Here is a 52,869-nt window from a genome sequence, read left to right on the forward strand (position 1 = left end):
ACGCCGAGCCCTTCGATCGGGGCGTACGACCACCCGGTCTTCGCCAGCAGCCACGCGGCCACCGACAGCGAGGGCGGCAGCGTGTCCTCGGCCGCGCCACCCGTGTCCCGGCCTAGCCGGACGTCGACGTCCACGCCGAAGCCCCGGAAGGAACCCCGCGCACCCTCGGCGTGCGCCCCCCGCCCGCTCTGTTCGGCGGGGCCGACCACCACCAGCACGTCCGGCCGGGCGGCGGCGAGCACGCCGAGCGCGTCCGTGCAGGCGGCACGCGCGGCGTCCAGCTCGGGCGCGGCACCCGCGGCGACCTCGGGCACGAGGAGAGGCGGACAGGGGCAGACTGCGGCGGCGACAAGCATGATCGGCAGCGTAACGCCGTCCGGCGTTCCCGCGTCACTCCTCCATGCCGCTGGACCTCAGTGCGCCGCGCACCCACCCGTCGCCGCCGGCAGCGGCTCCGGTACGCCGATCTTCGGGAGGCCCAGCAGCACGCCTGCCGGCTTGGCCGCCTCGGCGGCGTTGCGCTTCTCCCAGGCGTCACCCGCGCGCGTGCGGCGCACGTTCAGGACGGGGCCCTCGGCGAGGAGGTGGTGCGGGGCGGCGTACGTGATCTCGACCGTGACCACGTCGCCGGGGCGGACCTCCTCGTCCGGCTTGGTGAAGTGGACCAGGCGGTTGTCGGGGGCGCGGCCGGAGAGGCGGTGGGTGGAGCCGTCCTTGCGGCCCTCGCCCTCGGCGACCATCAGCTCCAGCGTGCGGCCGACCTGCTTCTTGTTCTCGTCCCAGGAGATCTCCTCCTGGAGGGCGACGAGACGCTCGTAGCGCGCCTGGACGACCTCCTTGGGGATCTGCCCCTCCATGGTCGCGGCCGGGGTTCCGGGGCGCTTGGAGTACTGGAAGGTGAAGGCGTTGGTGAAGCGGGCCTCGCGGACCGTGTGCATGGTCTGCTCGAAGTCCTCCTCGGTCTCGCCGGGGAAGCCGACGATGATGTCGGTCGAGATCGCGGCGTCCGGCATCGCGGCGCGCACCTTCTCGATGATCCCGAGGAAACGCTCCTGCCGGTACGAGCGGCGCATCGCCTTCAGCACCGTGTCCGAGCCGGACTGGAGCGGCATGTGCAGCTGCGGCATCACGTTCGGCGTCTCGGCCATGGCGGCGATCACGTCGTCCGTGAAGTCGCGCGGGTGCGGGGAGGTGAAGCGGACGCGCTCCAGGCCCTCGATCTTCCCGCAGGCCCGCAGCAGCTTGCTGAAGGCCTCGCGGTCACCGATGTCGGAGCCGTACGCGTTGACGTTCTGGCCGAGCAGCGTGATCTCGGAGACGCCCTCGGAGACCAGGGCCTCGATCTCGGCGAGGATGTCGCCGGTGCGACGGTCCTTCTCCTTGCCGCGCAGCGCCGGGACGATGCAGAACGTGCAGGTGTTGTTGCAGCCCACGGAGATCGACACCCAGGCCGCGTAGGCGCTCTCGCGCCGGGTCGGCAGCGTGGAGGGGAACGCCTCCAGGGACTCGGCGATCTCGACCTGCGCCTCCTCCTGCACACGCGCGCGTTCCAGCAGGACCGGCAGCTTGCCGATGTTGTGCGTGCCGAAGACGACGTCCACCCAGGGCGCCTTCTTCACGATGGTGTCCTGGTCCTTCTGCGCCAGGCACCCGCCGACCGCGATCTGCATGCCGGGCCGCGAGGCCTTCTTGGGGGCGAGCCGACCGAGGTTGCCGTACAGCCGGTTGTCGGCGTTCTCGCGCACCGCGCAGGTGTTGAAGACCACCACGTCCGCGTCCCCGTCGGAGCCCTCGGGCGCGCGCACGTACCCGGCCTCCTCCAGCAGTCCGGACAATCGCTCGGAGTCATGGACGTTCATCTGGCACCCGTAGGTACGAACTTCGTAGGTCTTGGGCACTGAGACGTCCACTGCCGGGCTCCGGTCGCTGCTGATGGTCATCCCTCAAGAGTAGGCGGTCCCGGGAACGCCTCGCGCCGGGCCGGGGCGCCCCCGGGGTGCGGGGTCCGCGGGGCGAGATCACCATGAGGAGCAGGTGGCCCATGGATTCCGTGACCTCGCGCAGAGTGCTGCGCGTCCTCGCCTTCGCCGCGGCCGTGCTGTGCACGCTGATCGTCGCCGTGGCGGCCACAGCGCGTGCCACGGTCGTGTCGGCCGGCTTCTACGGGTCGGTGCTGGACGAGGAGTCGGCGTACGACCGGGTCTACGACCAGGTCCTGGTCGATCCGAAGGCCGCGCCCGTGACCCGGAACCTGCTGGCGGGGCTGCCCGTGCCGGAGGCCGTGCTGACCTCCAACATCAAGCTGGTGCTGCCTCCGGAGACGCTCCGGGACCTCACCCGGGAGCAGATCCGCAACGCCGTCGGGTATCTCCGCGGCGACCGGGAAACCCTCGTCCTGTCCGTGGATCTGCGCCCGGTGCTGGACAACGTCGACGACCTGGCCCAGGTCTACTTCGGCGATCTCGTCGCCTCCGTGCAGAACCGCACCGAGCCGGACTTCGCCGCGTTCTCGGCGGACCTGTCGGCCGCCCTGGAGCATGTCGCCGCCGGCCGCGTCCCCGGTTCGCTGCCCGCCCTCCCCCTCACCGAGGAGCAGGCCGCCACGGCCGCGGGGCACCTTCTCGCCGCGCTTCCCGAGGAGCAGCGGGAGGCGCTGCGGCCGGACGTCGAAGTGGCCCTCGGCGACGGGGACATCGGCACCGTGCTCGCGACCGTGGCACCCGCGGTGGTGTCCGAGCGCACCCACGATGCCGCCACCCGACTGCGGACGCTCGCGGGAGGCAGCCACTGGAACCTCGACCGCCCTCTCGACCTCGCGGCTCTGCACAGCGTTCGCCCGTACACGGCGGTCGGGCTCGGGATCGTCGAGGCGGTCGCCGCCGCGCTGCTGGTCGCCGCCCTGGCGATGCTGTGGTTCACCGGTTCCGCCGCGCCCGGCCGCAGGCCGATGCTGCTGGGCTGGGCTCTGGCCGCCGGTGGGCTGCTGACGGCCCTGGTCGTCGTCCTCGTACGACTTGTCGGCGGCGGCCGTTTCGTCGATCCGCCGGCGAGCTGGCCGGCCGGCCTCGCCGAGCTGGTCGACGATCTCCAGCGCACGGCCGTCGACGACATGACGGCCGCAGCCCTCGGCAGCGCGCTGGTCCCGCTGGTGGCGGGGGCGCTGCTCGCCGGACTCGGGTGGGCTCTCCAGGTACGGCCCCGGCTGCGGACGGCGCCCGCGGCCGCGTACATCCGTCCGATGGCGGCCGGTGCGAGCGCGCTCGCCCTCGCCGGTCTCGTGCTGGTGCCCCTGGCCGCGCCCGAGGCGCCGCGCCGGTGCGAGGGCAGCGTGCGGCTGTGCAACCGGCCGTACGACGAGGTCGCCTTCCTGACCTCGCACAACGCCATGTCGACCACCGTCGACCAGTTCATCGGCCCGCTCCAGGACCCGGCCATCACCACCCAGCTGGACGACGGGGTACGGGCCCTCCAGATCGACACCTACCGCTGGGAACGGCCCGACGAGATCACCGCGCGACTGAACGGGTCCGACTTCTCGCCCGAGCAGCGCGCGCTGATCGCCCACGTCGTCAACCGGGTCAACCCGCCCCGTGAAGGGCTGTGGCTGTGCCATTCCGTGTGCCGGGCCGGGGCGATACCGCTGGTGCCGGAGCTGCGGGAGATCCGGGACTGGATGCGCGACCATCCGACCGAGGTGCTGACCCTGATCGTGCAGGACGCGATCTCCGGCGAGGACACCGCCGAGGCGTTCGCGCGGGCCGGGCTGAACGACCTCGTCTTCACGCCGGACGACGATCCCGCGGAGCCCTGGCCGACGCTGGGCGACATGATCGACAGCGGGCGGCGGTTGGTGGTCTTCGCCGAGCAGGCCGACGGCCCGGCCGCGTGGTACCGGAACTTCTACCGCTACGGCATGGAGACGCCGTTCTCCTTCCGGCGCCCCGAGCAGATGAGTTGTGAGCCGCACCGGGGCGGCACCGGCAAGCGGCTGTTCCTGCTCAACCACTTCATCACGGCGGGCGGCGGCAGCCGCCTGGACGCGGGCGAGGTCAACGCCCGCGACTACGTCCTGGACCGCGTCGCGGAGTGCGAACGGGAGCGGGGCCGTCCGGTGAACTTCGTCGCCGTCGACTACACGACGATCGGCGACGCGCGCGGGGCCGTGGACACACTCAACGCCGAGCGGTGACGCGGGGCCGTGCACGCACTCGACGCCGAGCCGTGACGCGGGGCCGTGCACACACTCGACGCCGAGCGGTGACGCGGGGCCGTGGACACGCTCGACCGGCAGCGCGAGCCATTAGGGCCCGCCGGAGTGGCCGGGCCGTCCCGCCGCCCGCAGGATGGGGACGAATCATGACAACTGCCGCCGAGAGGACCTCATGCTCTCTTCCACCCCACGGCGCCGGACCGCGACCGCGCTCGCCGGACTCGTCCTGGCAGCGGTGAGCGCGGCGTCGCTCGTCTCCTGCTCGGACAGTGACAACGACGGCTCCTCGTCCAGCGCTTCAGCCGCCGTCACGGCGTCCTTCTCCGGTTCGGCTCCGTCCGCCCTCGCCTCCCTCAAGGAGTCGGTCAAGGCGTCGGTCTCGGCCCTCGCCTCCTCCGCCTCCGCACAGGCCTCGGCATGGCTGGCCTCGGTGTCCGCGGAGACCGAGCGCGCCAACCGGGCCGCCAAGAACGCCCTCGAGGACGTCGACGGCAAGGGCAACGCCACCGCCGACGTCTCCCTCACCGGCAAGCCGCGCTCCGAGACGGCCGGACTGCTGGCCGTCGTCGTGAACATCACCAACAGCACCGACGAGACCACGTCCTACGCCGTCCAGGTCGACTTCCGCGACCCCGACGGCAAGGTCGTGCAGACGCGTTACGTCGGCGCGGAGGACCTGAAGCCGGGCGCGAAGGCCCAGCCGCTCGCCATCAGCACGGAAGCGAAGGAGCAGCAGCTGACCGCCGTGGTCGCGAAGGCGCAGCGCTACTGAGACCGGCCTCGTAGGGCGCTCACGGCTCGATCAGCCCCGCGCGGATCGCGTACCGGGTCAGCTCCAGCCGGTCCCGCATCCCGAGCTTGGCCAGCAGGTTCGCGCGGTGCCGTTCGACCGTCTTGGTGCTGATGAACAGCAGCTCGCCGATCTCCTTGGACGTGTGCCCCTCGGCGACGAGCTTGAGGATCTCCTCCTCGCGCTCGGTGACGGCCCGCGCGGGCAGCGCGTCGCCCCGGTGCAGGCGGTCCAGGTACGACCGTACAAGAGCGCGTTCGGCGCCGGGATAGACGAACGGCTCGTCGCGCACGGCGCTCCGGCAGGCCGCGACCAGGTCCCGGTCGGCGACGGACTTCAGCACGTAACCGCTGGCCCCGGCCTTGAGCGCCTCGAAGAAGTACTGCTCGTTGTCGTACATGGTCAGGATGAGGATGCGCAGCCCCGGCAGCCGCCGCGACAGCTCGCGGGCCGCCTGGAGGCCGGTCATCCGGGGCATGGCGATGTCGAGGACCGCCAGGTCGACCTCACGCGCGCGTGCCAGCTCTACGGCCTCCGCCCCGTCCCCGGCCTCGGCCACGACCGTCAGGTCGTCCTCGCCGTCCAGGATCAGCCGTACGCCCCGTCGTACGAGGGTGTGGTCGTCGGCGAGCAGTACCCGAACGGGGGTCATCGGTTCCCCCGGACGAGCAGTCGTACATCCGTTCCTCCACCCGGAGCTGCCGCGAGCGTGAGGTCGGCTCCGATGAGCAGCGCCCGCTCGCGCATGCCCCGTATCCCGGCTCCCTCGGGGGTGTCCCCGACGCCCTTGCCGTTGTCCCGTACGAGGAGTTCGACGCCGTCCGCGACCGGCTGGAGCCGGATCTCGGCGTGGTCGGCGGCGGAGTGCCGGGCGGTGTTGGTGAGGCCCTCCTGGGCCACCCGGTAGAGCACGAGTTCGGACTCCTCGGTCAGGGGCGGCAGTCCGCCGGTGACGTGATGGCGCACCGTCAGGCCGGGCGCGCTGAACTCACCGGCGAGCGAGCGCAGGGCGCTGGCCAGGCCGAGTTCCTCCAGGACGCCGGGGCGCAGCCGGCGGGCGATGCGGCGGATCTCGTCGAGCCCCGCGCGCGTGGCCTCCTGCGCCTGGGCCACCTCCTCGCGCAGTCCCTCGGGGGCCCGGTCGGCGACGCGCTTGAGCTGGAGGAGGACGGCGGTCAGGGTCTGGCCCACCTCGTCATGCAGCTCGCGCGCGATGCGGTGACGCTCGCGCTCCTGCGCGGACAGGGCCCGCCCGGCTCCGGCGGCCCGCTCGGCCTCCAGCCGGTCGAGCATGGTGTTGTACGTCGTGATGAGCGCCGCCGCTTCCGTGGGACCGGCGACGGCGGCGCGGGCGCCGGGCCGGAGCAGGTCGGCGGCGGCCATGGCCTGAGCCAGCCGTTTGAGCGGGGCGAGGCCGATGCGCAGGACCAGCGCGTTCGCCGCCAGCAGCACGGCCAGGCCCGCGACCACGACGACCGCTTCGGCCGAGGTCACGGGCGTCGACACGGTGACCGGGCCCAGCAGCAGCGCGGCGGCCACGACCAGGCCGGCGGCGTTGAGCGAGAAGATCCGCCAGAACAGCGACACGTTCCTGCTCCCGCCCCTCTCCTCCGATGCCTGCCCTACCAGACTCGGACGGTCTCCCCGCTCGCGTATATCCGTGACGCCACCCATGTCGCCACCGTACGGGGCGGTGGCAGCATGCCCATCCGGTACCTGCGACCACCCGATCACGACGATCACCGACCATGAGGGGAAGAAACGTGTCTGCACCGCGCCTGAGGGCGACGCCGCTGCCGGGGATCGGGGTCCAGTACGACCTCATGACCCGGGAAAACCGCCACCTGTCCGTGGTGGCACACCGCGACGGCGCCCGGACGGTGAGCGTGTACCGGGCCGACGACCCCGACTCCTGCGCCCAGTCGCTGCGGCTGACCGGCGCCGAGGCCGGCTCGCTGATCGACGCGCTGAAGCCGTCCCACCACAGCGCGAGCCTGCTCTACACCACCGACCTCGGGCTGGTCGCCGAGCGCATCGAGGTCGCGGCGGCCTCGCACTGGAACGGGCGGCTGCTGGGCGAGACCCGGATGCGGACGGACACGGGCGCGTCGATCGTCGCCGTGCTGCGGCGGGCCGAGGCGATCCCGTCCCCGGCTCCGGACTTCCGGCTCGCGGGCGGGGACACGGTCATCGTCGTCGGCACCCGTGAGGGCGTCGACGCCGCCGCCGCGATACTCGGGCGGGAGTGAGCGAACCGGTGCACTCCGCGGTCCTGTTGATCGAGTTCGGTTCCATCATCCTCGGCCTCGGCCTGCTCGGCCGGTTCGCCGCCCGCTTCAGCCTCTCCCCCATCCCGCTGTACCTGCTGGCCGGGCTGGCCTTCGGCGAGGGCGGGCTGCTGCCGCTCGGCGCGAGCGAGGAGTTCGTCGCGACCGGCGCCGAGATCGGCGTCATCCTGCTCCTGCTGATGCTCGGCCTGGAGTACTCGGCGGGCGACCTGGTCACCAACCTCAAGGCGCACTATCCGTCGGGCCTGGTCGACGCCGCCCTGAACGCCCTGCCGGGAGCGGCGGCCGCGCTGCTGCTGGGCTGGGGCCCGGTGGCCGCGGTGGTGCTGGCGGGCGTCACCTGGATCTCGTCGTCCGGCGTGATCGCGAAGGTCCTCGGCGACCTGGGAAGGGTCGGCAATCGCGAGACCCCGGTGATCCTCAGCGTGCTGGTCCTCGAGGACCTCGCGATGGCCGTCTACCTGCCGATCGTCACCGCGCTGGTGGCGGGCGCCGGGCTGCTGGCCGGGAGCCTGACGCTGGCGATCGCGCTGGGAGCGGCGGGCCTGGTGCTGTTCGTGGCGGTCCGCTACGGCCGCCTGATCTCCCGTTTCGTCTCCAGCGACGACCCGGAGAAGCTGCTGCTGGTGGTGCTGGGGCTGACGATCCTGGTGGCGGGTGTGGCCCAGCAGCTCCAGGTGTCGGCGGCGGTGGGAGCGTTCCTGGTGGGCATCGCGCTGTCCGGCGAGGTGGCCGAGGGCGCGCACACGCTGCTCAGCCCGCTCAGGGACCTGTTCGCCGCGGTCTTCTTCGTCTTCTTCGGCCTGCACACGGACCCGGCGAGCATTCCGCCCGTGCTGGTGCCGGCCCTCGCGCTGGCCCTGGTCACGGCCGCGACGAAGATCGCCACCGGCTACTGGGCGGCCCGGCGGGCCGGCATCTCCGAGAAGGGCCGCTGGCGGGCCGGCGGAGCGCTCGTCGCCCGCGGCGAGTTCTCGATCGTCATCGCGGGCCTGGCGGTCGGCGCGGGCATCGAGCCGTCCCTCGGTCCCCTTGCCACGGCGTACGTCCTGATCCTGGTCGTCCTCGGCCCCCTGACGGCGCGCTACACGGAGCCGCTGGCGTCGCTGTGGTCCGGGCGGCTGCGTGAACGCCGGCACGCGCGCGGGGACGAGCCCGTTGTGAAGGAGGCGTCGGCGGTGGACTGAGTCAGGCCACCTCGTCCGCCACCGGACCGCCGCTCCCCTCCGGCGCCCACCCCTGGCGCCGCAGCACCCCCGCCACATCCGGCGCCTCGTAGTGCTCCCCCTTGAGCACCTTGCCGTCGGCCCGGCGGGCCACACGGCCGTCGGGCCCCAGCTTGGTCATGTTGGACCGGTGGATCTCGGCGATGACCGCGTCGAGGTCGATGCCGTGCACCAAGGCGGTGCCGTACGCGACGTAGACGACGTCGGCGAGTTCGTGTGCCAGCCGGTCCAGGGGTCCTTCCACGGACACCTCGGCCACCTCCGCGGCCTCCTCGGCGAGCAGCTCACCGCGATGGGCGGCCAGCTCCGGCGACACCGCGGTCGGCGTGCTGCGGGCGTCGAGCCCCATGGCGAGGTGGAACGCACGGACGAGATCGGCGGGCGAAGGACTCATACGCCGACCCTATCCATCGCGTGCCGCCCCCCTCCCCCGGCGTGTACCGCCCCCTCCCCCGGCGCGTGCTGCCCCCTCTCCCGGCGTGTGCCGCCCCCTCCCCTCCCGGCACCCTTGTGATCCCCGCCCTGGCCAGCACCGCGTCCCGCCTGGCAGGATCGCGCGCATGTCCCGCATGTTCCCCCGCATCAGCAGGAGCCGGGCGCTTCAGGGCGCGGCCGCCGGTTTCGTGGCCTTCGGGCTGCTGCTGTGGTGGCTGCTGCCGCTCGGCGAGGAGCCTCCCGGCGGGACGATCACGTTCAGCACGGGCTCGCGCGGCGGCGTCTACGAGGAGTACGGCAAGCAGCTCAGCAACGAGTTCGCCAAGGACATGCCCGATCTGAAGGTGGACCTGGAGACGAGCGCCGGCTCCCAGGACAACGTCGCGCGCGTGGCGTCCGGCGAGGCCGACTTCGCCATCGCGGCGGCCGACGCCGTGGAGACGTACGCACTCGACCACCCGGCCGAAGCCTCCCGGCTGCGCGGTGTCGCGCGCCTGTACGACGACTATGTGCAGCTCATCGTCCCGCCGGACTCCGACATCCGGTCGGTCGCCGACCTGAAGGGCAAGCGGGTGGCCGTGGGCCTGCCCAAGTCGGGGGTGCGGCTGATCGCCGACCGCGTGCTGGCGGCGGCCGGCATCGACCCGGACAAGGACATCACGGCGCTGCCGTACGGCATCAACGACGTGTCCCGACTCGGTCGCACGTTCGACGCGTTCTTCTGGTCCGGCGGACTGCCCACCAGGGGTCTGCAGACCCTTGCCGAGAGCGAGTCCTTCAAGTTCGTACCGATAGGCAGCAGTCTGATCAGCGAGCTGCACACCCAGGGCGCGGCCATGCGCTACTACCGCCCGACCAACATCCCGGAGTCGACCTACGACGTCCAGGAGGGCTACTCGGTCCCGACGATCGCCGTCTCCAACCTGCTGATCACCCGCAAGGACCTCAACCCCCGGCTCACCGAGTGGCTGACCCGGACGGTCCTGCGCAGCCGCGACAAGATCGGCGCCGAGGTGCACTCGGCCCAGCTGGTCGATCTGCGCACGGCGATCTACACCTCCCCGCTGCAACTCCACGACGGCGCCCGCCGCTACTACCGCTCCGTCAAGCCGTGACCGGCGCGGTCCTCAGGCGGTGCGCGGCACCGTCACCGTCACCTTGAGGCCGTGCGGTTCGTGGTGCTCGTAGGAGATCGCGCCACCGCCCGCGGCCAGCAGGGCCCGGGAGATGGACAGGCCGAGGCCGGAGCCCTTGACGTTCTGATGGCGGCCGCTGCGCCAGAAGCGGTCGCCGACGCGGGCGAGTTCCTCGTCGGTGAGGCCGGGGCCGTTGTCCCTGACCACGACGTTCGCCGTCTCGCCGTTGGAGGAGACCGTCACCTCGACGCGCTCGCCATCGGGTGTGAACTTCACGGCGTTGTCGATGACCGCGTCCAGCGCGCTGGAGAGGGTGACCGGGTCGGCCCAGGCGGTGGTCGGCGGGCAGTCGCCGACCAGCGTCACGCCCTTGGCCTCGGCGGTCGGCGCCCAGGCCGCGACCCGCTCGGCGGCCAGCGCGCCGATGTCGGTGATACGCAGGTCCGCGTCGGTGTGCTCGGCCAGAGCGAGGTCGAGAAGGTCGTCCAGGACCTGCGCGAGCCGCTTGCCCTCCATCTGGACCGAGGCGATCTCCTTGTTGCCCTCCGGGAGTTCGAAGGCGAGCAGTTCGATGCGCAGCAGCAACGCGGCGAGCGGGTTGCGCAGTTGGTGGGAGGCGTCGGCGACGAAGGCGCGCTGCTGCTCCAGGACGTCCTCGACGTTGTCCGCCATCTCGTTGAACGAGTGGGCCAGGCGCCGGAGTTCCGGCGGCCCGCCGGCGGCCGCGACCCTGGACTTCAGGCTGCCGCTGGCGATCGCGTGGGTGGTGGCGTCCAGGACGCGTACGGGCCGCAGCACCCAGCCGGTCAGCCGCAGCGCGGCCCCGACGGCCAGCAGCATCGCGGCCATCAGACCCGCGCCGATCACCAGCCAGTTGTGCAGGATCCGCGACCGCATCTCGCCGGTCGGCGAGTCGGTGACGACGACCGCGACGACGTCACCGTCCCGGATGACCGGGGAGGCGACGACGAGCCGGGTGCGCTCCCAGGGCCAGATCTGGTGCGGGTTCTGGCTGCGCCGGCTGAGCCGCGCCTCCTCGAACGCCTCACGCACCTCGCCCGTCTCGGGGAGGAACCAGGTCGTCGGCGCGTTGGCCATGGGCACGTCGGTGCGGTAGAAGACGCCGACGCGGATGTCGTAGACCTCGTAGTAGCTCTCGAGTTCGCTCTCCAGCGTGTCCTGACGCTCGTCGTCGGGTCCGGTCACGTACTGGGCGAGGGCCGCGAAGTGCGCGGTGTCGTCGATCCGGTCGACGACCACTTTCTGCTGCTGGGCCGAGGCCATGCCGATGCCGAGCGGGATGCCGAGGGCCAGCAGCATGGCCGCCATCAGGACGATGAGCAGCGGGAGGAGTCGTGTGCGCACCCGGGCCTGCTACGAGGACGGGGCGACGAGCCGGTAGCCGACGCCGCGTACGGTCTCGATGAGGGCCGGCATGCGCAACTTGGCGCGCAGGGAGGCGACATGGACCTCCAGGGTGCGCCCGGTCCCCTCCCAGCTGGTGCGCCACACCTCGCTGATGATCTGCTCCCGGCGGAACACGACACCCGGGCGCTGGGCCAGCAGGGCGAGCAGGTCGAACTCCTTGCGGGTGAGCTGGACGACGGAACCGTCCACGCTGACCTGACGGGTCGGCAGCTCGATGTGGACCGGCCCCAGGACCAGCGCGGTGTCGGCGCCGCCCGGGGCGTCCTCGTGGGCGGTGCGGCGGCTGACGGCGTGGATCCGGGCGAGCAGCTCTCCGGTGTCGTACGGCTTCACCACATAGTCGTCGGCCCCCAGGTTGAGGCCGTGGATGCGGGAGCGGACGTCGGAGCGGGCGGTGACCATGATCACCGGGGTGGTGGTGCGCTTGCGGATCTTGCCGCAGACCTCGTAGCCGTCCTGGTCCGGGAGCCCCAGGTCGAGCAGGACGACGCCGAATCCGTCGCTTTCCGGGACAAGGGCCTGGAGTGCTTCCTCCCCGCTTCGGGCGTGCGTCACGTCGAACCCGTGCCGGGCCAGGACCGCGGACAGGGCGGCGGCGACGTGATTGTCGTCCTCGACGAGGAGCAGTCTCATCCGGCCCTCCTTCGCTTCATCAGCCGTACGATCAAGTTGTGTACAAAAGACGTGCACGCGCGCGCGTGCACGTTGCAGTCACGCTGATGGAAGAGGACGGCGTCAAGTGGGTTCCGGTTGCGGGCCGCTTCCGTTACCCGGCCGATATGCGCCCTGCTCACAACTGCTACAACACGTGTCCGATTGCTATCGGATCGTGATGCTCAGATTCCCCTCAAAGGTAATGACGCAGGTCGCGTGGGGTCACTACTGTCCTCCGAAACCGAGGAGGACGGAGCCTTAGAGCGATGACCGAAGTATCGGTGGCCAAGGAAGACGCGGCCGCAACCGGCGAACTGGTCGTCCTGAAGAGCGTCAACAAGCACTTCGGCGCGTTGCATGTTCTCCAGGACATCGATCTGACGATCGCCCGCGGCGAGGTCGTCGTCGTCATCGGACCCTCCGGGTCCGGTAAGTCGACGCTGTGCCGCACCATCAACCGCCTGGAGACCATCGACTCCGGCACCATCGCCATCGACGGCAAGCCCCTGCCCGCGGAGGGCAAGGAGCTGGCGCGGCTGCGGGCCGACGTCGGGATGGTCTTCCAGTCCTTCAACCTCTTCGCGCACAAGACCGTGCTCGAGAACGTGATGCTCGGCCAGATCAAGGTCCGCAAGGCGGACAAGAAGACGGCCGAGGAGAAGGCCCGCTCCCTGCTCGACCGGGTCGGCGTGGGCAGCCAGGCGGACAAGTACCCCGCGCAGCTCTCCGGCGGCCAGCAGCAGCGCGTCGCGATCGCCCGGGCGCTCGCCATGGACCCCAAGGTCATGCTCTTCGACGAGCCCACCTCGGCGCTCGACCCCGAGATGATCAACGAGGTCCTCGAGGTCATGCAGCAGCTCGCCCGCGACGGCATGACCATGATCGTCGTCACCCACGAGATGGGGTTCGCCCGTTCGGCGGCGAACCGGGTGGTCTTCATGGCCGACGGCCGCATCGTCGAGGAAGCTGTGCCCGACCAGTTCTTCAGCGCTCCGCGCAGCGACCGCGCCAAGGACTTCCTGTCCAAGATCCTGCACCACTGACAGCGACCACCGCTTCCCTCACCGACAGCGCGTCAGACCCGCGTCACCCGCCTCGACGGCTCGCATCTCTCATCACACAAAGGATGTTCACCATGAAGCTCCGCAAGGTCACCGCGGCGGCCGCCGCTGCGCTCGTCCTCTCGCTGACCGCGACCGCGTGCGGCGGGGACGACAACGACAGCGATTCGGGCTCCGGTTCCGGCGGCGGCAAGATCAAGGTCGGCATCAAGTACGACCAGCCCGGTCTCGGCCTCAAGGAGCCCAACGGTTCCTTCTCCGGCTTCGACGTGGACGTGGCGACGTACGTGGCCAAGGAACTCGGCTACAAGCCCGACCAGATCGAGTTCGTCGAGACCAAGAGCGCCGACCGCGAGAACGCGCTCGCGCGTGGTGACGTCAAGTTCATCGCCGCGACGTACTCGATCAACGACGAGCGCAAGAAGAAGGTCGACTTCGCGGGTCCGTACCTGCTGGCCCACCAGGACCTGCTGGTGAAGACGGACTCGGACATCGCCAAGGGCACCGACCTCAACGGCAAGAACCTGTGTTCGGTCACCGGTTCGACCTCGGCGCAGAACATCCACGACACCATCGCGCCCAAGGCCAACCTCAAGGAGTACAGCGGCTACTCGGAGTGCATCGCGGCCCTCCAGAGCGGCACCGTCGACGCCGTCACCACCGACGACTCGATCCTCGCCGGCTTCGCCGCCCAGCCGCAGTACAAGGGCAAGTTCAAGCTCGCCGGCCTCAAGCTGAGCAACGAGAACTACGGCATCGGCGTGAAGAAGGGCGACACCGCGACCCTCGACAAGATCAACAAGGCCCTCGAGAAGATGGTCAGCGACAAGTCGTGGGACAAGGCCGTCCAGGACAACTTCGGTCCCGCGAACTACAAGAACGAGCCCGCCCCGAAGATCGGCGTCATCGTCAAGTAACAGCGCAACGGTCCAGAGGCGCGCCGCCGTCCACCGCGATGTCGGCGGCGGCGCGCCGTGCCGTCCACGTACGCCACCCACCCGGAAGCGCGGGACATCGTGTTCGACTTTCTCTCCGACTATGACAACCCGACCCTGCTGGGCGCCTTCTGGATGACGGTGAAGCTCACGTTCTTCTCCGGCATCGGCTCCCTGGTCTGGGGCACCCTGCTGGCCGCGATGCGGGTCAGCCCGGTGCCGCTCATGCGTGGGTTCGGCACCGCCTACGTGAACATCGTCCGGAACATCCCCCTGACGGTGATCATCCTGTTCTGCTCACTGGGTCTCGCGGACATCTTCCACGTGACGATGGGCGCCTCGGACTTCAAGATCCAGGGCTTCCGGCTGGCGATCCTCGGCTTCGTCGCCTACACCGCCGCCTTCGTCTGCGAGGCGCTGCGCTCCGGCATCAACACGGTGCCGATGGGCCAGGCCGAGGCGGCCCGCGCGATCGGCCTGAACTTCACCCAGACCCTCCGGCTCATCGTGCTCCCGCAGGCCTTCCGGGCGGTCATCGGCCCGCTGGCCAACGTGCTGATCGCGTTGACGAAGAACACCACCGTGGCCGCCGCGATCGGCGTCGCCGAGGCCGCGTACCTGATGAAGGAAATGATCGAGAACGAGGCTCAGACGCTGCTCATCGGCGCGGTCTTCGCCTTCGGTTTCGTGGTACTGACCCTGCCCACCGGCCTCTTCCTCGGCTGGCTGAGCAAGCGACTGGCGGTGAAGCGATGAGCTCGGTCCTCTACGACACTCCGGGCCCCCGCGCCAAGCGGCGCAATGTGATCCTCTCGGTGGTCTTCTTCGCCCTGCTCCTGCTGCTGGCGTGGTGGGTCTGGTCGGCACTGGACGACAAGGGCCAGCTCGAATGGTCCCTGTGGAAGCCGTTCACCCAGTCGGAGGCCTGGACCACCTACCTCCTGCCGGGCCTCGGCGAGACCCTCAAGGCGGCCGCGCTCGCCATGGTGATCGGCCTCCCGCTCGGCGCGGTCTTCGGTATCGCCCGCCTCTCCGACCACCGCTGGGTGCGGGGCGTGGCCGGCACGGTGGTGGAGTTCTTCCGTGCCATCCCGGTCCTGCTGCTGATGCTGTTCGCCAACGAGGTCTACGCCCGCTCGACGGACGTCGGCACCGAGAACCGGCCGCTGTACGCGGTCGTCACCGGCCTCGTGCTCTACAACGCGGCGGTCCTCGCCGAGGTCGTCCGGGCCGGCATCCTCGCGCTGCCCAAGGGCCAGACCGAGGCGGCCCAGGCGATCGGCCTGCGCAAGGGTCAGACGATGACCCTGATCCTGCTTCCGCAGGCGGTCACCGCGATGCTCCCGGCCATCGTCAGCCAGCTCGTCGTCATCGTGAAGGACACCGCGCTCGGCGGCGTCATGATCGGCTTCACCGAGCTGCTCAGCGAGCGGGCGACGCTGGCGGCGAACTACGCCAACGTCATCCAGAGCTTCGTCGTCGTCGCGATCATCTACATCGTCGTGAACTTCATCCTGACCAGCTTCGCGAGCTGGCTGGAGAAGCGGCTGCGGCGGAGCAAGCGGAGCACGGGGGCGGTACTGGGCGCCGACGAGATCGACGACATCAATGCCGGCGAGGTGGGCGGCAGCTTCGCGACCGGCGGCGAGGGCGGCTTCACCTTCATCAAGAAGAAGTAACCGGCCTGATGATCAGTCAAGTGGCTTGAACGACACGGCCCCAGGCTCGTGAACAGTGCGGAGGCAGTGGCATGATCGCCACTGCCTCCGTCACTTGACGCAAGCACCGGCAATGGGTTGCATACGTTCTGTGATCGTGCACCCTGCTCCAACCCTCTGTTCACCCTCGTCCCCCGGGACGCCGCCACGGGCAGGGGGCGCCTCGCCGTGGACCCGGTGATCATCGTCGGAGCGGGGCCCGTCGGGCTCACGCTCGCCCTCGCGCTGGCCCGCCAGGACGTGCCGTCGGTCGTCCTGGACGAGGGCCCGGGCAAGGACGAACCCCGCCTCGCCCGCACGGTCGTGCTCCGCGAGGACACCGCCGCCCTGATGGAACGGCTGACCGGCGTCGCGCTCGACGGGGCCGGCTGCCACTGGGCCGGATGGCGGTCGATGCGGCGCAAGCAGGTGATGCGCGAGGTCACCTTCGACGACCCGGCAGAGCCGGCTCCCCTGCACATCGCCCAGCACGTCCTGACCGTTCTGCTCCGCGAGGCCCTCGCCGACGAACCGCTCGTCAAGATCGCCGTCGACAGCCGACTCGACACCGTCGAGCAGGAGAAGTCCGGCGTCACCGCCCACACCCGCGGCCCCCAGGGCACGTGGTGGCGCGGCAGTTATCTGGTCGGCTGCGACGGCCCGCGATCGACGGTCCGCAAACTCCAGGACATCCGCTTCCCCGGCCGTACGGCGGTGGAGCGACACGCCGTCGCCGCACTGCGCGCGGAACTTCCGTGGGAGGGCGAGGCGTTGCTCCATCGGCTGCCGCCGTGGCGCACGTCCGGGCCCTCGGCCGGGGAGATCACCGCACGCCCGCTGCCGGACGGGATGTGGCGCCTGGACTGGCTGCTGCCCCCGGGCAAGGACCTGGTGACGCCCGAGCTGCTGGTGTCCCGTGTCCGGGAGACGCTCGCCGGCTGGACGGGCGGTCCGACACCGCCGTACGACCTCCTCGACACCGGTGTGCACACCGTCCACCACCGGCTCGCGCGGCGCTGGCGGGTCGGCCGGGTGTTCCTCGCCGGGGACGCGGCGCATCTGCTCGGCGCGCTCGGCACCCAGGGGCTGGACGAGGGGCTCAGGGACGCCGACAACCTCGCCTGGAAGCTGGCCCTCGCCTGGCACCACGGCCCGCACGAGGCGTTGCTCGACAGCTACCAGGCCGAGCGCCGCGGCGTCGTGGCCGCCCGGCTGCGCGCCGCCGACCAGGCGCTGCCGCTGCTGCGCGGCGGTGGCGGACTGCGCGCCTACGTCCCCGGCTCGGCCCGCGGTCATGACGCGCTGCTCGCCGACGGCCACCTGGGGCGCGGCGTACTCGGTGCGCCGGGGGCGTACGCCGGTTCCCCGCTGGCGCCCCGGCACCTGGAGGGCGAGGTCCCGGTGGACACGGAACCGGGGGCACCGGTCGCCGATGTGCGGGTCACCGCCGAGGACGGCTCGTTCGTACGACTCCGGGACCGGCTCGGTCGCGGGGCGCTGCTCGTCGTCCTGATCGCGCCGGGGACGGGCGTGTGGGACCGCAAGCACTGGGTGAGCGCCGGGGTCATGCCGCGGCTCGCGGCAGCGGTGACGGCGTTGCCGCACACTGCCGAGCTGCTGGTCGCGGAGAGTTACCCCGGGGCGGCCGCGCACAGCGTCCTGCTGGTACGACCCGACGGCCACCTCGTGACCGCGCTGAGCGGGGTCCGGCCCGCCGACCTGTACGCGGCCGCGGAAGCGACGGTGGGCGGGCCGACGAAGACGGAGGCGGAGGCGGGGGCGGGGACGCGCTGAGGTGGGGGGTTGAGAACGAGCTGAGGCGGGGTGTGGGCGGGGCCGCGCCGCGGTGGAGCGAGGGCCGAGGCTCGCTGGGACGGGGGTACGCCGAGATGAGGCAAGGGCCGGGACACGCTGGTACGAGGGTGCGCCTAGCCGGTCGCGGCGTTCGCACAGGCATGCGTTCCACATAGTGACGCTGAGTTGACCCGTTCTGCACCGTGATGCTGTAATCCGCATCATGACCGACACCTGTGTGCGCCTGTGGCGGAGGGTCCATATGGACCTGGTCCGCTATGCGGGCTGCGTGTGTCGTCCGTCGTTCTGATTCGCATCCTTTCTCCCGCGCGTGCCGTGCCCGTGGTGCCGTCGCGCGCGTTCCGCGAACGCTCTTCAGGACGGTGCCCGTGTCTGTCTCCCCCGCTCCATCGACCACCGCTTCCGTCGGCGCGGCGGCGCCCACGCAGGCCGAACTGCTCGACTTCGTACGGCGGACCGCTGCCGACGCCGAACTGATCTCCTCGCTCCCGCTCGACCCGGAGGGCCGCACCTGGGTGCGCCTGGAAGGTCCCGGCGGCAGTGAGGCCTGGCTGATCGGCTGGCCGCCCGGCACGGGCACCGGCTGGCACGACCACGCCGAGTCCGTCGGAGCCTTCGTGACGGCTTCCGGCGAGCTCAAGGAGAACTCGCTGACCGCGCGGCTGCCCGCGGACGGCTGGAAGACCCTGGAACTCACCGACGGAGTGGACCGGGAACGGCGGCTGCCGGCCGGCAAGGGCCGCTCCTTCGGGCAGCACCACGTCCACGAGGTGCTCAACGAGTCCACGGACGAGCACGCGATCTCGGTGCACGCCTACTACCCGCCTCTGCCGCAGATCCGCCGCTACAGTCGGGCCGGGCAGGTCCTGCGTCTGGAGCACGTGGAGCGTCCGGAGGACTGGCAGTGAGCGAGACACGTGAACAGCCCGTCGGTATCGACGAGTTGCTGGAACAGGTACGCGAGCGCTACGACCGGATCGAGGCACGGGAGGCGTACGACGCCGCCCAGCGCGGCGAGGCGCTGCTGGTGGACATCCGGTACGCCGCCCTGCGCGACCGGGACGGGCTGATCCCCGGCGCCCTCGTCGTCGAGCGCAACGAACTGGAGTGGCGCCTTGACCCACGCGGCAGCCATCGCGCCCCCGAGGCCACGAGCCATGACCTGCGGGTCGTGGTGATCTGCAACGAGGGCTACGCCTCCAGCCTGGCGGCCGCGTCCCTGCACCAGCTGGGGCTGCACCGGGCCACGGATCTGGTGGGCGGCTTCCAGGCCTGGCGGGCGTCGGGATTGCCGGTGACGTCGGCGTAGCCGCGTGGGCGTGGTCAGCCCGGGTGACGTGCTCGTAGGTGGGGCCGTCGGGGTGTCTCAGTGGCTCTCAGTCGCGAACCCCTCGGCCCCCACCCCACCTCAGAACCCCTCGCCCTCAAGGAACTCCGTCTCCTCGCCCTCCTCCTCGAGCGCCTGCCGCACCACTCGCAGAGCCATGCCCTCGGGATAGCCCTTCCGGGCGAGCATCCCCGCCAGTCGGCGCAACCGCTTGTCCCGGTCGAGGCCGCGGGTGGCACGCAGCTTGCGGTCCACCAGCTCACGCGCGGTCGCCTCCTCCTGCTCGGAGTCGAGCTGCGAGACGGCCGCTTCGATCAGCGTGGAGTCCACGCCCTTGGTCCGCAGCTCCTGGGCGAGCGCCCGCCGGGCGAGCCCCCGGCCATGGTGCCGGGACTCCACCCAGGCGTCGGCGAACGCGCTGTCGTTGATCAGCCCGACCTCCTCGAACCGCGACAGCACCTCCTGCGCCGCGTCCTCCGGAATCCCCTTCTTGCTCAGGGCGTCCGCGAGTTGCTTGCGGGTGCGCGGGGTCCCGGTGAGCAGGCGCAGACAGATCGCCCGCGCCCGCTCGACCGGGTCCGCAGAAGGCTCCCCCTTCTCGGCCCTCGACGAGGAGGAGATGCCTCCGTCCACATCGGACGGGTCGTCGGCCGGTTCCCCGTGCGACTCCCCGAAGCCGCGCCGACGGCGCCCACGTCCCCCGCGTGAGCCACCCTCGCCGCGTGCCCGGCGGCCGCCCCGGCGTGAGCCGGCGCCGGTGGGGTCGGCTCCGTGGCCGGAACCGCCCTCAGGCCACTCGTCGCCCCCGAACCCGCCCTCGCTCGGCGCGCGTTCTCCCCACGCGCCGTCCGGCATGCCGCCGTCGTACTCCCCGTCCGTGCCGTACGACGGCGTACTGCCGTATCCCCCGTGACTGTCCTGGGCCTCGGCGCCGGTGGCGCCCCTTCCCCGGTCGCGCGGAGCGTCCGGGTAGGCGTACTCGGCCCAGTCGGTTCGCCGAGTCACCGCGTCAGCTCTTGGCTGCTGCCGCGGCCTTGGTCTTGGCCGTCTTGGCCGCCGCCGGTGCGGGGACCGTCTTCGCGGCGTCGTCCGCGGGGGTGGCCACCGCCGCGTCCGCGCCCGGCTCGGCGGTCGGCTCCTCGGGACGGACGCCGACGCCCAGCTTCTCCTTGATCTTCTTCTCGATCTCGTTGGCCAGGTCGGGGTTGTCCTTCAGGAAGTTGCGGGCGTTCTCCTTGCCCTGGCCGAGCTGGTCGCCCTCGTACGTGTACCAGGCGCCGGCCTTGCGCACGAAGCCGTGCTCCACGCCCATGTCGATCAGGCCGCCCTCGCGGCTGATGCCCTGGCCGTAGAGGATGTCGAACTCGGCCTGCTTGAAGGGCGGCGCGACCTTGTTCTTGACGACCTTGACGCGGGTGCGGTTGCCGACCGCTTCCGTGCCGTCCTTCAGGGTCTCGATGCGGCGGATGTCGATACGCACCGAGGCGTAGAACTTCAGCGCCCGGCCACCGGTCGTGGTCTCCGGGGAGCCGAACATCACGCCGATCTTCTCGCGGAGCTGGTTGATGAAGATCGCGGTGGTCTTGGACTGGTTGAGCGCGCTGGTGATCTTCCGCAGGGCCTGGCTCATCAGTCGAGCCTGGAGGCCGACGTGGCTGTCGCCCATCTCGCCCTCGATCTCCGCGCGCGGGACGAGCGCGGCGACGGAGTCGATGACGATGAGGTCGAGGGCGCCGGAGCGGACCAGCATGTCCACGATCTCCAGGGCCTGCTCGCCGTTGTCCGGCTGGGAGAGGATCAGGTTGTCGATGTCGACGCCGAGCTTGCGCGCGTACTCGGGGTCGAGGGCGTGCTCCGCGTCCACGAAGGCGACCTGGCCGCCGGCCTTCTGGGCGTTGGCCACCGCGTGCAGGGTCAGTGTGGTCTTACCGGACGACTCCGGTCCGTAGATCTCGACGACACGGCCGCGCGGCAGGCCGCCGACGCCGAGGGCCACGTCGAGCGCGGTCGACCCGGTCGGGATGACCTCGATGGGCTCCTTCGACCGCTCGCCCATGCGCATGACCGCGCCCTTGCCGAATTGCCGTTCAATCTGTGCGAGCGCGGCATCCAGGGCCTTCTCGCGGTCGGTTCCTGCCATGGGTTCCACCCGATTTGCTTGAGTCGATCGCTTCACGTGAAAGACGCTAACGCCTGCCACTGACAATGGGCCTCGACGCCCGCCCGGCCTGTGGATAACTCGCGCACGTATCCATCCGAACCGTGCCGAAATGCCCACCGCGGGCCCTTCTCGGGCCTCGCCCGCGCCTCCATAAGAATGGATGTTCGATTTTTGTGTCAAGCGCACCACGCGGCACTTCCGAGCCTACGTCCGGGAGCCGACAACCCCCGGGATTCCGGGCCGCGCGTCCCGCCCTCCGCGCCTCCCATACTTGCCGTCATGGCCACTTACGACACGCTCGGTGCGACCTACACCCGGACCCGCAGGCCTGATCCGCGCATCACCGCGCAGATCCACGCCGCGCTCGGTGACGCCCAGGACGTGGTCAACGTCGGGGCGGGCGCCGGTTCCTACGAGCCTCCACGGACGGTGCTCGCCGTCGAGCCCAGCCAAGTCATGATCAGCCAGCGCCCGGCGGGAGCGGCACCGGCGGTGCAGGCCGTGGCGGAGCGCCTCCCGCTGCGCGACGACGCCGCCGACACCGTCATGGCCCTGCTGACCGTGCACCACTGGACGGACCTGAGCGCCGGGATCGGGGAACTGCGCAGGGTCGCCCGCCGTCGCATCGTCGTCCTGACCTGGGATCAGGCCGTCTTCCGCGAGCGGTTCTGGCTGGTCCGCGACTACCTGCCGGAGGTGGCCGCGTACGACGACATCCGGGCCGTCCCCGTCGACCGGCTGCTCGATCTGCTCGGCGGCGGACACGAGGAACCGGTGCCCGTCCCCCACGACTGCGTCGACGGCTTCGGCGCCGCCTACTGGCGCCGCCCGGAGGCCTACCTCGACCCGCAGGTACGCGCGGGTGTCTCCATGCTGGCCCAGACCGGCGACGACACGCTCGCGCCGGGGCTGAACCGGCTCGCGGACGACCTGAGAACAGGCCGCTGGCAGAGGCGCTACGCCGAGCTGCTCACGCTCGGGACGATCGATGTCGGGTACCGGCTGCTCGTGACCGACCTGGAACCGTCCGTCGCCTAGGAACCGGCTTCACCCCCGGAGTCCCGGTCCCCGGGTCTCCGTGACCAGAGATCACGCGCGCGCTTGAACAGCCCCTCCGACACCCGCCGCCGGTGGCCGTGCACGCGCGGGTCGTCCGTGACGTCGTACCGCTTCACGTACGCGCCCAGGAACGCCTGGAGCGTGGCCACCGCCGGGATGGCGATCAGTGCGCCGACGGCGCCCAGGAGGGCGGTGCCGGCGATGACCGAGCCGAAGGCCACGGCGGGGTGGACGTCGACGGTCTTCGAGGTCAGCTTGGGCTGGAGCATGTAGTTCTCGAACTGCTGGTAGACCACGACGAAGATCAGCACCCACAGCGCGTACCAGGGATCGACCGTGAACGCGATCAGCATCGGCAGGGCGCCCGCGAGATACGTGCCGATCGTCGGGATGAACTGCGAGACCAGGCCCACCCAGACGGCGAGCACGGGCGCGTTGGGCACTTGCAGCGCCTGGAGCAGGATGTAGTGGGCGATGCCGGAGATCAGCGCCATCACACCGCGCGAGTACAGATAGCCGCCGGTCTTGTCGACGGCGATCTCCCAGGCGCGCAGCACCTCGGCCTGCCGAGCGGGCGGCAGGACGGAGCAGAGCGCGCGGCGCAGTCGCGGGCCGTCCGCGGCGAAGTAGAACGAGAACAGCGTGATCGTCAGCAGCTGGAAGAGCCCGCCGAGGACCTGTGCGGACAGGTCGAGGACACCGGTGGCGCTGTTCTGCACGTAGTTGCGCAGCCAGTCGGACTTGAGCAGGCCCTCCTGGACGTCGATCCGCTTCAGATCGGTGTGGAAGTGCGTGTTGATCCAGCTGATGACGGAGTCGATGTAGTCGGGGAAGTCCTCGACGATCTTGATGATCTGCCCCGCGAGCATCGACCCGAGCAGGGTGATGAACCCGGCGGACACGATCATCACGGCGAGGAAGACGAGGAAGGTCCCGACCCCTCGGCGTATCCCGCGCGAGGCCATCCAGCTCACCGCGGGTTCGATGGCCAGGGCCAGGAAGAACGCGATGAGGATGTTGATCAGCAGCCCGGTGAGCTGGTGGAAGGCCCATGTGCTCAGCTGGAAGGCGGCGTAGAGGCCGAGGGTGAGCACCACGGCACGCGGCAGCCAGCGCGGCATGCGCGCGTTCGCCCCGGTGACGCCGTCGGCCGGGGGCCGGGCGGGCGGCGTCGTGCCGAACGGGGACGCGTGCTGGGGGACCTCGTCGGTCTCGTCAGTGGGTGCCACGGTGCAAGTTTCGCCTACGCCGCTGACAATCCGCTGCCCCCCTGCGATCTTCGTGACCGCTCAGCGCTCGACCTGTGGCACGTTCATGACCGGTCGGCCCTCGTACCCCGCACGTTCACAGCCGGTCAACGCTTCTCTTGCGGCACATTCATGACGGTGCACACCACACGCCACACGTCCTTGGCGTCCCATCCGGCGTCCAGGGCCTCGTACACCGTGCGCCCGCCGAGTTCGGCCATGACGTGGTCGCGCGCGAAGGTGTCGTCGTACCCGGGACCGAAATGGTCCGCCATCCGCTGCCAGAAGACCGTCAACCGCATGACCCCAGTATCCCGCCCCTGAGGGTGGGCCTCGGCCGGGACCGCTTGCCGAGACCGCTTTCCGCCCTACGGTCTGACGCATGGCCGAAACAGGAGCTTCCCCACTCCCCCCGACGCCCCCGGCGCACTCCCCGCTCTTCCGCGCCGAGCACTTCGTCTGGCTCACCGCGCGCGTGCTGGAGCAGCGTCTCTTCGCCCACCACTTCCTCAACGGCGACGCCGACCCGGTGGAGACCGCGCTGGACGCGTACCGCAACGAGGACGGCGGTTACGGCCACGCCCTGGAGCCCGATCTGCGCGGCCCGGTCAGCCAGCCCCTGCACACCGGGCACGCCCTGCGCGTCCTGGACGCCATCGGACGCTGCGGCGGCCGGCGCGTGGAGCACGTGTGCCGCTATCTGACCTCCGTCTCCACCGCGGACGGCGCCCTGCCGGCGATCCTTCCCGGCCAGCGCGGCTATCCCACGGCCCCTTTCATCCCGATCGTGGACGACCCGCCCAGCGAACTCCTCGCCACCGGCCCCATCGTCGGTCTGCTGCACCGCAACGAGGTGTGGCACGCCTGGCTGTTCCGTGCCACGGACTTCTGCTGGCACGCGGTCGAGTCCCTGCGGCAGTCCCACCCGTACGAGGTCCAGGCCGCCGTCGCCTTCCTGGACTCCGCTCCCGACCGCCCGCGCGCGGAGGCGGCCGCGGACCGACTGGGCCGCCTGGTGCGCGAAACCCGGCTCGCGGCCCTGGACCCCGAGCATCTGGACACCCATCCCGTCCCCCCGGGCTACGCCCCGGGCGAGCACCACTTCCCGCACGACTACGCCAGGACGCCGTACTCGCTCGCGCGCGCGTGGTTCACGGACGAGGAGATGGAGCGCTCGCTGGACCACTTGGCGGCCGCGCAGGAACAGGACGGCGGCTGGCCGATCCGCTGGCGCCAGTGGGCGCCCGGCACCGCCCTGGAGGCCCGCCCCATGGTGACGATCGAGGCACTGCGCACCCTCAGGGCGTACGGCCGCTCCATCGGCTGAGCTCACCCACCCATGGCCCGGACGCCCGCCGTGACCACCACGGCCGCCGCGACGACGAGCAGGAAGGGAGCCCGCAGCAAGACCGCCACGGCGGCCGCGGCAACCCCCGCAAGCCTGGCGTCCAGCACCAGCTCACGCCCGTCGGCAAAGGTCTGCTGGGCCGTGAGAGCGGCCAGCAGGGCAACCGGCAGCAGCGCGGCCAACCGCTTCACCAGCGGCCGCTCCAGAGCGCCCGCGGGAACGAGCAGCCCGACAAGCTTGACGGCGTAACAGCCCACGGCGGTGACGCCGATCGCGATCCAGACGTTCACCGCTCCTCCCGCCCACCCTGCCGGCGGCCCTCGGCCCACAGCACCACGGGAGCCGCGAGAGCGGCCGCCAACACCGGCACCCCGGCAGGCAGCACGGGCAGCAGCCCGAGCCCCAGCAGCACGGCAAGCCCGGCGACGGCACGCTCGGTGCCGCTCTTCAGCATCGGCGCGAGCAACGCGAGGAACACAGCCGGCCCGGCGGCATCAAGCCCCCAGGCGTCGGTGTCCCCGATCGCCTCGGCGCCGAGCGCGCCCAACAGGGTGGTGAGATTCCACAGCACATAAAGACTCAGCCCCGTGACCGCGAACCCGATCCGCACCTGCCGCCGCCCCCTCTGGGCCAAGGCAACAGCCGCCGTCTCGTCGATCACCCACTGAGCGGCGAACGGCCGCACCACGCGCGGGAGCGCCAGCAACTGCGACAGGCGAAGCCCGTAGAAGGCATTGCGCACCCCGAGGAAGAAGGCCCCGGCAGCCGCGGTCAGCGGATTCCCACCTGCGGCGAGCGCCCCCACGAGCGCGAACTGCGAGGCCCCGGTGAACACCAGAAGACTGAGCGCACACGTCTGCCACACGGTGAGCCCACTCCCCGCCGAGGTCACCCCGAAAGCGAACCCGGACAGTCCCACGGCGACCCCGACTCCGAGGGCGTCCCGCACGACGGCGGCGTCGGCCTTCCGCCCGTCACCGGCGGCTATGTCTACGAAAGCGGTCTGTTCTCCCACGCGTCGGACGCTAGACGAGGCCCCGTCCGAACGTCTTGTACGTTCTTGCGCTCACGCTGGTACGCCCCGGGCGGCACCCCGACGATCCGCGAGAAGTGCCGATTCAGATGCGGCTGATCACTGAATCCCACGGCCACGGCGGCCTCCCCCGGCGCCATACCCCCGTCCAGCAACAGCCGAGCCCGCCGCACGCGCGCGTCGGTGAGCCAGGCGTGCGGCGGCATCCCGTACAGATCCCGGAAGGCCCGCAGCAACGCGAACGACCCGACACCGAGCTCCTGCGCCAGCGCCTCCAGGCTCGGCGGCTCGGCCATGCGCTCCTCCAGCAAGGCACGCGCGCGAACAGCCACCCGAGCGCCCGCCGACCGCACCTCCCGCCGCGGCAGGACCCCACCGTTGAGCCGCAGCAACCGGGTCACGGCAACCCGCAGCAAGGTATCGGCGGCCAGCGCGTTGCCCTCGTCAGCGGCCCGCAACACCTGATGCACCAGCCCGACGGCATACGGATCATCAAGAACCGGATCGACGAACCCCGGGGTCCCACGAATCGACGTGGTCTCGGCAGCGATCCCGGCCACCACCTCACGCGACGGATACACGGCCCCGTACCGCCACCCCTCGGGCACCCCCGCCCGCCCGGTGTGCGCGGTGTCCGGATTGACCAGAGCAAGCGCCCCGGCCCCCGCGTACCGATCGGCACCCCGGTAGTGAAAGACCTCGACCCCGTCCGCGATGGCGGCGATCACGAAGCTCTCATGGGTGTGCCGCACAAAGTTCTTCCGCACATACCGGGCCCGCAGCAGATCGACCCCCGGCAACTCGGCATACCGCCAGTGCCGCGCCCGCTCACCCGAACCTGCCATGCCCCCATTCTCCGCCAGACGCGCACCCCCGCAGGAGCCGCAGCGCGCACCCCAGCGGCGCGGCACCCGGCGACGGCGGGAAGGGGACGTGTCGGGGGGTGTCCGCCCGCAGCGGTTGGCGCGTCAACACGGGAGCCCTGTTATGGCTGCCCGATTCCGCGCCGTTCCGAGGACGGACACCCCCCGGCGCGGCCCCGACCCACCCCCGACCGTCACCGCGAACGCGAACCCCCACCGAGCCGGGCCGGCCACGAATGCCCAGCTCACCGGCCGTTGTCAGTCCCGGGGTGCAGGATGGACGCATGGTCAGCTCCACACACCGAGCCCTGGACGGCTTCTCCCCCGCGACCCGCGGCTGGTTCACGGGAGCCTTCGACGCGCCCACCGCGGCCCAGGCAGGCGCATGGACGGCCATCAAAGAGGGCTCCGACGTCCTGGTCGTCGCCCCCACCGGCTCCGGCAAAACCCTCGCCGCCTTCCTCGCCGCCCTGGACGACCTGGCCTCCACACCCCCACCCGCCGACCCCAGGAAACGCTGCCGAGTCCTCTACGTCTCCCCGCTGAAGGCCCTCGCGGTCGACGTGGAGCGCAACCTCCGCAGCCCCCTCACCGGCATCCGCCAGGAATCCGTACGCCTCGGCCTGCCCGAGCCCGAGGTCAAGGTTGGCATCCGCTCCGGCGACACCCCCGCGGCCGAGCGCCGCGCGCTGTCCACCCGCCCCCCGGACATCCTGATCACCACCCCGGAGTCCCTGTTCCTGATGCTGACGTCGGCGACCCGCGACGCGCTGACCGGCATCGAGACGGTGATCCTCGACGAGGTCCACGCGGTGGCCGGCACCAAGCGAGGCGCCCACCTCGCCCTCTCCCTGGAGCGCCTCGACGAGCTCCTCCCGAAGCCGGCCCGCCGCATCGGCCTCTCCGCGACCGTCCGCCCGGTCGACGAGATCGCCCGCTACCTCTCCCCCCGCCGCAAGGTGGAGATCGTCCAGCCGAAGTCGGGCAAGGAGTTCGACCTCTCGGTGGTGGTCCCCGTGGAGGACCTCGGCGAACTCGGCGGCTCCCCCGTGGCGGACGGCACCGAGGGCGCGGAACGCCCCTCGATCTGGCCGCACGTCGAGGAGCGCATCACCGACCTCGTCCAGGCCCACCGCTCCACCATCGTCTTCGCCAACTCCCGCCGCCTCGCGGAACGCCTGTGCAACCGCCTCAACGAGATCGCGTACGAACGAGCGACCGGCGAGCCCCTGGCGGAACACCACGCCCCCGCCGAGCTGATGGGCGGCTCAGGGGCGGCCCAGGGCGCACCCCCGGTCATCGCCCGCGCCCACCACGGCTCGGTCTCCAAGGAACAGCGCGCCCTGGTCGAGGAGGATCTGAAGGCAGGCCGCCTCCCCGCAGTGGTCGCGACCTCCAGCCTGGAACTCGGCATCGACATGGGCGCGGTGGACCTGGTCGTCCAGGTCGAGTCACCCCCCTCCGTGGCCTCGGGCCTGCAACGCGTGGGCCGCGCGGGCCACCAGGTCGGCGCGGTCTCCACCGGCGTGGTCTTCCCGAAGTACCGCGGCGACCTGGTCCAGGCCGCGGTCGTCACCGAGCGGATGCGCACCGGCTCCATCGAGTCCCTCAAGGTCCCCGCCAACCCCCTGGACGTCCTGGCCCAGCAGCTGGTCGCGATGACGGCGCTGGACACCTGGCAGCTCGACGACCTCCTGGCCACGGTCCGCCGAGCGGCCCCCTTCGCTTCCCTCCCCGAATCCGCCTTCACCGCGGTCCTCGACATGCTCGCAGGCCGCTACCCCTCCGACGCCTTCGCGGAACTGCGCCCCCGAGTCGTCTGGGACCGCGTCGCCGGCACGATCACCGGCCGCCCCGGCGCCCAGCGCCTCGCGGTCACCTCCGGCGGCACCATCCCGGACCGCGGTCTCTTCGGCGTCTTCCTCGCCGGTGCCGACCCCAAGAAGGGCGGCGGAAGGGTCGGCGAGCTGGACGAGGAGATGGTCTACGAGTCGCGCGTGGGCGACGTCTTCACGCTCGGCACCAGCTCCTGGCGCATCGAGGACATCACCCGCGACCGCGTTCTGGTCTCCCCGGCCCCGGGCGTCCCGGGACGGCTGCCGTTCTGGAAGGGCGACCAGCTGGGCCGCCCGCTCGAGCTCGGCCGCGCGGTCGGCGCGTTCCTCCGGGAAGTCGGTTCGATGCCCAAGGAGAAGGCCCGCCCACGCCTCCTCGCGGCCGGCCTGGACACCTGGGCGGCGGACAACGTCCTCGCGTACCTGGACGAACAGCGCGAGGCCTGCGGCCACATCCCCGATGACCGCACGATCGTCGTGGAGCGCTTCCGTGACGAACTCGGCGACTGGCGCGTGGTCGTCCACTCCCCGTTCGGCGCCCAGGTGCACGCCCCCTGGGCCCTCGCCCTCGGCGCCAAGCTCTCCGAGCGCTACGGCATGGACGCCCAGGTGATGCACGCGGACGACGGCATCGTCCTGCGCCTCCCCGACGCCGACCTGATGGGCCTGGACCTGCTGGACCAGGAACCGATGAAGCTCGGCACGGAGTACGACGCCGACCAGGCCCCGGTCGGCGCTGCGGACGTCGTCTTCGACAAGGGCGAGGTCGACCAGATCGTCACCGACCAGGTCGGCGGCTCGGCCCTGTTCGCCTCCCGGTTCCGGGAATGCGCGGCCCGCGCCCTCCTGCTGCCCCGCCGCAACCCCGGCAAGCGCACCCCGCTGTGGCAACAGCGGCAGCGCGCCTCGCAACTCCTTGAGGTGGCCAGCGAGTTCGGCTCGTTCCCGATCGTCCTGGAGGCGGTCCGCGAGTGCCTCCAGGACGTCTTCGACGTCCCCGGCCTCGTCGAGCTGATGGGCGACCTGGAGTCCCGCAAGGTCCGCCTCGTCGAGGTCACCACCCCCGAGCCCTCCCCCTTCGCCCGCTCCCTCCTCTTCGGTTACGTCGCCCAGTTCCTGTACGAGGGAGACTCCCCGCTCGCCGAGCGCCGCGCCGCGGCCCTGTCCCTCGACTCCCGTCTGCTGGCTGAGCTGCTCGGCCAGGCGGAGCTGCGCGAGCTGCTGGACGCCGAGGTACTGACGGAGCTGGAGCGGGAACTCCAGTGGCTCACCGAGGACCGCCGCGTGAAGGACGCCGAGGGCGTCGCGGACCTCCTCCGCCTCCTCGGCCCGCTCACGGAAGCGGAGTTGGCCGAGCGAGGCGCGCAGCCGCAGTGGGCGCAGGATCTCGCCAAGGCGCGCCGCGCCATCCGGGTCCGCGTCGCCGGCACCGACCACTGGGCGGCGGTCGAGGACGCCGGCCGGCTGCGCGACGCCCTGGGTACCGCCCTGCCTGTCGGCGTACCGGAGGCCTTCACCGAGCCGGTCAAGGACCCGCTGGGCGACCTCCTCGCGCGCTACGCCCGCACGCACGGCCCGTTCACCTCGGCGACCGCGGCGGCGCGCTTCGGTCTGGGCGTGGCCGTCACGGAGGGCGCGTTGCAGCGCCTCGCCGCGAACGGCCGTGTCGTACAGGGGGAGTTCCATCCGGCGGGCATCGGCCAGGAGTGGTGCGACGCCGCCGTGCTCCGCCGCCTGCGTCGGCGCTCGCTGGCCGCCCTGCGCCATGAACTCGAACCGGTGCCGCCGCCCGCGCTGGCCCAGTTCCTCCCCCAGTGGCAGCACATCGGCAAGGGCCACGGCCTGCGCGGCATCGACGGCCTGGTGCGCGCCGTAGAGCAGTTGCAGGGCGCGTCCGTGCCGGCCTCCGCCCTGGAGAAGTTGGTCCTGCCGTCCCGGGTGGCGAACTACACCCCGGCGATGCTCGACGAACTCACCTCCGCCGGCGAGGTGGTGTGGGCCGGAGCGGGCTCCCTGCCCGGCAAGGACGGCTGGGTCTCCCTCTACCTCGCCGACGCGGCCCCCCTCCTCCTGCCCGCCCCGCACCCCCTGGAGCTGACGGCCCTCCACGAGTCCGTCCTCACCGCCCTGTCCGGCGGCTACGGCCTGTTCTTCCGCCAGATCGCCGACCAGGTCCGCGCGACCACCCACCCTGACGCCACCGACCCCCAACTCGCCGACGTCGTCTGGGACCTGGCCTGGTCCGGCCGCCTCACGAACGACACCCTCACCCCCATGCGCTCCCTGCTGGGCTCGGGCCGCACGGCGGGCTCCACGGCCCACCGCGCCAAGCGCACGATCCCGCGCGGCCGCTACGGCTCCCTCACGGCCGCCGCCCGCCCGACATCCCGCACCGGCCCGCCCACCGTCGCCGGCCGCTGGTCCCTGCTGCCCGCCCGCGAGCCCGACCCCACCCTGCGCGCCCACGCCCTGGCCCGCACCCTCCTCGACCGACACGGCGTGGTGACCCGGGGCGCGGTCTCCGCGGAGGGCGTCGAGGGCGGCTTCTCGGCGACGTACCGCATCCTGTCGGCCTTCGAGGAGACCGGCCAGGCCCGCCGCGGCTATGTGGTGGAGGGCCTCGGCGCCGCCCAGTTCGCGATGGACGGCGCGGTGGACCGCCTCCGTGCGGTGGCGAACGCCCGCGAACGAGGCCAGACCGACGCCACGGGCCCGGCCACCGACGACTTCACCCCGTACGCCGACTTCGGCGCGCCACAACCCGGAGCCGACTTCGGCACTCCACAATCCGGCGCCGACCTCTGGCAGACCGACGGAGACCAGACCCCCTTGGGCCTCGACGACACCTACGACCCCCTGCCCCCGGCCCCCACCTCACGCGACCACTACGTCTCCCCCCGCGACTACCGCGACCACCACGCCCCCGCGCGCGCCCCCCACCGCCGCGACCGCCCCACCCCCGACACCCGAGCCGTCGTCCTGGCAGCAGCCGACCCGGCGAACGCGTACGGCGCCGCCCTCCCCTGGCCCGAGCCTCCGACCGGTGCCGGGCACAAGGCGGGCCGCAAGGCGGGCTCCCTGGTGGTCCTGGTCGACGGCGAGCTGACGCTCTACATGGAGCGAGGCGGCAAGACCCTGCTGGCCTGGCCCGAGGACCCGGACACCAAACCCACCGACGATCCCCGCCTCCAGCCGGCAGCCGACGCCCTGGCGGCAGCCGCCCGGGCTGGCTCCCTGGGCACGGTCACGGTGGAACGCGTCAACGGCGCCTCGGCTCTGACTTCCCCCTTCGGCACCCTGCTGGAAGCAGCAGGCTTCATCGCCACCCCCAGGGGCCTACGGCTGAGGGCCTGACAGACCTTCCGAGCCGACGGCACCCCACACCCACCCAGGGGCGCGGGGAACTGCGCGCCAAGCCACCGACAACCCGCACCCGCCGCACAACAGCAGCCCCCACCATGTAGGCGCCCACCCACCACCCCATGCCACCCTTGACCCATGCCCGAAGGAGACACCGTCTGGCAGGCGGCGAACCGCCTGCACACGGCCCTGGCCGGCCAAGTACTGACCCGCAGCGACCTCCGCGTCCCCAAGTTCGCCACGGCCGACCTCACCGGCCGCACCGTCCTGGACGTCACCCCGCGCGGCAAGCACCTCCTGACCCGCATCGAAGGCGGCCTGACCCTCCACTCGCACCTCAAGATGGACGGCTCCTGGAAGGTCTACGCGAACGGCAGGCGCTGGACCGGCGGCCCCGCCCACCAGATCCGCGCGATCCTCGGCAACGCCGACCGGACCGCCGTCGGCTACCGCCTCCCCGTCCTGGAACTCCTCCGGACGTCCGACGAGGACCGCGTCGTCGGCCACCTCGGCCCCGACCTCCTGGGCCCGGACTGGAACGCCGACCGCGCCCTCGCCAACCTCCTCGCCGACCCGGCCCGCCCCCTCGGCGAGGCCCTGCTCGACCAGCGCAACCTCGCCGGAATCGGCAATGTCTACAAGAGCGAGCTCTGCTTCCTGCTGGGCGTGACCCCCTGGCTCCCGGTGGGCGCGCTCCCCGCCGACCGCGCCGCCAAGCTCCCCGCTCTCGCCAAGAAGGTCCTGGAGGCCAACCGCGACCGCCCGGTCCGCACCACCACGGGCCGCCACGGCCACGACCTCTTCGTCTACGGCCGCGCCGGCACCCCCTGCCTCCGCTGCCGCACCCCCGTCCGCGTCGCCAACCAGGGCGACGGCTCCCGCGAACGCCCCACCTACTGGTGCCCGACGTGCCAGAAGGGACCCGCCCCGGGCACCACCTCACGTCCCCGAGCCCCACACCGTACGACCAATTGACGACCCGTCAGAAACCCTCGTACCGTCCCCCCATGACCGTCAGCGCGTACGACCTCTCCGGACGCACCGCCTTCGTCACCGGCGCCGCCGGCGGTATCGGCCGCGCCTCCGCGGTCCTGCTCGCCGAAGCGGGCGCCGGCGTGCACTGCGCCGACCGCGACGCACAGGGCCTGCACGAGACGGCGACCCTGATCAAGGACGCGGGCGGCACCGCCCGCACCCACCACCTCGACGTGACGGACCGGCATCAGCTCCGCGAGGCCATCGCCTCCTGCGGGCAGCTGGACGTCCTGGCCGCGATCGCCGGCATCATGCACAGCAGCCCGGTCCTGGACACGAAGGACGAGGATCTCGACCGCGTCCTGAACGTCAACTTCAAGGGAGTGCTGTACGCCTGCCAGGAGGCGGCCCGCCTCATGATCGCCCGAGGCACCCGGGGCAGCATCGTCACCATGGCCTCGGGCGCCGTCGACACCGGCGGCCCCGGCCTGCTCGCCTACGGCGCCGCCAAGGCGGCGGTCGTCCAGCTGACGAAGACCCTGGCGAACGAGGTCGGCCGGCACGGCATCCGGGTCAACGCCGTCGCCCCGGGCTGGATCCGCACGCCGATGACCGACCGCCACGGCGAGGACCAGGAGCGGACCGAGGCGCTGATGGCCCGTATGTCACCACTGGGCCGGGTAGGCCGGGCCCACGAGGTCGCCCATGCCGTGCTGTACCTGGCGTCCGACGCCGCGTCCTTCACGACGGGCCAGATCCTCCGTCCGAACGGCGGGGTCGCGATGCCGTGGTGACGGCGCCCGGGGCGGCCCGCATCGCCGTACCGTGCCAGGCCGCCCGCCAGCGCCCCACGGCGAGCGCACCGGCCGCCCGCGCCCTCGGCACACAGTGCACCGGCAGCAGGCTCAGCCCCCACCCTCCGGCGGCGACGGCACCCTCCAGCACCCCCGCGTCGGGGGCCAGCGCCAGTCGCAGCACGCCCCACCACCAGAGCGCGCCCAGCGTGAGGGCCACCCCCCACCGCGCTATCGGACGGCCCACGACCCCACCTCCAGCCCGCAGTCCCCGAAGCCCTCAGGGCACCCGCCAGAACCACAGCACCCGACGCTAGGCCCGGGCCGCGTCCGGCGGCAGGGCGCACCGAGGGCACACCGAGGCACTCCCAGCCGCCGCCTCACCCGTTCTCGGCCTGGAACATCCAGTGGTGCTTCTCCAGATCCGCCGTGATCCCGATGAACAGATCCTGGCTGACGGGGTCGGCGTCCCCGGTGGCGGCCACCCGCTCCCGCATCCGCCCGATCACCGCGCCCAGCGCGTCCACCAGCGCCCCCACCGCGTCCGTGTCCTTGACCCAGCCCTCGGACACCGCCCCGATGCCGCTGCCCGCCGCCACGGTGGCCGCACGCCCGTCGGGCGGCACACCCAGCGCGGAGGCCCGCTCGGCGACGGTGTCGGAGTGGGTGCGCGCGATGTCCACGACCTCGTCGAGTTGCAGATGCACGGACCGGAACCGGGGCCCGACCACGTTCCAGTGGATCTGCTTCGCCACGAGGGCGAGGTCCACCAGATCGACGAGGGCCCCTTGCAGGGCCTCGGCCACGGTCTTCAGGTCCGCGTCGGACAACGGGCTCTTCACGACGTACATGCGCATGCTCCGATTCCTGTACGGCTACACGGCCCCGAGCCCCGTCCGTCCCACGATGCACGAAAGCCCCGGCCGACGCCTCTCCAGATGTTCGGAGAGGCCCGGTCGGGGCTTCGCGCACTTCGCAGAGTGCTTTGCACTTCTCAGTGCATCGTCAGCTCGTCCTCGAGCGGAACCCAAGGACGTACGCGCGTGACGCTCAGGCGGCGACGACGTCCACTGCCTCGGCGGGTGCCTTGATGGTCACCCGTTCCGGTGGCACACCGGTCACCGACACCGAACCCAGCATCGGACGTACCGGCGTGGGTACGGGCTCGCTGGGGGTGGCCGCAGCGGACTGGGCCAGCTCGGCGAGGGCGAGCTCGTCGCTCACTTCCCGCATCAGTTCGGACATCCGTACGTCCAGCGCGTCGCAGATGGCGGAGAGCAGTTCGGAGGAAGCCTCCTTCTGCCCCCGCTCCACCTCGGAGAGATAGCCGAGTGAAACTCGGGCGGACGAGGAGACTTCGCGCAGAGTACGGCCCTGGCGTTGGCGCTGCCGACGCAGCACGTCACCCAGCAGGCGACGGAGCAGAATCATCGGTGGCTCCCTCCTCGGACCGCGTAGCCGCATCCTTCACGCCCCACCGTACCGCCTTGCGCCGCGGCCGTGCGGGGAGCGATGTCGTGTTCACTCAGGGCTGCAAACATCAAAACCCCCCGTTCCGTTCCGTATCCTGTGCCCGCTCATTCCCGGTCTGTTCGCCCGCAAGCTCCTGAAGGAGCAGTGCGAGTACGCTCCGTACACTCTCCATACGAATTTCCGCGCGGTCGCCGTTCAACCGCAGTGAGGCGACTTTCCCGCCATCCGAGAGGCCCGGACCGGGTCCGTCGACCGCCACGTAGACCGTTCCGACGGGCTTTCCGTCCTGTTCCTCCGGTCCTGCGACTCCCGTGGTCGCGATGCCCCAGTCGGCACCGAGCGCCTTGCGCACGCCGACCGCCATCTGGGCCGCGACCTGCGGATCCACCGCTCCGCGCGCCGCCAGCAGGCCGGCGTCGACACCGAGCAGTTCATGCTTCAGTTCGGTGGCGTAAGCCGTCACCGAGCCGCGGAAGGCCTGGGAGGCCCCGGGCGCCGCTGTGATTTCCGCCGCAACCAGTCCACCGGTGAGAGACTCGGCGACCGCGAGCGTCTCGCCCCTCACCGTCAGTAGTCGCACCACTTCAGTGGCCGGGGAATTCACGCTTCCGACTCCTCCAACGCCGCCTCGCGCTCGGCGATTCCCTGCCTGCGCAGCACAATGGCCTGTCTCACATAGTCGAGTCCGGTCGCCACGGTCAGGACGACCGCCACAGCCATCACCCAGAATCTCGCGGTCGCCAGCCACCCCGTCAGCGCCAGGATGTACATGCCGACCGCGATGCCCTGCGCGAGGGTCTTGAGCTTGCCGCCGCGGCTCGCCGGGATGACGCCGTAGCGGATGACGATGAAACGCAGCAGCGTGATCCCGAGTTCCCGGCCGAGGATGACGGCGGTCACCCACCACGGCAGGTCGCCGAGCGCGGAGAGACAGATCAGCGCCGCCCCCATGATCGCCTTGTCGGCGATGGGGTCGGCGATCTTCCCGAAGTCGGTGACGAGGTTGTAGGTGCGGGCCAGGTGACCGTCGAAGAGGTCGGTGATCATGGCAACGGAGAAGGCGGCCCAGGCGAACGAGCGCCACGCGGGGTCGTGTCCGCCGGCGGCCAGCATCAGCGCGACGAACCCCGGCACCAGCAGCAGCCGGATCATGGTCAGGATGTTGGCGATGTTCCAGAGGCTGGCCTCGTTGACGGCCGCGGCCACGATCTTGCCGCTCCGCGGGGACTTGGCACCGGAGCCGGCGTCGGACGCACCCGCCTGGGAGCGGCCCGCAGCGGATGCCGGTACTCCGGTCATCTGCCCGCCTCCTCACTACACGCGAGCGAGTCCGTCACCGGCTCGGCCACCAGGTCGACACCCTCGGTGCCGACCACCTTCGCCTCGACGATACGGCCGACACCGAGCCCTTCGCCGCTCGTGAGCAGCACCTGGCCGTCCGTCTCCGGCGCCTGGTGCGCACCGCGCCCGTACACGCCCTCCTCGTCCACGGACTCCACCAGCACGTGCACGGTCTCGCCCACGCGCTCCTCGGCCCGCTGCGAGACGAGTTCCTCGGCGAGCCGGGAGACACGCGCCAGCCGCTCGGCGACGACGTCCTCGTCGAGCTTGTTGTCGTACGTGGCCGCCTCCGTGCCCTCCTCGTCGGAGTAACCGAAGACGCCGATGGCGTCCAGGCGCGCGCCTGTGAGGAAACGCTCCAGCTCGGCGAGGTCGGCCTCGCTCTCGCCGGGGAAGCCGACGATGAAGTTGGAGCGCACGCCCGCCTGCGGGGCCTTGCTCCGGATGGTGTCGAGCAGCTCCAGGAAGCGGTCGGTGTCGCCGAAGCGGCGCATCGCGCGCAGCACGTCGGGCGCGGAGTGCTGGAAGGACAGGTCGAAGTACGGCGCGACCTTCGGCGTCGACGTCAGCACGTCGATGAGGCCGGGGCGCATCTCGGCCGGCTGGAGGTAGCTGACGCGCACCCGCTCGATGCCGTCGACCTCGGCGAGCTCGGGCAGCAGGGACTCCAGCAGGCGGATGTCGCCCAGGTCCTTGCCGTAGGAGGTGTTGTTCTCGGAGACCAGCATGATCTCCTTGACGCCCTGCTCGGCCAGCCAGCGGGTCTCGTTGAGCACGTCCGAGGGGCGCCGCGAGATGAACGAGCCGCGGAAGGAAGGGATGGCGCAGAACGTGCAGCGCCGGTCGCAGCCGGAGGCGAGCTTCACCGAGGCGACCGGGGAGCCGTCCAGACGGCGGCGCAGGGGCGCACGGGGGCCGGAGGACGGGGCGAGCCCCTCCGGCAGATCCGCCGGGCCGTGCCCGGGCAGCGCCACCTCGGCCGCCGACTCCTGGCGCTCGGCCGGGCTGATCGGCAGCAGCTTGCGCCGGTCGCGCGGGGTGTGGGCGGCGTGGATGCCGCCGGACAGGATGGTCTGCAGGCGGTCGGAGATGTCGGCGTAGTCGTCGAAGCCGAGCACGCCGTCGGCCTCGGGAAGGGCCTCGGCGAGGTCCTTGCCGTACCGCTCGGCCATGCAGCCCACCGCCACGACGGCCTGGGTTCTGCCATGTCCCTTGAGGTCGTTGGCCTCCAGGAGGGCGTCGACGGAGTCCTTCTTGGCGGCGTCGACGAAGCCGCAGGTGTTGACGACGGCGACGTCCGCGTCGGCGGCGTCCTCCACGAGGTCCCAGCCGTCCGCCTCCAAGCGGCCTGCGAGCTCCTCCGAGTCCACCTCGTTGCGGGCGCAGCCAAGAGTGACGAGTGCGACGGTACGGCGTTCAGGCATGGGCTCAAGACTACTTTGTCCCACCGACAACGAACGTCGACGGGGTTGGTGAAGATCACCAACCCCGTCGAGCACGCATCGAGCACGCGTCTGGCCTCAGCCGACCTGCGGGTCGCCCTTCGTGTACGTCAGGCGCTCCACGGCTCCGGGCGCCCAGTCGTCGTCGATCTTCTTGCCGTTCACATACAGCTTGATCGCCCCGGCGTCACCGAGGACGAGGTTGATCTTCTCGCTGTCCTGGAAGGTCTTCGACTCGCCCTGCTGGAGCAGGCCGTCGTACAGCAGCCGGCCGTTGTGGTCCTTGGCGGAGATCCAGCTCTTGCCATCGGGGGCGCTGACCTTGACGGTCACCTTGTCCTGGGGGGCCGCCGCGATGGCGCTGTCGGACGGGTCCGGCTTCGGCGACTCGGGCTTCTCGCTCTTCGGGGTGGGTGTGGCGGACTTGCCGGCGGAGGGCGAGGCACCGTCGGCGACCGCCGCCCCGGCGCCCTCGTCGCCGCCCTTGAACGCGGTGAACCCGACGAACCCGATCACGGCCACGATCGCGGCGACCATGGCCGCGGTCCAGTTGGGCCCGCGGCGCTCGGGACGGATGCGTTCCGCCTCGAACAGGGGGGCCGCCGGGGTCGGCGCCGGACGGCCGCCGTGGTCGGCGTCGTACTGGGCGAGGAGGGGGGCCGGGTCGAGGCGTACGGCCTTGGCCAGGGTCCGGATGTGGCCTCGGGCGTAGACGTCGCCGCCGCAGGGGGCGAAGTCGTCCGCTTCGATGGCATGCACGATGGCGATACGGACCCGGGTGGCGTTGCTGACGTCGTCGACGGTCAGCCCGGCCGCGATACGTGCCTGCTTCAGGGCACGGCCGACGGAGATTCGGGCTTCCTCACGGTCGTCTTCGAACGGACGCTCGTCTTCAGGGGAGTTGCCGATGGACACGGGGGCGCCTTTCGAGCGTTTTAGCCACCTGTGCTGGAGGTTCAGTCTAGGGGGGGTGCGAAAGGGTGGGGCAACCGGGCGGTGGGACTTTGTACGCCATCGGTATGGCCGGACACGCCGATGGTGGAGCAGCAGCTTTTCGCTTCCCTCAACTTGACGTACGCCGAAGGGAAACGGTTGCTCAATGATCCCTTACGGGTGAGTCACGATCGAACACCCATCGGCGGCCCGCCCGCCCGCGAGGTGACCCTTGCGCCCCGTTTCCGGAGGTGACGTCCCCTTAAGCCTCCCCGCGGATCACCGCGAGCACGCCATCCAGCTCATCAGCCTTCACAAGAACGTCACGAGCCTTGGATCCCTCGCTCGGCCCGACGATCCCGCGCGACTCCATCAGGTCCATGAGGCGCCCCGCCTTGGCGAACCCGACCCGCAGCTTGCGCTGGAGCATCGACGTCGAGCCGAACTGCGTGGAGACCACCAGCTCGGCCGCCTGGCACAGCAGGTCCAGGTCGTCGCCGATCTCCTCGTCGATCTCCTTCTTCTGCTTGGTGCCCACGGTGACGTCGTCCCGGAAGACGGGCGCCATCTGGTCCTTGCAGTGCTGGACGACGGCCGCGACCTCGTCCTCGGTGACGAAGGCGCCCTGCATACGGGTGGGCTTGTTCGCGCCCATCGGCAGGAAGAGACCGTCGCCCTTGCCGATCAGCTTCTCCGCGCCCGGCTGGTCGAGGATGACGCGGGAGTCGGCGAGGGACGAGGTGGCGAAGGCGAGCCGCGAGGGCACATTGGCCTTGATCAGACCGGTGACGACGTCGACCGACGGCCGCTGCGTGGCGAGCACCAGGTGGATGCCGGCCGCGCGCGCGAGCTGCGTGATGCGCACGATCGAGTCCTCGACGTCACGCGGCGCGACCATCATGAGGTCGGCGAGCTCGTCGACGATCACCAGCAGGTACGGGTAGGTCTTCAGCTCCCGCTCGCTGCCTTCCGGAGTCTTGAGCTTGCCCTCTCGGATGGCCTGGTTGAAGTCGTCGATGTGCCGGTACCCGAACGCCGCCAGGTCGTCGTAGCGCAGATCCATCTCCCGTACGACCCACTGGAGCGCCTCGGCGGCCCGCTTGGGGTTGGTGATGATCGGCGTGATCAGGTGCGGAATGCCCTCGTAGGCGGTCAGCTCGACGCGCTTGGGGTCCACCAGGACCATCCGCACGTCCTCGGGGGTCGCGCGGACCATGATGGAAGTGATCAAGCAGTTAATGCACGACGACTTACCGGAACCGGTGGCTCCGGCGACGAGCACGTGCGGCATCTTCGCGAGGTTGGCCATCACATAGCCGCCCTCGACGTCCTTGCCGAGCGCCACCAGCATCGGATGGTCGTCCTCGGCCGCCGCGGCCAGCCGCAGTACGTCACCGAGGTTGACCATCTCGCGGTCGGTGTTCGGGATCTCGATGCCGACCGCGGACTTGCCGGGGATCGGCGAGATGATCCGTACGTCGGGACTGGCGACGGCGTACGCGATGTTCTTGGTCAGCGCGGTGATCCGCTCGACCTTCACGGCGGGGCCGAGCTCGACCTCGTAGCGGGTGACCGTGGGCCCGCGCGTGAAGCCGGTGACGGCCGCGTCGACCTTGAACTCCATGAAGACGTTCTGCAGCGAGGCGACGACCGCGTCGTTGGCGGCGCTGCGCGTCTTGCCGGGTCCGCCGCGCTCCAGCAGGTCGAGGGAGGGCAGGGAGTACGTGATGTCGCCGGACAGCTGAAGCTGCTCGGCGCGCGGCGGCAGGTCGGCGGGCGCCTCGGGCGCGGGCTTGGTGAGGTCCGCGACCTCGACCTTCAGCTTCTCCTGCTTGGGACGCGCGGCGGGCGACGGCACAGGGCTCGGAGAGGGCACCGGCGTGGGCGTGGGCGTGGTGTCCTCGCGGTCCCCGACGCTGACCCCCTGGGTGAGGTCGGCGACGATCGGCGACGGCGGCATCCCGTGCAGCACGGCGCCGTCGAGCGCGGCAGCGGCGGCCGCGGCGACGTCCACGGCGTCCATCTGCCGGTCCATGTCGGGCTGGGGCACCGCGGAGCGCCTGGGACGGCCACGACGCCGCGAGAGGGCCTCCTGCTCGGCACCGTCGGGGTCGTACGCCTCGGGCGCCGAAGCGCGCTTACGCGCGCGTGGGGGCAGCGCCTCGCGCCACTGCTCGTCGTAGCGCTCGTCGTCCGCGGAGAACTCGTCGAACTCGTCCACGGCCGGGTCGTGCACCACCCCGAGCCGCACGCCGAGCTCCCGCAGCCGTCGCGGAATGGCGTTGACCGGCGTGGCCGTGACGACGAGCAGCCCGAAGACGGTGAGCAGCACGAGCAGCGGTACGGCGAGGACCTCGCCCATGGTGTACGTCAGCGGAGTCGCCGCGCCCCAGCCGATGAGCCCGCCGGCGTCCCTTATGGCCTGCATGCCGTCGCTGCGGGCGGGCGCGCCGCACGCGATGTGGACCTGCCCGAGCACACCGATGACGAGCGCGGACAGGCCGATGACGATCCGACCGTTGGCCTCGGGCTGCTCGGGGTGCCGGATGAAGCGCGCGGCGATGACCGCGAGCAGTATCGGCACGAGCAGGTCCAGGCGCCCGAAGGCGCCGGTCACGATGATCTCGACGAGGTCGCCGACCGGACCGCGCAGGTTCGACCAGGTGCCGGCCGCGCAGATCAGCGCGAGGCCGAGCAGCAGCAGCGCGACGCCGTCCTTGCGGTGCGCCGGGTCGAGGTTCTTCGCGCCGTTCCCTATGCCGCGGAACACCGCGCCCACGGCGTGCGCCAGACCCAGCCAGACGGCGCGCACGAGCCGGTAGATGCCGCCGGTCGGGCTCGGCGCCGGCCTCGGAGGCGGCGCGGCCTTCTTCGCCGCGGCCTTCCTGGCGGGCGCCTTCTTCGCCGGAGCCTTCTTCGCGGCGGCCTTCTTCGCCGGAGCCGCCGCCTTCTTCGCGGGCTGCTTCTTGGCAGCGGAGGGACGTGAGGCCATAGAGGTGAGGTTACCGGTGGAGGCGACAACGGACACGTGTGGCGGGTGCTTCACCCGTTCGTGTCGCCTTTGCGAGGACGGGAAACTGACGTGTGCTCACGCACAACTGGGCCGCGCCCGGGCCTCAGTTCTGGGAGGTCACCGACGACGTGCTTCCGGCACCCGGCTCCAGCGCGTCCAGCGCCCGCCGCAGCCCGGTCAGTTTGCGTTCGAGATGCGCCGCCGTGGCGACGGCCGCCGCGTCCGCCGATTCGTCGTCGAGCTGCTTGGACAGCGCCTCGGCCTGCTCCTCGACCGCGGCGAGCCGCGCGGACAGCTCGGCGAGCAGTCCCGCCGGCTCCTTCGACTCGCCGACCGCCGGGGCCTTGCCGCCGGTGCCGCCCTCCAACTGGAGCCGCAGCAGCGCCGCCTGCTCCCGCAGCTGGCAGTTCTTCATGTAGAGCTCGACGAAAACGGAGACCTTCGCGCGCAGCACCCAGGGGTCGAAGGGCTTGGAGATGTAGTCGACCGCACCGGCCGCGTAACCACGGAACGTGTGGTGCGGGCCGTGGTTGATCGCGGTGAGGAAGATGATCGGGATGTCCCGGGTGCGCTCCCGCCGCTTGATGTGCGCGGCGGTCTCGAAGCCGTCCATGCCCGGCATCTGGACGTCCAGCAGAATGACCGCGAAGTCGTCAGTGAGCAGCGCTTTGAGCGCTTCCTCCCCGCTCGATGCCCGCACCAGTGTCTGATCGAGCGCGGAGAGGATGGCCTCCAGCGCCAGCAGATTCTCCGGCCGGTCATCGACCAGGAGGATCTTGGCCTTCTGCACCATGGCCCGCCCTCCTCGCCCCGGATGTGCACCGGGCGCCGCCCCTGAGGACGACTCCCTTTCGCCGCCCGTCCTTGTGCCGGTCATGGTAGCCGCACCCCGCCCGTCGCCACACCCTGTCACCGCGATGTCACTGTGCACGTAGCAGAAACGCAAGCGGGGACCAGAAGGTTCCCCGAATCCCGTACTTCTACACGGCTTCGAGCACACTGAGTCAGCAACTCCGCGTGAACACAGAAGGTTCCCCCAGCATCCCCGCGAAGCCCGCCCCGTCCGGTCACGCGACCCTCACGCGACCCCGTCACGCACCCCTCACGATTCCCACACCACTTCCACGCCCCACGGCCCCGCGCGGCCCTGCTTGACGCGGCCCGGCACACCCTCCGCACCGGCCCTGCCTGACACGGCCCGGCACACCCTCCGCACCAACCGCGCCACACGACGCCCTCCGGACCGACCGCGCCACACGACGCCCTCCGGACCGACCGCGCCACGCGACCCCGTACGCCCTCCGCACCGGCCGCGGCGCGCGGCGTCACGCGCCCCGCATCCACTGCTCCATGACCGCCAGCAGGTGATCGGGGTCGACCGGCTTGGTCACGTAGTCGGAGGCGCCCGACTCGATCGCCTTCTCCCGGTCGCCCTTCATCGCCTTCGCGGTCAGCGCGATGATCGGCAGGCCCGCGAACTGCGGCATCCTGCGGATCGCCGTCGTCGTCGCGTACCCGTCCATCTCCGGCATCATGATGTCCATGAGCACGACCGTGACGTCGTCGTGCTGCTCCAGGACCTCGATGCCCTCGCGGCCGTTCTCGGCGTACAGCACGGACAGCCCGTGCTGTTCCAGCACGCTGGTGAGCGCGAAGACGTTGCGGATGTCGTCGTCGACGATGAGCACCTTCTCGCCGCCGAACCGGATACCGCGCCGCACCTCCGTCGCCTGGTTCTGCTCGGTCGCCGACCACTGCTGCTCAGGCCGCTGCTCGAGCTCCGGCAGGGTCCGGCGGCGGCGCCTGAACAGTGCGGCGGCCCCGTTCTGCGTCTCCTGGTACGACCGCACCTCGGCCGGCGTCTCGACCTCCACCTCGGACAGCCCGTTGCTCTCCGAGGCGAGCAGCTCACCGGCCTCCAGCGCGGGCATGGGCTGCTGGTAGCCCTGCGGCGGCAGTTCGCTCGGGTGCAGCGGCAAATACAGCGTGAACGTCGAGCCGCGCCCGGGCTCGCTCTGGGCGTGGATCTCGCCGCCGAGCAGCTGGGCGATCTCCCGCGAGATGGACAGCCCGAGGCCCGTACCGCCGTACTTGCGGCTGGTCGTGCCGTCCGCCTGCTTGAACGCCTCGAAGATCACCCGCATCTTGCTGGCCGCGATCCCGATCCCGGTGTCGGTGACGGAGAACGCGATCAGACCGGCGTCCGGGTCGCGCAGCGAACCGGTCTCCAGGAGCTGCTCGCGGATCTGCATCGGCACGTCCGCGCCGGCCGGCCGGATCACCAGCTCGACCGAGCCCGAGTCGGTGAACTTCACCGCGTTGGACAGCAGGTTGCGCAGCACCTGGAGGAGGCGCTGCTCGTCGGTGTGCAGCGTGGCGGGCAGCTCCGGCGACACCCGTACGGACAGGTCCAGGCCCTTCTCCGCGGTCAGCGGCCGGAACGTGGCCTCCACGTAGTCGACGAGCTGGACCAGCGCGATGCGGGTCGGCGAGACGTCCATCTTGCCCGCCTCGACCTTCGACAGGTCGAGGATGTCGTTGATGAGCTGGAGCAGGTCGGAGCCGGCCCCGTGGATGGTCTCGGCGAACTCCACCTGCTTCGGGGTGAGGTTGGAGTCCGCGTTGTCGGCGAGCAGCTTGGCGAGGATCAGCAGCGAGTTGAGCGGCGTGCGCAGCTCGTGCGACATGTTGGCGAGGAACTCGCTCTTATACCGCATGGAGACGGCGAGTTGCTCGGCGCGCTCCTCGAGGACCTGCCGCGCCTCCTCGATCTCGGTGTTCTTGACCTCGATGTCGCGGTTCTGCTGGGCCAGCAGCTCGGCCTTCTCCTCCAGTTCGGCGTTGGACGCCTGGAGGGCCTTCTGCCGGTTCTCCAACTCGGCCGACCGCTCACGGAGTTGCTCGGTCAGCTCCTGCGACTGCTTCAGCAGCACCTCGGTCTTGGTGTTGACGGAGATGGTGTTGACGCTGGTCGCGATCATCTCGGCGATCTGGTTGAGGAAATCCTTCTGGATCTGCGTGAAGGGAGTGAAGGAGGCCAGCTCGATCACACCGAGCACCTGGCCCTCGAACAGCACCGGAAGGACGATCACTTGCGCCGGAGGCGCCTCACCGAGCCCCGAGGAGATCTTCAGATAGCCGCTGGGCGCGTTCTCCACGAGGATCGTGCGCTTCTCCTGCGCGGCCGTCCCGATGAGCGCCTCACCCGGCCGGAAGGACGTCGGCATGGACCCCATGGAGTAGCCGTACGAGCCGAGCATGCGCAGTTCGTACGGGTCCTCCTGGTCGGCGCCCGCGTCCTTGCCGTCGACGAGCGGCATCGCGAGGAAGAACGCGCCGTGCTGCGCGGAGACGACCGGCGTCAGCTCGCTCATGATCAGCGAGGCGACGTCCGCGAGGTCGCGGCGGCCCTGCATCAGCGCGGAGATACGGGCCAGGTTGCCCTTGAGCCAGTCCTGCTCCTTGTTGGCGATCGTGGTGTCGCGCAGGTTGGCGATCATCTTGTTGATGTAGTCCTGGAGTTCCTGGATCTCCCCGGAGGCGTCCACGTCGATCTTCAGGTTCAGGTCGCCTCGGGTCACCGCGGTCGCCACGCGCGCGATGGCACGCACCTGCCGGGTCAGGTTCCCGGCCATCTCGTTCACGGACTCGGTGAGGTCCCGCCAGGTGCCGTCGACGTCACGCACGCGCGCCTGGCCGCCGAGCTGTCCTTCGGTGCCCACCTCGCGGGCGACTCGGGTGACCTCCTCGGCGAAGGAGGAGAGCTGGTCGACCATCGTGTTGATGGTCGTCTTCAGCTCCAGGATCTCGCCGCGCGCGTCGATGTCGATCTTCTTCGTCAGGTCGCCCTTGGCGATGGCCGTGGTCACCATGGCGATGTTCCGCACCTGACCGGTCAGGTTGGACGCCATCTGGTTCACGGACTCGGTGAGGTCCTTCCAGGTACCGGCCACACCGGGCACCCGCGCCTGTCCGCCGAGGATGCCGTCCGTACCCACCTCGCGGGCCACCTTGGTGACCTGGTCGGCGAACGAACTCAGCGTCTTCACCATGGTGTTGAAGGTGTCGGCGAGCTGCGCGACCTCACCGCGCGCCTCGATCGTCACCGTCCGTGTCAGGTCGCCGTTGGCGACCGCGGACGCCACCTGGGAGATGTTCCGCACCTGCATGGTCAGGTTGTTGGCCATCAGGTTCACGTTGTCGCTGAGGTCCTTCCAGATGCCGACGACACCCGGCACATGGGCCTGACCGCCCAGGATGCCCTCGGTGCCCACCTCGCGGGCCACCCGGGTCACCTGCTCGGCGAAGGACGACAGCTGGTCCACCATCGTGTTGACGGTGCTGACGAGTTCGAGGATCTCGCCCTTGGCGTCGACGGTGATCTTCTTCGACAGGTCGCCCTTGGCGACCGCGGTCGTGACCTCGGCGATGTTGCGCACCTGAATCGTCAGGTTGTTCGCCATGAAGTTCACGGACTGCGTGAGGTCCTTCCAGGTGCCGGAGACCCCCTGCACCTCGGCCTGGCCGCCGAGGATGCCCTCGGTGCCCACCTCGCGCGCCACGCGCGTGACCTCTTCGGCGAAGGACGACAGCTGGTCGACCATCGTGTTCAGGGTGTTCTTCAGCTCCAGGATCTCGCCGCGCGCGTCCACGGTGATCTTCTGGGACAGGTCACCCCGGGCCACCGCGGTGGCGACCTGGGCGATGTTGCGCACCTGGCCGGTCAGGTTGGACGCCATGCCGTTCACGGAGTCCGTCAGGTCCCGCCACACACCCGCGACGCCGGGCACCTGCGCCTGCCCGCCGAGGCGGCCCTCGGTGCCCACCTCACGGGCCACCCGGGTCACCTGCTCGGCGAAGGCGGACAGCTGGTCGACCATCGTGTTGATGGTGTTCTTCAGCTCCAGGATCTCGCCGCGCGCGTCGACGTCGATCTTCTGGGACAGGTCACCCTGGGCCACCGCGGTCGTCACCTGGGCGATCTGCCGCACCTGCGAGGTGAGGTTGCCACCCATGAAGTTGACGGAGTCGGTGAGCTCCTTCCACGTACCCGAGACACCCGGTACGACGGCCTGACCTCCCAGGCGGCCCTCGGTGCCCACGTCCCGGGCCATCCGCGTCACCTGGTCGGCGAAGGCCGACAGCTGGTCCACCATCGTGTTCACGGTGTTCTTCAGCTGGAGCATCTCGCCGGAGACGTCGACGGTGACCTTCTGCGACAGGTCGCCGTTGGCCACGGCCGTCGTCACCTGAGCGATGTTCCTCACCTGTCCGGTGAGGTTCCGGAACGCCGTGTTGACGGAGTCGGTGAGGTCCTTCCAGGTGCCGGCCGCCCCGGGCACCTGCGCCTGCCCGCCCAGCTCACCCTCGACACCGACCTCACGCGCCACCCGCGTGACCTCGGCACCGAACGCCGACAGCTGGTCCACCATCCCGTTGACGGTGTTCTTCAGCTCCAGCATCTCGCCGGCCACGTCGACGGTGACCTTCTGCGACAGGTCACCGCTGGCGACGGCCGTCGTCACGGCGGCGATGTCCCGCACCTGGATGGTCAGGTTCCGGAAGACCGTGTTCACCGAATCGGTGAGGTCCTTCCACGTCCCCGCCGCACCCGGCACGTTCGCCTGCCCGCCGAGCTGCCCCTCGCCACCGACCTCGTTGGCCACGCGCGTGACCTCGTCAGCGAAGATCCGCAGCGTCTCGGTCATCTGGTTGATCGTGTCCGCGAGCTGGGCGACCTCGCCCCGTGCCGACACGGTCACCTTCTGCGACAGATCACCGCTCGCCACAGCGGTCGTCACCTGGGCGATCCCGCGCACCTGGGCCGTCAGATTGCCGGCCATCAGGTTCACCGAATCGGTGAGGTCCTTCCACACACCGGCCACACCGGGCACCTGCGCCTGCCCGCCGAGCTCGCCCTCGACGCCGACCTCGCGCGCGACGCGGGTCACCTCGGAGGAGAAGGACGACAGCTGGTCCACCATCGTGTTGACGGTGTTCTTCAGCTCCAGCATCTCGCCGGCGACATGAACGGTGACCTTGCGCGACAGATCACCCTTGGCCACGGCCGTCGTCACCAGCGCGATGTCCCGCACCTGAGCCGTCAGCCGGTACGCCATGGTGTTGACCGAATCCGTGAGGTCCTTCCACGAACCCGACATCCCGCGCACCTTGGCCTGCCCGCCCAGCTTGCCCTCGGTGCCCACCTCACTGGCCACGCGCGTGACCTCGTCGGTGAACGTCGACAGCTGGTCGACCAGATTGTTGACGGTCCGGCCGACCTTCAGGAACTCCCCGCGCAGCGGATGCCCGCTCCCGTCCGGCGCCTGCGTCCGCAGCTCCATACGCGGCGACAGATCACCCTCCGCGACCGCGGAGAGCACCCGGCCGACCTCGGAGACGGGCCGTACGAGATCGTCGACCAGGGCGTTGGAGGCGTCGATGGCCGTCAGCCACGACCCCTCACAGGCGCCGATTTCCAGCCGTTCTGTGAGCTTGCCCTCACGGCCCACCATCCGCCGCACCCGGGACAGCTCACCCGTGAGATGCAGATTACGGTCGGCCACCTCGTTGTAAACCGCCGCGATCTCGGACAACACGCCGTCACCGGACACCGTGAGCCGCTTGCGGAAGTTCCCGTCCCGCATCGACACCAGGGCCGCCAGCAGTCGGTTCAGGGCGGCCGTGTCCACCGCGGTGGTCCCGCCGCGCGGTTTGCGCTGGTTGTTCAGGGACTGTCCGCCTTTCGCGCGCGTCTTAGTGCCCCGCGTCGCTGCGCCAGACTCCACTGTGTCCCTCCCGCAGGGGTCGACCGTTACTGCTGTGCTCCGGTACTACTGACCGACGTACCGGCTGATGCCGCTGTGTACCCGTGCCGGATATACCAGGCCGCACCACGGGCTGCTGCCCACTCGCGGCAGATGACACCCGGCCTGCCCGGACCTTCACAAGAAGCTTGCCCAGTGTTTCACCCTGGCTGAACCCGGCCATAACAGTTCGGCAGCTTCGCACATCGTCCGCACACCCTCCGGCGGATACAAAACACTGGTGACCGGCATCCGCATGGACGGGGAAGGTAAGTAACCTTGCATGCGGCTGTCCAGCCGCGCCGGTCCGTCCGGCCTGGGCGGTGGCACGAGCACGAGCGGGCATCGGAGGGGCGGCCGCACAACATGACCACCGGACTGATCCCGGGGGGACATCCCCCGGACCGCCGGCCGACGGACGGCCTGCCGCACCAGCGGCACGAGCCGGTCGGCCACGGAGCCCTGCATGCCGACAACCGGACGAGGAGTTCAGTGATCACCGCGCGCGCGGCCGCCAGCTTCGAGCCCGTCGGGCGATCGGTCGCGAGCGCCCGCTCCTTCGTCCGCGACACGCTCCAGGGCTGGGGTTTCGCGGACATCGTCGACGACGCGGTGGTCCTCACCAGCGAACTGGTGACGAACGCCGTGGTGCACGCGGGCACCGCCGCGGACGTCCTGTGTCTACGCAGCGACGACGGCGTACGGATCGAGGTCGCCGACCGCTATCCCGAACGCGAGATCCCCCTCCAGGGCCACCCCGCCACCATGGGCAGCCCCGACCGCGAGGGCGGCCGCGGACTCCAGCTGTGCGCGGCCCTGGCCGCCCGCTGGGGCGTCGACTACACGCCCACCCACAAGCAGGTCTGGTTCCAGCTCGACCTCCCCGAGCGCCCGGTGGGCACCCGCGCCGCCGGCCCGTCCCTCCCCGCGGACCTCCTCCCCCTCGCCGACGGCCGCGTCCGCGTGGCGGTCGTCCAGATCGACCGTACGGCGGCCATCACGGCCTGGAACGAGGACGCGGAGGAACTCTTCGGCTACCCGGCCGACCAGGTCACCGGCAAGCCCCTGACCGACCTGGCGGCCTGGCCGCACACCCCGGGCACCAGCACCGGCATCGCCGAGGCCCTCCAACTCTCGCGCTGGGAAGGCAGTTACGGCATCCGCGGCGCCAACGGCCGCGTCACACCGGTGTACGCCTCCCACCTCCGCGTCCGCGACACCGGCGGCGAGCCCTCCACGGTCTGCCTTCTGGTCCGCGACCACGAACGCGCGGTCCTCCAGACCCCGTTGCGCATCCCGGCGTCCGACGCCTCGGCCACCGGCGACGGCCAGAGCGCCGACCCCTTCGAGGTGTTCATCGGCTCCCCGGCCCCGGACGACCTCGACGGCCTCCTCCAGCGCACGGTGGAGCGCGCCCGCGACATGCTCGACGGCGACTCCGCCTTCCTGCTCCTCGCGACCGACGACGAAACGGAGTTGGAGGTCCGCGCCTCCACCGGCCTCCCCTCCGCCCGCCAGCGCTTCGCACGCGTGCCCGTCGAAGCGGGCCCCGGCCGCTACGGCTCGGCACGCATGCCGGCCGTCCACGACGACCTGTCGGCGGTCCCGGGCGCGGTCCCCCTCCTCAGCGGCACCGGCATGCGCTCGGTCGTCACGGTCCCCCTGAAGGTCGAGGGCCGCCTCACCGGCTCCCTGGGCGTCGCCGCCGAGGCCCCCGGCAGATACTCGAACGAAGAGGCCCTGCGCCTCCAATTCGCCGCCGACCGCATCGCGTTGGCAGTGGAATCGGCCCGCCTCGGCGAACTGGAGCGCCTGCGCCGAGGCTCTCTCAGCTTCCTGGTCGAGGCCTCAGACCTCCTCGCCGGCACCCTGGACCGCGACCAGACGCTGGCCCTGATGGCCCAGATGACGGTCCCGACCCTCGCCACCTGGTGCGCCGTCTACACGATCGCCGACCAGGCCTCGGAACCGTACTTGTCGTACGTCCTCCATGAGGACGAGGAACTCATCGACGGCATCAAGTCGTTGCTCTCGAAGATCTCCCCGCCCGACCCGGTCCCCACCCCGGGCGCCCGCGTCTGGTCGGCCCCCGCCGAGGCGGCCCACCAGGCGGCCCTGCGCACCTCCATGCGCAGCCTCGGCCTGGGCGAGCCGATCGGCCGCCTCAGCACCGGCATCGGCCCCACCCTGGCCACGGCATCGGCGGTGGGCGGCGAAACAGTGGTCCTCCCCCTGGTGGCGCGCAACCGCGTCATCGGCATGCTGACCCTCGGCAAGCCCACCGACGAACACTTCCGCCAGGAAATCCTGGAACTGGCCGAGGACTTGAGCCGCAGAGCCGCCCTCGCCCTCGACAACGCCCGCCTCTACTCCGAGCGCACCGCCATCAGCCAGTCCCTCCAGCGCAGCCTCCTGCCCCCCGAGCAGCCCGCGATCGAGGGCATCGAGGTCGAGGTCATCTACCGGGCGGCCGGCGAGGGCAACGAGGTCGGGGGTGACTTCTACGACGTCTTCCCCATCCGCGACGGCGTCTACGGCTTCGCCATCGGCGACGTCTGCGGTACGGGCCCCCACGCGGCGGCGGTGACGGGCCTCGCCCGGCACGCCCTGCGCCTGCTCGCCAGGGAGGGCCTGTCGGGCCCGGCGGTCCTGGAGCGCCTCAACTCCGCGATCCTCGACGAGGGCGCCCGCAGCCGCTTCCTGACCCTCCTCTACGGCGAGATGCGCCCCCAGGAGGACGGCAGCGCCGAGATGAAGGTCGTCTGCGCCGGCCACCCCCTCCCGCTCCGCCTCCGCCAGGACGGCACGGTCGAACCGGCCGCCGAGCCGCAGCCCCTCCTGGGCGTCATCGAGGACCTGGAGCTGTACGAGCAGTCGGTCACCCTGGACCCGGGCGACGTTCTCCTCTGTGTCACGGACGGCGTCACCGAACGCCGCGAGGGCACCCGCATGCTGGGCGACGACGGCCTCACCGACGTCCTCACCACCTGCACGGGCCTGACGGCCGGCGCGGTCGCGGCCCGCGTCATGCGCGCGGTCGAGCGCTTCGCCTCGGACGCCCCGTCCGACGACATGGCGATCCTGGCCATGCGCATCCCGGGCCTGCACAAGGACTGAGAGAGCACGAAAAAGGCCCCGCCCGAATGGGCGGGGCCTTTTGGCTGGAGCCCCCTAACGGAATCGAACCGTTGACCTTCTCCTTACCATGGAGACGCTCTGCCGACTGAGCTAAGGGGGCCTGTTGCTTTTTCGAGGTTTCCCTCGCGGCAACGGAATAGATCATAGCCCGAACAGACCCGTGCCTCCAAACCCGATCAGAAGGCGGCCTGAAGCAGCCCGCCGAGCGCATTGCAGGCACCCACGACCCGCTGCATGTCCCGCTTGGTGAGTGAGGCGTCGACGGGCAGAGCCAGCGTCTCGTCCGCCGCCAACTCGGTCTCCCGCAAGGACACACACCGCCGGAACTCGGGCAGCCGGTGCACAGGAGTCTTCACCGGCACCCGGCACTCAACTCCCCGCCCACGCAAGGCCCGGGCAAAAGCGTCCCGATCGGGCCGCCCGTTCCCCGGGACCCGCACGACGTACTGCTGATAGGTGTGCCCGTCCCCGCCATCAGGGGTCCACACGCCCTTCAACTTCCCATCCAGATAGGCAGCCCGCTCCCGCCGCTGAGCCACCTCGTCGTACGGCGCCTCGGACTCCCCCTGCTCCAGCACGAGCAGTCCGTGCCGCTGCCCGACGCCGTGCAGCGCCGCTATGTCGGCACGCCGCCCAAACCGGTGTACGACAACCACGGCCGCCGTCCGAGGAGTTACGGCCGCCTCGACGGCAGCCACGTCAAGGCAGTACGTGACCGGATCTATGTCGGCGAACACCGGAATCGCACCGGTCAGCACGACGGCCTCGGCGACCTCGACGTTCCCGAAGGCCGGTACGACGACCTCGTCACCGACTCCGACGCCGGCGGCCCTGAGCATTGCAGCAGTACCCATGCTGCGGATGCTCCTTGCGCAACGTGAACTTCAAGTGACGCAGAACAAAAAAGGGTTGGACCCCGAACCGAAGTTCAGGATCCAACCCTTTGAAGAATTGTTCGGCGGCGTCCTACTCTCCCACAGGGTCCCCCCTGCAGTACCATCGGCGCTGTAAGGCTTAGCTTCCGGGTTCGGAATGTAACCGGGCGT

Annotated in this window: 44 protein-coding genes, 1 tRNA gene and 1 rRNA gene (1 of these 46 only partly in view); 19 read left to right on the forward strand and 27 right to left on the reverse strand. The window is 70.9% G+C overall.

Annotation, left to right across the window (positions count from 1 at the left end):
• Together ACFUO4_RS10410 and miaB are read right to left on the reverse strand one after the other, a co-directional pair.
• Positions 1-356: the beginning of a class III extradiol dioxygenase subunit B-like domain-containing protein gene (locus ACFUO4_RS10410; protein ID WP_383482107.1), read on the reverse strand. It extends 358 nt beyond the left edge of the window; the window shows 356 of its 714 coding nt (coding positions 1-356); it begins with the start codon at positions 354-356; its stop codon lies beyond the left edge, outside the window.
• A gap of 57 nt (positions 357-413) precedes the next feature.
• Positions 414-1,940 (reverse strand): tRNA (N6-isopentenyl adenosine(37)-C2)-methylthiotransferase MiaB, encoded by a 1,527-nt coding sequence (miaB, locus tag ACFUO4_RS10415; protein WP_179143434.1) that lies wholly within the window; start codon positions 1,938-1,940, stop codon positions 414-416.
• Positions 1,941-2,041: 101 nt separating this feature from the next.
• Between miaB and ACFUO4_RS10420 the strand changes: the two genes are divergently transcribed.
• Both ACFUO4_RS10420 and ACFUO4_RS10425 read left to right on the forward strand, forming a co-directional pair.
• Complete coding sequence (locus ACFUO4_RS10420; protein WP_383482110.1) at positions 2,042-4,189, forward strand: hypothetical protein; 2,148 nt, start codon at positions 2,042-2,044, stop codon at positions 4,187-4,189.
• A 193-nt stretch (positions 4,190-4,382) separates the two neighbouring features.
• Positions 4,383-4,982, forward strand: a complete 600-nt coding sequence (locus ACFUO4_RS10425) for a hypothetical protein (RefSeq protein WP_383482113.1) — start codon at positions 4,383-4,385, stop codon at positions 4,980-4,982.
• A gap of 19 nt (positions 4,983-5,001) precedes the next feature.
• Here the strand turns inward: ACFUO4_RS10425 and ACFUO4_RS10430 are convergent, their stop codons facing one another.
• Positions 5,002-5,652 (reverse strand): response regulator transcription factor, encoded by a 651-nt coding sequence (locus ACFUO4_RS10430; protein WP_059198535.1) that lies wholly within the window; start codon positions 5,650-5,652, stop codon positions 5,002-5,004.
• Positions 5,649-6,587, reverse strand: coding sequence for a sensor histidine kinase (locus ACFUO4_RS10435; RefSeq protein ID WP_383482116.1), 939 nt, complete (start codon positions 6,585-6,587; stop codon positions 5,649-5,651). The genes ACFUO4_RS10430 and ACFUO4_RS10435 overlap by 4 nt, the downstream gene beginning before the upstream one ends.
• 176 nt (positions 6,588-6,763) lie before the next feature.
• On the opposite strand from ACFUO4_RS10435, the gene ACFUO4_RS10440 reads away from it, so the two are divergent.
• Both ACFUO4_RS10440 and ACFUO4_RS10445 read left to right on the forward strand, forming a co-directional pair.
• Complete coding sequence (locus tag ACFUO4_RS10440) at positions 6,764-7,249, forward strand: cation:proton antiporter regulatory subunit (protein ID WP_079310161.1); 486 nt, start codon at positions 6,764-6,766, stop codon at positions 7,247-7,249.
• A gap of 8 nt (positions 7,250-7,257) precedes the next feature.
• The gene (locus tag ACFUO4_RS10445) at positions 7,258-8,475 is read left to right on the forward strand and encodes a cation:proton antiporter (RefSeq protein ID WP_383482408.1); all 1,218 of its coding nucleotides are present in this window, start codon (positions 7,258-7,260) and stop codon (positions 8,473-8,475) included.
• A 1-nt stretch (position 8,476) separates the two neighbouring features.
• On the opposite strand, the gene ACFUO4_RS10450 is transcribed toward ACFUO4_RS10445, so the two are convergent.
• Entirely contained in the window at positions 8,477-8,908 is a 432-nt protein-coding gene (locus ACFUO4_RS10450; protein WP_383482119.1) for a MazG nucleotide pyrophosphohydrolase domain-containing protein, read from the reverse strand.
• Positions 8,909-9,074: 166 nt separating this feature from the next.
• On the opposite strand from ACFUO4_RS10450, the gene ACFUO4_RS10455 reads away from it, so the two are divergent.
• Positions 9,075-10,064, forward strand: coding sequence for a TAXI family TRAP transporter solute-binding subunit (locus tag ACFUO4_RS10455; RefSeq protein WP_079310163.1), 990 nt, complete (start codon positions 9,075-9,077; stop codon positions 10,062-10,064).
• A 12-nt stretch (positions 10,065-10,076) separates the two neighbouring features.
• Here the strand turns inward: ACFUO4_RS10455 and ACFUO4_RS10460 are convergent, their stop codons facing one another.
• On the reverse strand, positions 10,077-11,450 hold the full coding sequence (locus ACFUO4_RS10460; protein WP_383482123.1) for an ATP-binding protein: 1,374 nt from the start codon (positions 11,448-11,450) through the stop codon (positions 10,077-10,079).
• A gap of 9 nt (positions 11,451-11,459) precedes the next feature.
• On the reverse strand, positions 11,460-12,146 hold the full coding sequence (locus ACFUO4_RS10465; RefSeq protein WP_079310164.1) for a response regulator transcription factor: 687 nt from the start codon (positions 12,144-12,146) through the stop codon (positions 11,460-11,462).
• 287 nt (positions 12,147-12,433) lie between these two features.
• Here ACFUO4_RS10465 and ACFUO4_RS10470 point away from each other — a divergent pair, with 287 nt between their 5' ends.
• From ACFUO4_RS10470 to ACFUO4_RS10505, 8 genes are all read left to right on the forward strand, one after another.
• Complete coding sequence (locus ACFUO4_RS10470) at positions 12,434-13,210, forward strand: amino acid ABC transporter ATP-binding protein (protein WP_079310165.1); 777 nt, start codon at positions 12,434-12,436, stop codon at positions 13,208-13,210.
• 92 nt (positions 13,211-13,302) lie between these two features.
• A complete protein-coding gene (locus ACFUO4_RS10475) occupies positions 13,303-14,145 on the forward strand; it encodes a glutamate ABC transporter substrate-binding protein (protein WP_079310166.1) in 843 nt (280 codons plus the stop codon).
• 99 nt (positions 14,146-14,244) lie between these two features.
• Entirely contained in the window at positions 14,245-14,919 is a 675-nt protein-coding gene (locus ACFUO4_RS10480) for an amino acid ABC transporter permease (protein WP_079310173.1), read from the forward strand.
• Positions 14,916-15,842: an amino acid ABC transporter permease gene (locus ACFUO4_RS10485; RefSeq protein WP_079310167.1), complete on the forward strand. Its 927-nt coding sequence runs from the start codon at positions 14,916-14,918 to the stop codon at positions 15,840-15,842. The genes ACFUO4_RS10480 and ACFUO4_RS10485 overlap by 4 nt, the downstream gene beginning before the upstream one ends.
• Positions 15,843-16,049: 207 nt before the next feature.
• Positions 16,050-17,654 carry an FAD-dependent monooxygenase gene (locus tag ACFUO4_RS10490; RefSeq protein WP_383482129.1) on the forward strand — a complete coding sequence of 535 codons (1,605 nt, stop codon included), beginning with the start codon at positions 16,050-16,052 and terminating at the stop codon, positions 17,652-17,654.
• 262 nt (positions 17,655-17,916) lie between these two features.
• Positions 17,917-17,964 carry a hypothetical protein gene (locus ACFUO4_RS10495; RefSeq protein ID WP_352018865.1) on the forward strand — a complete coding sequence of 16 codons (48 nt, stop codon included), beginning with the start codon at positions 17,917-17,919 and terminating at the stop codon, positions 17,962-17,964.
• A gap of 79 nt (positions 17,965-18,043) precedes the next feature.
• Positions 18,044-18,583 (forward strand): cysteine dioxygenase, encoded by a 540-nt coding sequence (locus ACFUO4_RS10500; protein WP_383482131.1) that lies wholly within the window; start codon positions 18,044-18,046, stop codon positions 18,581-18,583.
• On the forward strand, positions 18,580-18,984 hold the full coding sequence (locus ACFUO4_RS10505; protein ID WP_079312973.1) for a rhodanese-like domain-containing protein: 405 nt from the start codon (positions 18,580-18,582) through the stop codon (positions 18,982-18,984). Before ACFUO4_RS10500 ends, ACFUO4_RS10505 begins: the two co-directional genes overlap by 4 nt.
• A gap of 99 nt (positions 18,985-19,083) precedes the next feature.
• Here the strand turns inward: ACFUO4_RS10505 and recX are convergent, their stop codons facing one another.
• Complete coding sequence (gene recX / locus ACFUO4_RS10510) at positions 19,084-20,007, reverse strand: recombination regulator RecX (RefSeq protein ID WP_383482135.1); 924 nt, start codon at positions 20,005-20,007, stop codon at positions 19,084-19,086.
• 4 nt (positions 20,008-20,011) lie between these two features.
• Positions 20,012-21,142: a recombinase RecA gene (recA, locus tag ACFUO4_RS10515; RefSeq protein ID WP_079312977.1), complete on the reverse strand. Its 1,131-nt coding sequence runs from the start codon at positions 21,140-21,142 to the stop codon at positions 20,012-20,014.
• Positions 21,143-21,442: 300 nt separating this feature from the next.
• On the opposite strand from recA, the gene ACFUO4_RS10520 reads away from it, so the two are divergent.
• Positions 21,443-22,201 carry a class I SAM-dependent methyltransferase gene (locus ACFUO4_RS10520; RefSeq protein ID WP_383482139.1) on the forward strand — a complete coding sequence of 253 codons (759 nt, stop codon included), beginning with the start codon at positions 21,443-21,445 and terminating at the stop codon, positions 22,199-22,201.
• On the opposite strand, the gene ACFUO4_RS10525 is transcribed toward ACFUO4_RS10520, so the two are convergent.
• Entirely contained in the window at positions 22,198-23,451 is a 1,254-nt protein-coding gene (locus ACFUO4_RS10525) for an AI-2E family transporter (protein WP_079312981.1), read from the reverse strand. The genes ACFUO4_RS10520 and ACFUO4_RS10525 overlap by 4 nt on opposite strands.
• A gap of 125 nt (positions 23,452-23,576) precedes the next feature.
• The gene (locus tag ACFUO4_RS10530) at positions 23,577-23,771 is read right to left on the reverse strand and encodes a DUF3046 domain-containing protein (protein WP_059198518.1); all 195 of its coding nucleotides are present in this window, start codon (positions 23,769-23,771) and stop codon (positions 23,577-23,579) included.
• Positions 23,772-23,851: 80 nt separating this feature from the next.
• Between ACFUO4_RS10530 and ACFUO4_RS10535 the strand changes: the two genes are divergently transcribed.
• Positions 23,852-24,796, forward strand: coding sequence for a hypothetical protein (locus ACFUO4_RS10535; protein WP_079312983.1), 945 nt, complete (start codon positions 23,852-23,854; stop codon positions 24,794-24,796).
• 2 nt (positions 24,797-24,798) lie between these two features.
• Here ACFUO4_RS10535 and ACFUO4_RS10540 read toward each other — a convergent pair whose 3' ends face one another.
• The 3 genes from ACFUO4_RS10540 to ACFUO4_RS10550 are packed head-to-tail and all read right to left on the reverse strand — an operon-like array spanning position 24,799 to position 26,695.
• Positions 24,799-25,107 carry an AzlD domain-containing protein gene (locus ACFUO4_RS10540; protein ID WP_383482143.1) on the reverse strand — a complete coding sequence of 103 codons (309 nt, stop codon included), beginning with the start codon at positions 25,105-25,107 and terminating at the stop codon, positions 24,799-24,801.
• Positions 25,104-25,832: an AzlC family ABC transporter permease gene (locus ACFUO4_RS10545; protein ID WP_079312985.1), complete on the reverse strand. Its 729-nt coding sequence runs from the start codon at positions 25,830-25,832 to the stop codon at positions 25,104-25,106. The genes ACFUO4_RS10540 and ACFUO4_RS10545 overlap by 4 nt, the downstream gene beginning before the upstream one ends.
• Positions 25,808-26,695 (reverse strand): AraC family transcriptional regulator, encoded by an 888-nt coding sequence (locus tag ACFUO4_RS10550; RefSeq protein WP_383482146.1) that lies wholly within the window; start codon positions 26,693-26,695, stop codon positions 25,808-25,810. The genes ACFUO4_RS10545 and ACFUO4_RS10550 overlap by 25 nt, the downstream gene beginning before the upstream one ends.
• A 302-nt stretch (positions 26,696-26,997) precedes the next feature.
• Between ACFUO4_RS10550 and ACFUO4_RS10555 the strand changes: the two genes are divergently transcribed.
• From ACFUO4_RS10555 to ACFUO4_RS10565, 3 genes are all read left to right on the forward strand, one after another.
• The gene (locus ACFUO4_RS10555) at positions 26,998-31,902 is read left to right on the forward strand and encodes an ATP-dependent helicase (protein WP_383482149.1); all 4,905 of its coding nucleotides are present in this window, start codon (positions 26,998-27,000) and stop codon (positions 31,900-31,902) included.
• 144 nt (positions 31,903-32,046) lie between these two features.
• Complete coding sequence (locus ACFUO4_RS10560; RefSeq protein WP_383482152.1) at positions 32,047-32,883, forward strand: Fpg/Nei family DNA glycosylase; 837 nt, start codon at positions 32,047-32,049, stop codon at positions 32,881-32,883.
• 32 nt (positions 32,884-32,915) lie between these two features.
• Positions 32,916-33,677 (forward strand): SDR family NAD(P)-dependent oxidoreductase, encoded by a 762-nt coding sequence (locus ACFUO4_RS10565; RefSeq protein WP_383482155.1) that lies wholly within the window; start codon positions 32,916-32,918, stop codon positions 33,675-33,677.
• Here ACFUO4_RS10565 and ACFUO4_RS10570 read toward each other — a convergent pair.
• From ACFUO4_RS10570 to ACFUO4_RS10615, 10 genes are all read right to left on the reverse strand, one after another.
• Complete coding sequence (locus ACFUO4_RS10570) at positions 33,625-33,924, reverse strand: hypothetical protein (RefSeq protein WP_383482158.1); 300 nt, start codon at positions 33,922-33,924, stop codon at positions 33,625-33,627. The two genes, ACFUO4_RS10565 and ACFUO4_RS10570, sit on opposite strands and share 53 nt — an antisense overlap.
• A gap of 133 nt (positions 33,925-34,057) precedes the next feature.
• Complete coding sequence (locus ACFUO4_RS10575) at positions 34,058-34,528, reverse strand: Dps family protein (RefSeq protein ID WP_079312308.1); 471 nt, start codon at positions 34,526-34,528, stop codon at positions 34,058-34,060.
• A 199-nt stretch (positions 34,529-34,727) separates the two neighbouring features.
• A complete protein-coding gene (locus tag ACFUO4_RS10580) occupies positions 34,728-35,108 on the reverse strand; it encodes a helix-turn-helix domain-containing protein (protein WP_003993396.1) in 381 nt (126 codons plus the stop codon).
• A 109-nt stretch (positions 35,109-35,217) separates the two neighbouring features.
• On the reverse strand, positions 35,218-35,754 hold the full coding sequence (locus ACFUO4_RS10585) for a CinA family protein (RefSeq protein ID WP_079312296.1): 537 nt from the start codon (positions 35,752-35,754) through the stop codon (positions 35,218-35,220).
• A complete protein-coding gene (pgsA, locus tag ACFUO4_RS10590; RefSeq protein ID WP_383482161.1) occupies positions 35,751-36,449 on the reverse strand; it encodes a CDP-diacylglycerol--glycerol-3-phosphate 3-phosphatidyltransferase in 699 nt (232 codons plus the stop codon). The genes ACFUO4_RS10585 and pgsA overlap by 4 nt, the downstream gene beginning before the upstream one ends.
• Entirely contained in the window at positions 36,446-37,915 is a 1,470-nt protein-coding gene (gene rimO, locus ACFUO4_RS10595; protein WP_383482164.1) for a 30S ribosomal protein S12 methylthiotransferase RimO, read from the reverse strand. The genes pgsA and rimO overlap by 4 nt, the downstream gene beginning before the upstream one ends.
• A gap of 96 nt (positions 37,916-38,011) precedes the next feature.
• Positions 38,012-38,848: a helix-turn-helix domain-containing protein gene (locus tag ACFUO4_RS10600; RefSeq protein WP_079312302.1), complete on the reverse strand. Its 837-nt coding sequence runs from the start codon at positions 38,846-38,848 to the stop codon at positions 38,012-38,014.
• 280 nt (positions 38,849-39,128) lie between these two features.
• Positions 39,129-41,858, reverse strand: a complete 2,730-nt coding sequence (locus ACFUO4_RS10605; protein WP_079312304.1) for a DNA translocase FtsK — start codon at positions 41,856-41,858, stop codon at positions 39,129-39,131.
• A 124-nt stretch (positions 41,859-41,982) separates the two neighbouring features.
• Entirely contained in the window at positions 41,983-42,672 is a 690-nt protein-coding gene (locus tag ACFUO4_RS10610) for a two-component system response regulator (RefSeq protein ID WP_079312306.1), read from the reverse strand.
• A 532-nt stretch (positions 42,673-43,204) separates the two neighbouring features.
• Entirely contained in the window at positions 43,205-48,667 is a 5,463-nt protein-coding gene (locus ACFUO4_RS10615) for a HAMP domain-containing protein (RefSeq protein WP_383482169.1), read from the reverse strand.
• A gap of 384 nt (positions 48,668-49,051) precedes the next feature.
• Here ACFUO4_RS10615 and ACFUO4_RS10620 point away from each other — a divergent pair, with 384 nt between their 5' ends.
• A complete protein-coding gene (locus ACFUO4_RS10620) occupies positions 49,052-51,802 on the forward strand; it encodes a SpoIIE family protein phosphatase (protein ID WP_079313027.1) in 2,751 nt (916 codons plus the stop codon).
• A 45-nt stretch (positions 51,803-51,847) separates the two neighbouring features.
• Here the strand turns inward: ACFUO4_RS10620 and ACFUO4_RS10625 are convergent.
• From ACFUO4_RS10625 to rrf, 3 genes are all read right to left on the reverse strand, one after another.
• A tRNA-Thr gene (locus ACFUO4_RS10625) sits at positions 51,848-51,923 on the reverse strand.
• 76 nt (positions 51,924-51,999) lie between these two features.
• Positions 52,000-52,662 (reverse strand): DegT/DnrJ/EryC1/StrS family aminotransferase, encoded by a 663-nt coding sequence (locus tag ACFUO4_RS10630; protein ID WP_079313029.1) that lies wholly within the window; start codon positions 52,660-52,662, stop codon positions 52,000-52,002.
• A gap of 114 nt (positions 52,663-52,776) precedes the next feature.
• Positions 52,777-52,869, reverse strand: a 5S ribosomal RNA gene (gene rrf / locus ACFUO4_RS10635); the annotation flags it as partial.

The organism is Streptomyces sp. NPDC057280 (genome assembly GCF_042668605.1).
GTDB lineage: Bacteria > Actinomycetota > Actinomycetes > Streptomycetales > Streptomycetaceae > Streptomyces.

Coding starts and splice junctions, on each gene's coding strand:
- miaB (WP_179143434.1), bottom strand. CDS start 1,940: ATGACCATCAGCAGCGACCGGAGCCCGGCAGTGGACGTCTCAGTGCCC.
- ACFUO4_RS10420 (WP_383482110.1), top strand. CDS start 2,042: ATGGATTCCGTGACCTCGCGCAGAGTGCTGCGCGTCCTCGCCTTCGCC.
- ACFUO4_RS10425 (WP_383482113.1), top strand. CDS start 4,383: ATGCTCTCTTCCACCCCACGGCGCCGGACCGCGACCGCGCTCGCCGGA.
- ACFUO4_RS10430 (WP_059198535.1), bottom strand. CDS start 5,652: ATGACCCCCGTTCGGGTACTGCTCGCCGACGACCACACCCTCGTACGA.
- ACFUO4_RS10450 (WP_383482119.1), bottom strand. CDS start 8,908: ATGAGTCCTTCGCCCGCCGATCTCGTCCGTGCGTTCCACCTCGCCATG.
- ACFUO4_RS10455 (WP_079310163.1), top strand. CDS start 9,075: ATGTCCCGCATGTTCCCCCGCATCAGCAGGAGCCGGGCGCTTCAGGGC.
- ACFUO4_RS10465 (WP_079310164.1), bottom strand. CDS start 12,146: ATGAGACTGCTCCTCGTCGAGGACGACAATCACGTCGCCGCCGCCCTG.
- ACFUO4_RS10470 (WP_079310165.1), top strand. CDS start 12,434: ATGACCGAAGTATCGGTGGCCAAGGAAGACGCGGCCGCAACCGGCGAA.
- ACFUO4_RS10475 (WP_079310166.1), top strand. CDS start 13,303: ATGAAGCTCCGCAAGGTCACCGCGGCGGCCGCCGCTGCGCTCGTCCTC.
- ACFUO4_RS10485 (WP_079310167.1), top strand. CDS start 14,916: ATGAGCTCGGTCCTCTACGACACTCCGGGCCCCCGCGCCAAGCGGCGC.
- recA (WP_079312977.1), bottom strand. CDS start 21,142: ATGGCAGGAACCGACCGCGAGAAGGCCCTGGATGCCGCGCTCGCACAG.
- ACFUO4_RS10520 (WP_383482139.1), top strand. CDS start 21,443: ATGGCCACTTACGACACGCTCGGTGCGACCTACACCCGGACCCGCAGG.
- ACFUO4_RS10530 (WP_059198518.1), bottom strand. CDS start 23,771: ATGCGGTTGACGGTCTTCTGGCAGCGGATGGCGGACCATTTCGGTCCC.
- ACFUO4_RS10535 (WP_079312983.1), top strand. CDS start 23,852: ATGGCCGAAACAGGAGCTTCCCCACTCCCCCCGACGCCCCCGGCGCAC.
- ACFUO4_RS10550 (WP_383482146.1), bottom strand. CDS start 26,695: ATGGCAGGTTCGGGTGAGCGGGCGCGGCACTGGCGGTATGCCGAGTTG.
- ACFUO4_RS10555 (WP_383482149.1), top strand. CDS start 26,998: ATGGTCAGCTCCACACACCGAGCCCTGGACGGCTTCTCCCCCGCGACC.
- ACFUO4_RS10560 (WP_383482152.1), top strand. CDS start 32,047: ATGCCCGAAGGAGACACCGTCTGGCAGGCGGCGAACCGCCTGCACACG.
- ACFUO4_RS10565 (WP_383482155.1), top strand. CDS start 32,916: ATGACCGTCAGCGCGTACGACCTCTCCGGACGCACCGCCTTCGTCACC.
- ACFUO4_RS10575 (WP_079312308.1), bottom strand. CDS start 34,528: ATGTACGTCGTGAAGAGCCCGTTGTCCGACGCGGACCTGAAGACCGTG.
- ACFUO4_RS10580 (WP_003993396.1), bottom strand. CDS start 35,108: ATGATTCTGCTCCGTCGCCTGCTGGGTGACGTGCTGCGTCGGCAGCGC.
- pgsA (WP_383482161.1), bottom strand. CDS start 36,449: ATGACCGGAGTACCGGCATCCGCTGCGGGCCGCTCCCAGGCGGGTGCG.
- rimO (WP_383482164.1), bottom strand. CDS start 37,915: ATGCCTGAACGCCGTACCGTCGCACTCGTCACTCTTGGCTGCGCCCGC.
- ACFUO4_RS10605 (WP_079312304.1), bottom strand. CDS start 41,858: ATGGCCTCACGTCCCTCCGCTGCCAAGAAGCAGCCCGCGAAGAAGGCG.
- ACFUO4_RS10610 (WP_079312306.1), bottom strand. CDS start 42,672: ATGGTGCAGAAGGCCAAGATCCTCCTGGTCGATGACCGGCCGGAGAAT.
- ACFUO4_RS10620 (WP_079313027.1), top strand. CDS start 49,052: ATGACCACCGGACTGATCCCGGGGGGACATCCCCCGGACCGCCGGCCG.
- ACFUO4_RS10630 (WP_079313029.1), bottom strand. CDS start 52,662: ATGCTCAGGGCCGCCGGCGTCGGAGTCGGTGACGAGGTCGTCGTACCG.